The organism is Parasediminibacterium schistidii (assembly GCF_046546515.1).
Classification (GTDB): Bacteria; Bacteroidota; Bacteroidia; order Chitinophagales; family Chitinophagaceae; genus Parasediminibacterium.
On sequence record NZ_JBKHKJ010000007.1, the window covers coordinates 57,672 to 115,342 of the forward strand.

53 protein-coding genes and 1 tRNA gene (2 of these 54 cut by a window edge) are annotated in these 57,671 nt (G+C 40.0%); 27 read left to right on the forward strand and 27 right to left on the reverse strand.

The genetic code is table 11. The features are described 5' to 3' along the window. The 3 genes from ACHFIY_RS05810 to ACHFIY_RS05820 form a co-directional block, all read left to right on the forward strand. On the forward strand, window positions 1-136 hold the 3' portion of the coding sequence (locus ACHFIY_RS05810; protein WP_410845123.1) for a protein-export chaperone SecB. It extends 275 nt beyond the left edge of the window; only the last 136 of its 411 coding nucleotides appear in the window; the start codon falls outside the window, past its left edge; it ends in the stop codon at window positions 134-136. A gap of 10 nt (window positions 137-146) precedes the next feature. Further along, window positions 147-722 (forward strand): hypothetical protein, encoded by a 576-nt coding sequence (locus tag ACHFIY_RS05815; RefSeq protein WP_410845124.1) that lies wholly within the window; start codon window positions 147-149, stop codon window positions 720-722. A 120-nt stretch (window positions 723-842) separates the two neighbouring features. Then, entirely contained in the window at window positions 843-3,737 is a 2,895-nt protein-coding gene (locus ACHFIY_RS05820; protein ID WP_410845125.1) for a type I restriction endonuclease subunit R, read from the forward strand. 151 nt (window positions 3,738-3,888) lie between these two features. Here the strand turns inward: ACHFIY_RS05820 and ACHFIY_RS05825 are convergent, their stop codons facing one another. Further along, the gene (locus tag ACHFIY_RS05825) at window positions 3,889-4,341 is read right to left on the reverse strand and encodes a hypothetical protein (protein ID WP_410845126.1); all 453 of its coding nucleotides are present in this window, start codon (window positions 4,339-4,341) and stop codon (window positions 3,889-3,891) included. 3 nt (window positions 4,342-4,344) lie between these two features. Further along, complete coding sequence (locus ACHFIY_RS05830; RefSeq protein ID WP_410845127.1) at window positions 4,345-4,935, reverse strand: Panacea domain-containing protein; 591 nt, start codon at window positions 4,933-4,935, stop codon at window positions 4,345-4,347. A gap of 597 nt (window positions 4,936-5,532) precedes the next feature. Here ACHFIY_RS05830 and ACHFIY_RS05835 point away from each other — a divergent pair. The 4 genes from ACHFIY_RS05835 to ACHFIY_RS05850 are packed head-to-tail and all read left to right on the forward strand — an operon-like array spanning window position 5,533 to window position 8,544. Next, window positions 5,533-5,982, forward strand: a complete 450-nt coding sequence (locus ACHFIY_RS05835; protein ID WP_410845128.1) for a LexA family protein — start codon at window positions 5,533-5,535, stop codon at window positions 5,980-5,982. Window positions 5,983-5,984: 2 nt separating this feature from the next. After that, on the forward strand, window positions 5,985-7,247 hold the full coding sequence (locus ACHFIY_RS05840) for a Y-family DNA polymerase (RefSeq protein WP_410845129.1): 1,263 nt from the start codon (window positions 5,985-5,987) through the stop codon (window positions 7,245-7,247). 2 nt (window positions 7,248-7,249) lie between these two features. Beyond that, window positions 7,250-7,750, forward strand: a complete 501-nt coding sequence (locus ACHFIY_RS05845) for a hypothetical protein (RefSeq protein WP_410845130.1) — start codon at window positions 7,250-7,252, stop codon at window positions 7,748-7,750. After that, a complete protein-coding gene (locus ACHFIY_RS05850) occupies window positions 7,750-8,544 on the forward strand; it encodes an SOS response-associated peptidase (protein ID WP_410845131.1) in 795 nt (264 codons plus the stop codon). Before ACHFIY_RS05845 ends, ACHFIY_RS05850 begins: the two co-directional genes overlap by 1 nt. Window positions 8,545-8,822: 278 nt before the next feature. Here the strand turns inward: ACHFIY_RS05850 and ACHFIY_RS05855 are convergent, their stop codons facing one another. Next, window positions 8,823-8,999 carry a hypothetical protein gene (locus tag ACHFIY_RS05855; RefSeq protein WP_410845132.1) on the reverse strand — a complete coding sequence of 59 codons (177 nt, stop codon included), beginning with the start codon at window positions 8,997-8,999 and terminating at the stop codon, window positions 8,823-8,825. A 5-nt stretch (window positions 9,000-9,004) separates the two neighbouring features. Here ACHFIY_RS05855 and ACHFIY_RS05860 point away from each other — a divergent pair, with 5 nt between their 5' ends. After that, entirely contained in the window at window positions 9,005-9,250 is a 246-nt protein-coding gene (locus ACHFIY_RS05860; RefSeq protein WP_410845133.1) for a hypothetical protein, read from the forward strand. Between the two features lie 698 nt (window positions 9,251-9,948). Here ACHFIY_RS05860 and ACHFIY_RS05865 read toward each other — a convergent pair. Then, a complete protein-coding gene (locus ACHFIY_RS05865; RefSeq protein WP_410845134.1) occupies window positions 9,949-10,170 on the reverse strand; it encodes a hypothetical protein in 222 nt (73 codons plus the stop codon). 82 nt (window positions 10,171-10,252) lie between these two features. Continuing rightward, on the reverse strand, window positions 10,253-11,002 hold the full coding sequence (locus ACHFIY_RS05870) for a hypothetical protein (protein WP_410845135.1): 750 nt from the start codon (window positions 11,000-11,002) through the stop codon (window positions 10,253-10,255). Window positions 11,003-11,271: 269 nt separating this feature from the next. On the opposite strand from ACHFIY_RS05870, the gene ACHFIY_RS05875 reads away from it, so the two are divergent. Beyond that, complete coding sequence (locus ACHFIY_RS05875; protein ID WP_410845136.1) at window positions 11,272-11,463, forward strand: hypothetical protein; 192 nt, start codon at window positions 11,272-11,274, stop codon at window positions 11,461-11,463. Between the two features lie 90 nt (window positions 11,464-11,553). Here ACHFIY_RS05875 and ACHFIY_RS05880 read toward each other — a convergent pair. After that, window positions 11,554-11,626: transfer RNA gene (locus ACHFIY_RS05880), tRNA-Lys, on the reverse strand. Window positions 11,627-11,728: 102 nt separating this feature from the next. Here ACHFIY_RS05880 and ACHFIY_RS05885 point away from each other — a divergent pair. Next, on the forward strand, window positions 11,729-12,415 hold the full coding sequence (locus ACHFIY_RS05885) for a 2-C-methyl-D-erythritol 4-phosphate cytidylyltransferase (RefSeq protein ID WP_410845137.1): 687 nt from the start codon (window positions 11,729-11,731) through the stop codon (window positions 12,413-12,415). A 735-nt stretch (window positions 12,416-13,150) separates the two neighbouring features. On the opposite strand, the gene ACHFIY_RS05890 is transcribed toward ACHFIY_RS05885, so the two are convergent. From ACHFIY_RS05890 to ACHFIY_RS05910, 5 genes are all read right to left on the reverse strand, one after another. Next, window positions 13,151-15,433, reverse strand: coding sequence for an efflux RND transporter permease subunit (locus ACHFIY_RS05890; RefSeq protein ID WP_410845138.1), 2,283 nt, complete (start codon window positions 15,431-15,433; stop codon window positions 13,151-13,153). A gap of 160 nt (window positions 15,434-15,593) precedes the next feature. Continuing rightward, the gene (locus tag ACHFIY_RS05895) at window positions 15,594-15,734 is read right to left on the reverse strand and encodes a hypothetical protein (protein ID WP_410845139.1); all 141 of its coding nucleotides are present in this window, start codon (window positions 15,732-15,734) and stop codon (window positions 15,594-15,596) included. Window positions 15,735-15,762: 28 nt separating this feature from the next. After that, window positions 15,763-16,425: a hypothetical protein gene (locus ACHFIY_RS05900; RefSeq protein WP_410845140.1), complete on the reverse strand. Its 663-nt coding sequence runs from the start codon at window positions 16,423-16,425 to the stop codon at window positions 15,763-15,765. A gap of 379 nt (window positions 16,426-16,804) precedes the next feature. Continuing rightward, window positions 16,805-18,295, reverse strand: coding sequence for an RNA polymerase factor sigma-54 (rpoN, locus tag ACHFIY_RS05905; RefSeq protein ID WP_410845141.1), 1,491 nt, complete (start codon window positions 18,293-18,295; stop codon window positions 16,805-16,807). Between the two features lie 259 nt (window positions 18,296-18,554). Continuing rightward, complete coding sequence (locus ACHFIY_RS05910) at window positions 18,555-19,322, reverse strand: TerC family protein (protein ID WP_410845142.1); 768 nt, start codon at window positions 19,320-19,322, stop codon at window positions 18,555-18,557. A gap of 151 nt (window positions 19,323-19,473) precedes the next feature. On the opposite strand from ACHFIY_RS05910, the gene ACHFIY_RS05915 reads away from it, so the two are divergent. Beyond that, window positions 19,474-20,235: a phosphosulfolactate synthase gene (locus ACHFIY_RS05915; protein WP_410845143.1), complete on the forward strand. Its 762-nt coding sequence runs from the start codon at window positions 19,474-19,476 to the stop codon at window positions 20,233-20,235. A 219-nt stretch (window positions 20,236-20,454) separates the two neighbouring features. Beyond that, window positions 20,455-21,213, forward strand: coding sequence for a shikimate dehydrogenase family protein (locus tag ACHFIY_RS05920; protein ID WP_410845144.1), 759 nt, complete (start codon window positions 20,455-20,457; stop codon window positions 21,211-21,213). A gap of 177 nt (window positions 21,214-21,390) precedes the next feature. Here the strand turns inward: ACHFIY_RS05920 and plsX are convergent, their stop codons facing one another. The 3 genes from plsX to ACHFIY_RS05935 are packed head-to-tail and all read right to left on the reverse strand — an operon-like array spanning window position 21,391 to window position 23,176. After that, on the reverse strand, window positions 21,391-22,353 hold the full coding sequence (gene plsX, locus ACHFIY_RS05925) for a phosphate acyltransferase PlsX (RefSeq protein WP_410845145.1): 963 nt from the start codon (window positions 22,351-22,353) through the stop codon (window positions 21,391-21,393). Window positions 22,354-22,385: 32 nt separating this feature from the next. Beyond that, window positions 22,386-22,580, reverse strand: a complete 195-nt coding sequence (rpmF, locus tag ACHFIY_RS05930; RefSeq protein ID WP_410845146.1) for a 50S ribosomal protein L32 — start codon at window positions 22,578-22,580, stop codon at window positions 22,386-22,388. Window positions 22,581-22,636: 56 nt separating this feature from the next. Then, on the reverse strand, window positions 22,637-23,176 hold the full coding sequence (locus tag ACHFIY_RS05935) for a YceD family protein (RefSeq protein WP_410845147.1): 540 nt from the start codon (window positions 23,174-23,176) through the stop codon (window positions 22,637-22,639). Between the two features lie 97 nt (window positions 23,177-23,273). On the opposite strand from ACHFIY_RS05935, the gene ACHFIY_RS05940 reads away from it, so the two are divergent. Both ACHFIY_RS05940 and ACHFIY_RS05945 read left to right on the forward strand, forming a co-directional pair. Beyond that, a complete protein-coding gene (locus ACHFIY_RS05940; protein WP_410845148.1) occupies window positions 23,274-24,380 on the forward strand; it encodes a DUF3810 domain-containing protein in 1,107 nt (368 codons plus the stop codon). Further along, the gene (locus tag ACHFIY_RS05945; RefSeq protein WP_410845149.1) at window positions 24,364-24,843 is read left to right on the forward strand and encodes a TspO/MBR family protein; all 480 of its coding nucleotides are present in this window, start codon (window positions 24,364-24,366) and stop codon (window positions 24,841-24,843) included. The genes ACHFIY_RS05940 and ACHFIY_RS05945 overlap by 17 nt, the downstream gene beginning before the upstream one ends. 21 nt (window positions 24,844-24,864) lie before the next feature. On the opposite strand, the gene ACHFIY_RS05950 is transcribed toward ACHFIY_RS05945, so the two are convergent. The 4 genes from ACHFIY_RS05950 to ACHFIY_RS05965 form a co-directional block, all read right to left on the reverse strand. Beyond that, window positions 24,865-25,881 (reverse strand): PorP/SprF family type IX secretion system membrane protein, encoded by a 1,017-nt coding sequence (locus tag ACHFIY_RS05950; RefSeq protein WP_410845150.1) that lies wholly within the window; start codon window positions 25,879-25,881, stop codon window positions 24,865-24,867. After that, window positions 25,882-29,688, reverse strand: a complete 3,807-nt coding sequence (locus tag ACHFIY_RS05955; protein WP_410845151.1) for a DUF7948 domain-containing protein — start codon at window positions 29,686-29,688, stop codon at window positions 25,882-25,884. Continuing rightward, window positions 29,670-31,781 (reverse strand): ATP-dependent DNA helicase RecG, encoded by a 2,112-nt coding sequence (gene recG / locus ACHFIY_RS05960; RefSeq protein WP_410845210.1) that lies wholly within the window; start codon window positions 31,779-31,781, stop codon window positions 29,670-29,672. Before recG ends, ACHFIY_RS05955 begins: the two co-directional genes overlap by 19 nt. A 1,010-nt stretch (window positions 31,782-32,791) precedes the next feature. After that, window positions 32,792-33,538, reverse strand: coding sequence for a menaquinone biosynthetic enzyme MqnA/MqnD family protein (locus ACHFIY_RS05965; protein WP_410845152.1), 747 nt, complete (start codon window positions 33,536-33,538; stop codon window positions 32,792-32,794). A gap of 423 nt (window positions 33,539-33,961) precedes the next feature. Here ACHFIY_RS05965 and purB point away from each other — a divergent pair, with 423 nt between their 5' ends. Continuing rightward, window positions 33,962-35,305: an adenylosuccinate lyase gene (purB, locus tag ACHFIY_RS05970; RefSeq protein ID WP_410845153.1), complete on the forward strand. Its 1,344-nt coding sequence runs from the start codon at window positions 33,962-33,964 to the stop codon at window positions 35,303-35,305. 88 nt (window positions 35,306-35,393) lie between these two features. Here the strand turns inward: purB and ACHFIY_RS05975 are convergent, their stop codons facing one another. Further along, complete coding sequence (locus tag ACHFIY_RS05975) at window positions 35,394-36,509, reverse strand: BT_3928 family protein (RefSeq protein WP_410845154.1); 1,116 nt, start codon at window positions 36,507-36,509, stop codon at window positions 35,394-35,396. Between the two features lie 132 nt (window positions 36,510-36,641). Between ACHFIY_RS05975 and folP the strand changes: the two genes are divergently transcribed. Continuing rightward, a complete protein-coding gene (gene folP / locus ACHFIY_RS05980; protein ID WP_410845211.1) occupies window positions 36,642-37,424 on the forward strand; it encodes a dihydropteroate synthase in 783 nt (260 codons plus the stop codon). Here the strand turns inward: folP and ACHFIY_RS05985 are convergent. The 4 genes from ACHFIY_RS05985 to ACHFIY_RS06000 form a co-directional block, all read right to left on the reverse strand. Continuing rightward, a complete protein-coding gene (locus ACHFIY_RS05985) occupies window positions 37,421-38,920 on the reverse strand; it encodes a cryptochrome/photolyase family protein (protein WP_410845155.1) in 1,500 nt (499 codons plus the stop codon). The genes folP and ACHFIY_RS05985 overlap by 4 nt on opposite strands. A 148-nt stretch (window positions 38,921-39,068) precedes the next feature. Then, the gene (locus ACHFIY_RS05990; protein ID WP_410845156.1) at window positions 39,069-39,620 is read right to left on the reverse strand and encodes a UPF0236 family transposase-like protein; all 552 of its coding nucleotides are present in this window, start codon (window positions 39,618-39,620) and stop codon (window positions 39,069-39,071) included. Beyond that, the gene (locus ACHFIY_RS05995; RefSeq protein WP_410845157.1) at window positions 39,595-40,074 is read right to left on the reverse strand and encodes a hypothetical protein; all 480 of its coding nucleotides are present in this window, start codon (window positions 40,072-40,074) and stop codon (window positions 39,595-39,597) included. Before ACHFIY_RS05995 ends, ACHFIY_RS05990 begins: the two co-directional genes overlap by 26 nt. Continuing rightward, window positions 40,040-40,255 (reverse strand): hypothetical protein, encoded by a 216-nt coding sequence (locus ACHFIY_RS06000; protein WP_410845158.1) that lies wholly within the window; start codon window positions 40,253-40,255, stop codon window positions 40,040-40,042. The genes ACHFIY_RS05995 and ACHFIY_RS06000 overlap by 35 nt, the downstream gene beginning before the upstream one ends. A gap of 1,275 nt (window positions 40,256-41,530) precedes the next feature. Here ACHFIY_RS06000 and greA point away from each other — a divergent pair. Beyond that, on the forward strand, window positions 41,531-41,998 hold the full coding sequence (greA, locus tag ACHFIY_RS06005; protein ID WP_410845159.1) for a transcription elongation factor GreA: 468 nt from the start codon (window positions 41,531-41,533) through the stop codon (window positions 41,996-41,998). 123 nt (window positions 41,999-42,121) lie between these two features. Beyond that, window positions 42,122-42,517 (forward strand): HIT family protein, encoded by a 396-nt coding sequence (locus ACHFIY_RS06010; RefSeq protein WP_410845160.1) that lies wholly within the window; start codon window positions 42,122-42,124, stop codon window positions 42,515-42,517. 115 nt (window positions 42,518-42,632) lie between these two features. Here ACHFIY_RS06010 and ACHFIY_RS06015 read toward each other — a convergent pair whose 3' ends face one another. The 4 genes from ACHFIY_RS06015 to ACHFIY_RS06030 all read right to left on the reverse strand — a co-directional run bounded on the left by ACHFIY_RS06015 (window position 42,633) and on the right by ACHFIY_RS06030 (window position 47,282). Further along, window positions 42,633-43,061 (reverse strand): hypothetical protein, encoded by a 429-nt coding sequence (locus tag ACHFIY_RS06015; protein WP_410845161.1) that lies wholly within the window; start codon window positions 43,059-43,061, stop codon window positions 42,633-42,635. Window positions 43,062-43,340: 279 nt separating this feature from the next. After that, complete coding sequence (locus ACHFIY_RS06020; protein WP_410845162.1) at window positions 43,341-44,543, reverse strand: glycosyltransferase; 1,203 nt, start codon at window positions 44,541-44,543, stop codon at window positions 43,341-43,343. Next, window positions 44,536-46,707, reverse strand: coding sequence for an exopolysaccharide transport family protein (locus ACHFIY_RS06025; RefSeq protein WP_410845163.1), 2,172 nt, complete (start codon window positions 46,705-46,707; stop codon window positions 44,536-44,538). Before ACHFIY_RS06025 ends, ACHFIY_RS06020 begins: the two co-directional genes overlap by 8 nt. Window positions 46,708-46,751: 44 nt before the next feature. Then, window positions 46,752-47,282 (reverse strand): TolC family protein, encoded by a 531-nt coding sequence (locus ACHFIY_RS06030; RefSeq protein WP_489685637.1) that lies wholly within the window; start codon window positions 47,280-47,282, stop codon window positions 46,752-46,754. A 1,052-nt stretch (window positions 47,283-48,334) separates the two neighbouring features. On the opposite strand from ACHFIY_RS06030, the gene ACHFIY_RS06035 reads away from it, so the two are divergent. The 9 genes from ACHFIY_RS06035 to pth all read left to right on the forward strand — a co-directional run. Further along, a complete protein-coding gene (locus ACHFIY_RS06035) occupies window positions 48,335-48,661 on the forward strand; it encodes a hypothetical protein (protein WP_410845165.1) in 327 nt (108 codons plus the stop codon). A gap of 120 nt (window positions 48,662-48,781) precedes the next feature. Next, window positions 48,782-50,044, forward strand: a complete 1,263-nt coding sequence (locus ACHFIY_RS06040) for a hemolysin family protein (RefSeq protein ID WP_410845166.1) — start codon at window positions 48,782-48,784, stop codon at window positions 50,042-50,044. 32 nt (window positions 50,045-50,076) lie between these two features. Continuing rightward, window positions 50,077-51,330: an AAA family ATPase gene (locus ACHFIY_RS06045; protein WP_410845167.1), complete on the forward strand. Its 1,254-nt coding sequence runs from the start codon at window positions 50,077-50,079 to the stop codon at window positions 51,328-51,330. A 3-nt stretch (window positions 51,331-51,333) separates the two neighbouring features. Next, window positions 51,334-52,164: an HNH endonuclease family protein gene (locus ACHFIY_RS06050; RefSeq protein ID WP_410845168.1), complete on the forward strand. Its 831-nt coding sequence runs from the start codon at window positions 51,334-51,336 to the stop codon at window positions 52,162-52,164. 235 nt (window positions 52,165-52,399) lie between these two features. Beyond that, window positions 52,400-54,118 (forward strand): M3 family oligoendopeptidase, encoded by a 1,719-nt coding sequence (locus ACHFIY_RS06055; protein ID WP_410845169.1) that lies wholly within the window; start codon window positions 52,400-52,402, stop codon window positions 54,116-54,118. Window positions 54,119-54,142: 24 nt separating this feature from the next. Next, the gene (locus tag ACHFIY_RS06060; RefSeq protein ID WP_410845170.1) at window positions 54,143-55,318 is read left to right on the forward strand and encodes a hypothetical protein; all 1,176 of its coding nucleotides are present in this window, start codon (window positions 54,143-54,145) and stop codon (window positions 55,316-55,318) included. A 917-nt stretch (window positions 55,319-56,235) separates the two neighbouring features. Next, complete coding sequence (locus ACHFIY_RS06065) at window positions 56,236-56,778, forward strand: CopD family protein (RefSeq protein WP_410845171.1); 543 nt, start codon at window positions 56,236-56,238, stop codon at window positions 56,776-56,778. Window positions 56,779-56,807: 29 nt separating this feature from the next. After that, complete coding sequence (locus ACHFIY_RS06070; protein ID WP_410845172.1) at window positions 56,808-57,464, forward strand: alpha/beta hydrolase; 657 nt, start codon at window positions 56,808-56,810, stop codon at window positions 57,462-57,464. Between the two features lie 112 nt (window positions 57,465-57,576). Next, window positions 57,577-57,671 carry the beginning of an aminoacyl-tRNA hydrolase gene (gene pth, locus ACHFIY_RS06075; protein ID WP_410845173.1) on the forward strand. Its footprint extends 484 nt past the window's final position, so only the first 95 of its 579 coding nucleotides appear in the window; it begins with the start codon at window positions 57,577-57,579; its stop codon lies off the right edge, out of view.

Consider the following 57,671-nt stretch of genomic DNA (forward strand, 5'->3'; position numbering starts at 1 on the left):
TGCTATATTATTCCCGTTTGTTCGTTCTTTTGTTAGTATAGTAACCATTCAGGCCAATGTTCCTCCCATAATGTTGCCTACAATGAACCTTAGTTCTTTAGAAGAACCACTAAAGCAAAATACTATACAACTGTAATTAGCAACCATTGGCAAAAAAAATATTATACCAAACTCTTGAGAATAGAGATAATCCTGATGATGTAGAGAATTGGGGACCATTTCCTTGTAAATGGCCTAATACTTGGCTCGGTACAGGTTATTACTATTGGGATACCTTTATAACTAATGCACATTGGTGGGGTAATCACCGCTATAAGGGAAAGCATATAATTTGTACTTGCGAGTGCGATTATAATACTGAAAAATGTTTTGATTTAGTAGGTACCACAGAACATCTTGTAGATTTTGATGAATGCGTTGAATTAATGCGAAGTAAAAATCTATTAAACAGAAAAACTACCGTTGGAAGGGTTATAGCACACATGAAAGATACTTTAAAAATCTTCCATTATGAAGCTGTAAGGGTATATGGCATAAATTCAGTTTCTCCAATACAAGAGAATGATAACTTTCTTTTTAGGCTAAACTTTGAAGTTGGCAAAATACAATATCTTGATGTTAAGCCAGCTATTCAAATTTGCATTTATAAAAAAAATGGGCTTGGGCTAAAAAATTATAGTATCATTTATCCTGATGAATTTAATAACGACTATCTCGTTTAATATTAATACTTTAGTTTTTTATCGCTATCGTAAATACAAATCATTTAATAATTGCAATAAAAAAATAATTATTAAAGCAAGGGTTTTATTTCATTTCATTTTTCATTACTAAGCACCTAAATGTCCACACAACCTGAACAAATTCTCGAAAATAACTTGGTTAAGCAATTGGGCTTATTAGGCTATGCTATTATTAATATAAATGATGAAGCCGATTTATTAAAAAACCTAAAAGGGCAATTAGAAAAGCACAATCAAACTACCCTATCCAATACCGAATTTGCACAAATTCTAAACCACCTAAACAAAGGAAATGTATTTGAACGTGCAAAGATTTTAAGGGATAAAGCAAAATATACAAAAGACAATGGCGATACTGGTTATATAGAGTTTATCAATCAAGACCATTGGTGTCAAAATCAGTTTCAGGTTACGCAGCAAATTAGCATAGAAGGTACTTACAAAAACCGTTATGATGTTACGCTATTAATTAATGGTTTACCATTAGTCCAAATAGAATTAAAGCGTAGGGGTTTAGAATTAAAAGAAGCATTCAACCAAACAAACCGTTATCAACGGCATTCCTATGGTGCTTCGCATGGCTTGTTTTTATATGTCCAGTTATTTGTTATCAGCAATGGGGTTAATACAAAATATTACGCCAATAATCGCAACCAGTCATTTAAGCAAACTTTCTATTGGTCAGATACAGAAAACAAAACCATTAGGCAGCTAGAGGCTTTTGCAACCGTATTTTTAGAACCTTGCCACATTAGCAAAATGATTACCAAATACATTGTGCTAACAGAAGACAAAATATTAATGGTGCTTCGCCCATACCAATATTACGCTACCGAAGCCATCATGGACAGGGTGAAAAACAGCACTAAAAACGGGTATATATGGCATACAACAGGTTCGGGTAAAACACTCACATCTTTTAAAGCTAGTCAGCTACTTATTACATTGCCGCAGGTACACAAAGTAGTATTTGTGGTAGATAGAAAAGACCTGGATTATCAAACCACAAAAGAATATAACAGTTTTGCAGAAGGCAGTATTGATGGCACGGACGATACAAGGACATTAGTAAAGCAATTCTCGGGTGATTATTTAACCAAAGATAAAAAACTAAAAACCACCAAACTAATTGTTACCACCATTCAAAAACTAAATGCAGCTATTAGTAAGCAATCGCATTTAGCTAAAATGGAAAAGCTGAAGGAACAGAAAATCATTTTTATATTCGATGAATGCCACCGTAGCCAATTTGGTGAAACACACAACCGGATAAAAGCCTTCTTCAACAATTTTCAAATGTTCGGTTTTACAGGTACGCCCATCTTTGCAGATAATGCGGTAAAAAATGCTTTAGGCTTGCGTACTACTAAAGAATTATTTGATGATTGTTTGCATAAATATGTAATTACTGATGCCATCCGAGATGAAAATGTTTTAAAATTTTCTGTTGAGTATGTAGGCAAATACAAACAAAAAGAAGAGAGTAAAAACAACATTGATATTAATGTTGAGGATATAGATACTGCCGAGTTATTAGAATCTCCAGACCGCCTCAATAAAATCACTGATTACATTATTGCTAACCATAACCGTAAAACGCATGACAAGGCTTTTACAGCCATGTTTTGCGTTAGTAGTGTAAATACCTTAATCAAGTATTACGACCTCTTTAAAGCCAAGAAAATCGCTGGTCAGCACGATTTAAGAGTGGCTACCATCTTTTCTTATGGCACAAATGAAGATGACCAAGATGCAAATGGTTATTTGCCTGAAAATACTTTTATTGCTAATGAAGACATACCTGTATATGGTACGCATTCCCGTGATAAACTAGATGAATACATTGCAGATTACAACGCCATTTATAAAACCAAATTTTCAACTAAGGATAGTGAAGCGTTTTATAGTTATTATAAAGACATAGCCAAACGTGTTAAGGAACGAGAAAAAATAACCGCCAAAGAAGAAGATAGGTTAGATGTATTATTGGTAGTAAATATGTTCTTAACAGGTTTCGATGCCAAGAAACTAAATACAATGTATGTAGATAAGAATTTGAAATACCATGGATTAATTCAAGCCTTCTCACGTACCAACCGTATTTTAAACGAACAAAAATCCCAGGGCAATATTGTTTGCTTTCGCAATCTCAAGTCAGCTACAGACGATGCTATTACCTTGTTTTCTAATAAACAGGCAATTGATGTTATCATAATGCAGCCAGTAGAAGATTATATAGAAAAGTTCAACAAAGCCTTTCAAGAACTAAAAAAAATTGCACCTACGGTAAATAGTGTAGATGATTTAAAAGATGAAGAAGAAAAACTAGAATTTGTAAAAGCTTTTAGAGAGTTAATGAGGTTAAAAAACATCTTAACAACATTTGCCGATTTCACTTTCGATAAAGTAGAAATGCCCGAACAAGATTTTGCAGATTACCGCAGCAAATACTTAGACTTATACGACAGTACAAAAGGAACTGGAGGGAAAGAGAAAACATCAATTTTAAACGATGTTGATTTTGAATTAGAACTCATTCACAGGGATGAAATAAATGTAGCATACATTCTAAAACTATTGGCAACCCTAAAAGGTGGTACAAAAGAAGAACAGGAAAAACAACGTAAGCAAATCATTGATTTACTTACTGGCGAATTACAACTACGTTCAAAGAAAGAGTTGATAGAAAAATTCATTGAAGAAAATTTGCCACTAATAAATGATGTAGAAGAAATACCAGATGCCTTTACTGTATTTTTAGAAGCCGAAAAAGAGGCAGCATTTAATGAGTTATGCAAGGAAGAAAAATTAGATCCTGCTAAACTCAATACTGTTATAGGCGATTATTTGTTTACAGAACGTAAACCCCTTCCCGATGATGTTGTAAACATGCTCCAAACAAAACCCAAATTATTAGAGCGCAAAAAACTCACCGAAAGGATAATCGAAAAAGTAATGTCATTTATTGATACTTTTATAAATGGGATAGTTTAAAATATTAGTTTCATTTAGAGTAAAACACATTATATATTAAATATTTATCAACTACCTCTGCTAATAGTCATAGTTTGCTGAGATACCTATATACCTGTTATTCCAAGGATAGGTAATAAAAAAGGGGCAATTAGCCCCGTTAGTTGTTTTGTTAAGAAGGGAAGTACTTCTTTATCTTATTTTTTATGCTTTTACTATTTCGTATGCAATCAAGTAGACTTTTTAGCTCAAGCTCGGTTAACTCTCCTTTTACAAAATAATGAACACCCTCGACACAACGCTCGTTGTCTTTAGTAAAATCCTTTTCGTTATAAGCGTTTATCTGATTTCCGTAAACGTGCGTATTCAATTCAAAACAAAATCCATTTTTACAAACCTTTTTGCCAGCACCAAAAAGATAGCAATTAAACATCCTTTCATCTTTATTAATACACCCATGAGTTATATCAATCAAAGCTGGGGGATTGGGCTTGCTAGTTGGTAAAGACGCAACTATTGTATTGCCATCTACATTTTTCAAAACAATAAAGAACTTATTTGCAGGTTCATCACCATTTTTGAAATTAAAAGGAGTAAAGTATAGGAGTTGGCCTTCTGAAAACAAAAGTTATGATTTTAAATAGTTATTGAATTGGATATATTCCAAACTAGATTGGTAACGCTCCTTTAGATACTGGTCATTTTTAACCAATGTGAAAAAATCAATACTTATATCTGTTGTTTTTAAAGTCTTGTTTTCAAAGGACTCTTTCAAATTATTTTCATCAACGGCATTTTGCCACAATGAGCCTTTCTTGTGTGTGTGATTTACTAAATCTGTAGCAGTCTTGTGCCTTGCAAAATTCTTTATTCTATCTAACAAATAAAGGTCGTTATCGCTAAATTCACCGTCATCAAATTCGGCTATAGCTTCGTATTCTTCAATAGAAGGACTAACGACCTTTATATATTTGCTTAATATTTTCAACTCTTCGTTAAAATCATTGTACACCAATGGCACAACCGGGCCAAATTGCCAAACTTTGAAATCAAATCCAAAGAAGGGAACACCAAATTCTTCAATTGAGTTTTCTTCTAAAAGGAAAAGGAGTTTTAAAGCTTTAGTTTTGTTAAATTCACCTACATTATTCGCAAGATAAACAAGGGTATTACCAAGTTTTTCTATCTGCTCATCAATATAGGCATTCGCATATTTCACATTACAAAGCTAATAGTAAAAACCTTATCAACATAAAGGTTAACAACTTTGTAGTGTGTATAAAGACTTGTTCACACTACAAAGTTGTTTTTAAATGAAGTCTTTTTCATCTACCCCCCAACTTATCCGCAATTTTTTTAAGTGTTAACAAGTAACTATTTTTCTTCCCGTTCTCTATATCTGAAACAGCCGCCTTGCTTAGCCTGCAAGCTATAGGCAAAGTTTCTGTACTATAACAATTCACCCTTCTTTGCTGCCTTTCCCGCTCATCATACGAGTATCTCCACTCATCGCAGCGTTGGCAAATCTAGTATATTGAATTTTGGCAACCCGAAAGGGTGTTTTTTTGTGGCAATAGTTAATATGGGCATTCCACTTACAAGCCGGGCTGTACATTACAAGTTCCGTTTTACGAGGCTTAAAACCTCATGCTATTGCTTTCACCAACAAAACCAACTTGCTGGCTCCGCTAGGCAAGTTGTTAATCAAAGTGCATCTTGCATTATTCATAAAAGCATTCTTTACCCTCATTCTCCAAAACAAAAATTCTTACAAATCAATATAATCTCTAGTTTTACTAAATAAATTAGTTTAGTAATGCTAAATATATTGACTTCACACTTCGCATTTTACAGTATAACCAATACCGATACCCCCACTATTGCAACTTATTTGCAGCAAATCCCCGCTGGGTTTCCTTCGCCTGCGGCAGATTATATACAAGAAGAAATAGACTTTAATGCCATGCTTTTGCCGCACCCTTCTTCTACTTATATAGTCAGGGTACTGGGCGATTCCATGATAGAAGCATTCATCCCAAACAATGCTTTGCTTGTCGTGGACAGGTCAATAAAACCTGCCAACAATAATATTGTTGTAGCAATTGTAAACGGTGAGTTTACAATAAAGCGTTTCATAAAAAATAGCAGCGGCATAAAACTAATGCCTGCAAATCCAAAATTCAAGCCCATGCACATCACAGAAGATATGGACTTTGCCATTTGGGGTACTGTAACAAAAATCATTACAAATGCTTTTGAAGTGTAACTATGATAGCTTTAATTGATTGTAATAACTTCTACGCAAGTTGCGAAAGGTTGTTTAAACCAGCTTTAAACAATAAGCCTATTGTTGTCCTAAGCAACAATGATGGCTGCGTTATTGCACGTTCAGAAGAAGCCAAAAAATTAGGTATAGAAATGGGTGCTTTGGCTTTTCAAATGGAAGACTTTTTTACTAAAAACAACGTAAGTGTTTTTTCTTCCAACTATACTTTATATGGCAGCCTTAGCAATAGGGTTCAAAAAACATTGGCCACCTTCATAGGCGACATTGAAATTTACTCCATTGATGAAGCTTTCCTAAATACTGAATGGTACAAGGATGATGAACTTTTTACACTAGGTGTCAACATTCGTACAACTATAAAACAAAATGTGGGCATCCCAGTTTCTGTAGGTATAGCACCCACAAAAACATTAGCCAAAATGGCTAATAGGTATGCCAAGAAAGAACATAGGGAAGTAGGTGTTTATTGCCTAGACACACCAGATAAAATAAAAGCCATTTTACAGTACACCAAAATAGGCGATGTATGGGGTATTGGATCACAACACAAAAAAAGGTTATTGCAAAATGGCATCAAAACAGCCGCAGATTTCATTACCTTATCAGAAGATTGGGTTCGCACCAATATGTCAGTAGTGGGCTTGCGGATGCTCACAGAACTAAAGGGCATTCCCTGCATTGATTGGGAATTGGAAGCCCCGGCAAAAAAAGGTATTTGCACAGCCCGTTCCTTCGGAAAATTACTGTCAAATAAACAAGACATTGCAGAGGCATTGGCAAACTACACACATTCGTGTGCAGTCAAATTACGAAATCAAAAGTCCTGCACTTCGTTAATCAATGTGTTTATCCAAACAAATACGCACCGTACAGCAGATAAGCAATATTTCAATTCCATTAGTATCCCACTAAATGTGGCAACCAATACTTCAAACGAGTTGATTAAATTTGCAATGTGGGGGCTAGATAAAATATACCGCCCAGGTTATAACTTTAAAAAGGTAGGTGTAATGATGCTAAACCTCATTCCTGAAACACAGGTGCAGGGAGGTTTATTTGATACTGCAAACAGGGAAAGGGATAATAAATTGATGAAGTCCTTAGATGCTTGCAACAAAGCTTTTGGCAAAGACCTTGTTCGCTTCGCTACACAAGGGTATAACCGCAAATGGAAACTAAAACAAGAACGGTTATCACCTTGTTACACTACCGACATCAATCAAATACTCACCATTCGTATTTAACTATGTTCAATCCATTGTATCTATTCACAAAAGAGGTTTTAGATGCAACCATTAAAAGAGGTTGCACCTTTTTTGTGCGCAATAATTATCCTAATGCTTTCAATCCTTTAGAAACGAATATAAAAGGTAATTACCTTATCTCTCCCTACGATGATTTTTCAAAGGCACAGGCACATTTCAATTCCATTCCTTCAGATAATGCAAGGTTCTTTTATAATTTGGATGATAAAGTACACAAAGACAAATTAGAGGTTGCTGCTTCGCAGCCAGAAGGCTTTAAAATATATTCCCCTTATTTCTATCCAAACTATAAGGATAAAATAACACCACGGCTAAAAGAAAAAATAAATAACTACATGTACCAGCATACACGTTGGAGGCCAGGTAAAGGGGATGTGATACATATAGATTTTTTCTTGCAATTTGGTTCTTTGTATATTAGCATGTCTTTTGCAGGGAGTACAATCAAAATCAAGTTTGAAGAAATAGAAAAACAATTGTAATGTGCCACGATTTATCTTTTACAGCATCAACAGTAGAATTTATAACTGATATATTGCCAAACATAGTTATCAATGGCAATTTGTCTATTGACTTTTCTACATCTGATCATATACTTTCAATGTCCCACCGCAGGGCATTGGTAATTCTTAGCAAGGACGGCATACCACATTTACACGGGTTCGAGTGGGGTTTGATAGCAGACTATATGGACACACCCGAAAAAATTAAGCAGTATCGTATCCAAATGGCTAACGCACGTTCCGAAAAGATATTTGATAAAAAGTCTGCTTGGTATCGTTTAAGAAAAAATAGGTGCTTGATAGCAGTAACTGGTTTCTACGAACACAGGGAAATTAAAGGATGGAAAAACAAAGTGCCTTATTACATAAGGCTTGCCAACCGTAACCAATTTTTTCTTTTGGGCTTTTATAATTATTCGCCTATTCCTGATTTGGAAACAGGCGAAGCAATTGGCACATTCGCAGTAATTACTAGGGAAGCAAATAGCTTGATGAAGCAAATACACAACCATGGTCCCAATAAGCATCGTATGCCAATAATGATGCAACCCGAAGATGCTGTCAAATGGATAGACGAATCTTTAACCGATGAAGAAATGAAAGAAATGATTGGTGTAGAGATAGATTCGGAGGATTTAGAAGCAACGCCAGTTTATTCAATCCGCACTACAAAACCACGTCCAGACGGTAAACCTAAAATAGAATACTTTAATTGGGAAAACTTGCCCCCCTTAGGTTCGGACGAACCTTTACAACCGTTATCATTATTTTGATTTGGGCATTTCCCTTCGGGTCGGGCTTTTCGCTACAATCTTTTTTGATACAAAAAAGTATTTCCACTTCAATCCCTAATGCAAGAGAAGAAGCTTTTGTGTGGCAGAGCCACCTATCAGCCCGCCCCCTCCATTCCATTCTAGGGGCGGAGTGTCTTAGGTAAATAGGTCTCTCTTCGGTAGGGTTCAGCAAGCAGTCCGCCAGCCCAAGGCAGCAGGGGCAATTATTTGTAGTGTCGCTTGTATGGTATTACCCCACCTGCCTTGCCCTTCGGGTGCTATCGCAGCCTGTCACACTTCTTGCAGTTCACCCTACCTCCGTTCGGGCAGCTACCTGTGTGCTGCACCCAGCCTCTTTCCCTTCCTTCCAGTCGGTCTTTCAGCAGGGAGCAGCCCACCCGCTGCCCATCGTTTTTGCGTGCCTTGCGGCCTGCTGTGGGCTGCGTGTTTGTCATGTTTTTTGTACGGAAGGCAGGAACAAAAAAACACGCCAAACCCTTGCGTTGACACGGTGCTGCCCAATGCCCTATCGGGCTGTCTTGGCCAGCCCCCTCAGCAGGCGCACGCCGCCAATTCCGTTGCTCTCCATTGGCGTATTGCGGCACGCACCCGGCTTTTGGGGATGGACAAGTTTGCCACCCCAAGCCGTTGCAACCTGTTTGGCTCAAGGCTGTTTTACCTAAGAAGGAAGAAAGAAAAGGAATAGGAAAAGAATATTACCCTCCCGCCCACCCATTGTATTTAAAATGCAATTCAAGAAATCCGCTAAATCCTTGAAATCCTAAAAATCATGGTTCAGACAAAAAAAATAAAAAAATGCAGCAAAACTAGGCTGCCATCCTTTTAAAAAACAAAAGACTACGGCATAATGCTTCGCACCCTTCGGGGCTTATTCCGTTTCCTTTTGTTTTTTACGATGGCTGCCCAATGGAATGGCTTTCTTTTTTTCTCTTTTTTCTTTTCAAATAATTATATATCAGGTAGGGTAGAATGGCAGTCTGTATGTAACAAGCGGAACAATGAATGAATTACAGGCAATTGACCAGTGAAAAACATGCAGCAATGTTGACCGATAACGCCAAATGAACAAAAGCCAGGCAATCAAAGCAGCTAAACAAGCATACAGCAACACTCATGGGCAACAACAAACCATTTTGCACCACTTTTTTTTATACAGCAAAAATAGCTACGGCAGAAAAACCAGTAAGACCCCAAAAGACTACGGCATAATGAAAAAGAAAAAATACGGGTAATGAGTCTATAGTGTTTTTCTTTTTCACCCGTTGGGACTTATTCCGTTTCCTTTTGGTGCTTACCTGCCTGCGCTATGAGGAGCTTATAAAAAATAAGTTATGCAAAAACAGCTTCGTATCGTTACCCGCCACCGTTTGGCCGTTTGCCCCTTCAGCAGTTCGTTGTTCCCCGTTCCCGTTGTTCCCCGTCTGGCTTTGGGTCGGCACCTGGGCCGTCTGCCTCTTTACCACCGTCCTTACCCCGGCATCCGTGTTTTTCAGCTCCCTTCCGTTGGTTGGTACATTTGGCTTTTCCCCTCTGGCCGCCGTCAGCTTTGTGCATTGCCCTTTTAGGGGCTTTGCTTTGGCGATTGATGGCAATATTTTGCGACATTTTGCAACTTTTAGCAATAATAAGAGCATAAAAAAAGCCCTCTCGAACGAGAAGGCTAATTTGTTAAACTTATTACAATATTTTACACCACCTGAATAATCGAAAGGGCATTATATGCACCATTCTTTAAAGTGTACTGCACCGCATTCACTTGTTGGAAAAACTCTACTGCCAGCAAAAACAAGCCCGTGCCTACCACCGTTGGAACTGCGGCAGGTGTTAATACAACATTCGTAGAAGTACCGTTAATGGGCAGGTTACTAGTATTTGTAAGCTGTATTTCCGTTTTGTTGCCAGCAAAATCAATCCTTACCCATGCGCCCCGCACAGATACATGGGTAGCCCCATCAGGGAAAGATACATCCGTGGTAGGGGTTAGCCCCGTGATAGTAATTACACCAGTAGTGGTGTTTACTGTATATGCCCTGAAAAGGGTAGAAGAAAGCGGGGAGGCAATATTGAAATTAAAATCTTTCAATTCCGCTTTTGCTGCCGCCTGGTTAAGGGCAATGGCCACATTCCTGTCACCCCTTGCAGAAGTACCGTCATAGTCCTTTACAATCGTCATTAATTGGGTTACCCTTGAGGTAATCCTGTTGTCGGAGGTAGTCATTAGCAAAGTCCTAATTGCTGCCCTTAAAAGCTTCCCAGCACTTGCCGCAGAGCCAAACTCCGAGCCGTTCTCCCTAGTACGCTGAAAATTTGCATCGGTTGCAATACGTTCCTTGCTCACCCCACCTTTTGTTTTCACAAGGTGGCCATCCTGCGTTTTATAAAATGTCAAATCATCAAGTGTACCATGAATTTTTATAATACCTTTTAACTTTGCCATAATCCTTTTTTTGTTGTTTAAAAAATGAATAATTCCTAGCATCCAAAAAGGCGGAACAAGTGCCTTGTTTGCCTTCCAATATCAAAAATAAACACTCATAAAGCCCTTTAAACACAGCTAGCTACACATATTGCCATTCTTGCCAATATAGCCGCAATAAGGCTATTTAGCCAGTTATTTTATTCGTATTTTCGCAATAGCACATCCATAGGAAAGGCATAGGAAAGGCATAGATAGTGTATGAAAGTGTATTAAAATTTTTACAGCGTATGGAGCGGATATGTATTTACCCAAAAGACATTCAAATTATCACTGGCAAAAGCCAGCGATACGGCCGTTTAATTATCCAAAAAATAAAAGAGAAGCACGAAAAAAATAAAAATCAGTTAGTTACAGTTCAGGAGTTTTGTAATTACACAGGGTTAAACCAAGATGATGTGCTAAAAACAATCAATAATTAGCCAGTTTTGCAATTGTTTACCCTATGTTTACCCCGAAAAGAAAAAAGCCCCGTAAATCATTGATTTACAAGGCTTTATGTTTTTATTCTGTGATTCCGCAGGGGCTCGAACCCTGGACCCGCTGATTAAGAGTCAGCTGCTCTACCAACTGAGCTACGAAATCTTGTTGTTGGGCTGCAAATATAGCTACCCTTTTTAAAAAAAGCCCACTCATTTGCAAAAAATAACTCAAACACCTTTAGTTTGCATGTTAGAAACATCATAAATGAAGAAAATAGCAGTGATTGTGGCAGGCGGCTCCGGGCAAAGGATGGGTTCAAGCACCCCCAAGCAATTTTTGCCATTGCAGGGCAAGCCATTGCTTTGTCATACCATGAATGCTTTTTTGCAAGCCTACCATGATATAGAACTAGTTGTAGTATTGCCAGCAGAACATTTGCCTGTTGGCAAACAAATAGCTTTGGGCTTCAATAATAAGCAAATCCATTGTATTGCTGGCGGCATCACTCGGTTCCACTCTGTGCAAAAAGGGCTTGCATTTAAAAATATTAGCAATAGCATTGTATTTGTGCATGATGGCGTTAGGTGTCTAGTTAGCACTGGGTTAATAAAACGCTGCTATGAGCAAGCCTTGGCAAAAGGCTCCGCCATACCTGCCGTTGCGGCAACAGACAGCATAAGGATAAGTACCCAAGGCGATGAAAGTATAGTGGCAGACCGCAATAAAGTGCGGATTGTGCAAACCCCCCAAACATTCAGGGGAGATATATTAATGCAGGCTTTCCAGCATCCCTATCAGGAAAATTTTACTGACGAAGCTACAGTAGTGGAATTTTCTGGCCAAAAAGTACTTTTAATAGAAGGGGAATATACAAACCTGAAAATTACCCGTCCTATTGACTTATTGTTAGCTGCTAGTATTTTGGAAGAAAGGGGAGGGGTGAAGAGTTAGCAGTTGTTATTGTAGAAGGACGGGAACGGCCTATTTAGTCAATGGAATATGTATTTTGGTATTCGTCCCTACTGTTCTCACCCTATATGGGGGAAAATTTGACTACTTATGGGGGAAATATGCCCCCATATAGGATTCCTCTTTTGGACTATTATCACAACTTTACTAATTTACAGCGATTTATCAATAGGCGGACTTTGAAACCTAAAAAGAATCATTTTAATACATGATAAATAATCATTGATACACGATAAATCCACATTGATACACAATAAATTATCAGTAAATCCACAATGAAGCACCATTAAATCACTGTAAAACCTTCGTCTGTAATGAATTAAATAACTGTATATCAATGAGTTAAACCCAGATTTTGCAGTTGACTTCGTTATGAAAGGCTAAAATGCAATATAGACAAGCACTTTAACCGATTTTTTGGCTGCAAACATAGTACACTATGATAAAGCCAAAAATTCAAGCAAGTGCTTGTGTTTGAAGTAGTTGGGGCTTGCAATAGATTTCAACTGCAAAATCTGGGTTAAATCAAATTAGCAATCTTCAAAAAAGGAAAATTAAAAAATAACCCTGATAAGAGCACTAAAAATGATGTGCATTGCAAGGCAAGCGCATCAAAATCTAGCCAATCTTGTCTTTCTAAAAATTTGACGCGTTTGCCCTGTAATGCCGTTCAGCATAGGTTTTATTTATGATACATTATTTTCATCAACAAATAGCCTACTTCTTCTTCGCCATGCTCATAATCAACACTGGCAATAACACCAAATTGGTCAAAGTGCCAGCTACCAATGTAAGGGAAGTCAACCAACCCAATGCAATCGTGCCGCCGAAACTGCTAAAGCAGAAAATAATAAATCCAGCAATTAAAACGAGAGAAGTATAAATAATACTAATACCTGTATGTTTAATAGTTTGCACCAATGTTGGAGCTACCTCTTCTTTGTAATGTGGGAGTTCTTGTTTATAATTGATGAGGAAACGTATTGTAACGTCTATGGCTATGCCAAGGGCAATGCTAAAAACCAAAACAGTAGAAGGTTTTAGGGTGATGCCTACCCAGCCCATTACGCCAGCGGTAATAACAAGTGGTATAACGTTTGGGATAAGCGAGCAAACCACAATCCTAAACGAACGGAACAAATAAAGCATGCAAAGCGTTATCAGCAAAAATGCCCAACAAATACTGTCCCGCAGGCCTTTGATGATAAATGATGAACCTTCCAGGAAGGTAACGCTACTACCTGTAAAAGTTACTTTGTAAGCGGCAGTATCAAAAATTTCATGGCTTTTGTTTTCCAAATCTTGTAGGAAGATTGGGAGTTGACGGCTGCCAATATCTTTCATGTTCACGCTAATGCGGGCTACTTGTTTGTTGCTGTCAATAAAGCGGCTCATGAGTTTTAAAGCTGCATTGTTGTTGGCCGGTTTTCCGCTGCTATCAGATTTTGCATTTAAGTAGCTGCCTAAAAATGCCATGTCCACATCTGCGGGTACATTGTAGCTAAGGGTGTCGCCATCAAAATAAGCTTGCTTGGCAAATTTCAATCCTTCCACAAAACTAAGCGGCCTGCCTGTTTCGGGCTTGTCGTTGATATACTGGCTAAACTCGTCAATCTTTGCTAATGGGCGGGTATTGCGAATAAGCCCCTTTTTCTTCTTGGTGTCCACCATTATTTCTAATGGCATCACGCCTTCAAAATTGCTTTCGAACCATTTAAGGTCGGTGTAAATTTTGTCTTTCTTAGGCAAATCATCCACAATAAACCCTTCACTTTTAAGGCGGAAGATACCAGCAATTGAAAATAAAGTGATGGTAATGGTAACCACATACACCCATTTGGCATGGGCAAATACCCAGCATTCAATGCGCACCAACACCTGCTCTAGGAATGGGTTGTTTAAATATTTTACATGTTTGGCCTTTGGTGGTGGCAAATAGCTAAGCACAGAAGGGATAAAAACAAGGGAGATAACAAACAGTAGCATGATATTGATGCCGCTTACCACGCCAAACTCCCTTAACAAATTGCTCCGTGTAAAGGCAAACACTGCAAAGCCAATGGCTGCCGCAATATTGCAAAAAAGGGTCACGATGCCCATGCGGCCCACCATTACTTTCAGGGCTTCCATTTTGTCGCCCGTGTCCTCGTAGGCAGTATGGTACTTGTTTAGGAAATAAATGCAATTGGGGATGCCTATTACCACAATCAATGGTGGTATTAATGCAGTAAGTAGGGTAATGTTATAGCCACAAAGCACCATGGTGGCAAGGCTCCATACTACACCCATGCCCACGACCAATAAACTCATGATGGTGGCACTGATGCTGCGAAAGAAAAGGAATAAAGTAAAGGCCGATAATAGGAATGAGCCTAAAATAAAATAATTCATTTCGGCTTTAATGCGGTCGCCAATAATGGTGCGTAAGTATGGCAAGCCGCTGATATGAACCGTTATGCCCGATTCTTTCTCAAAATCGTGGATGGGTTGCAATACAGACTGTATAAGCCTTGTGCGGCTTTTGCTGTTGATGGTGTCTTTGTTTACGCTGATACCTACCAAATAGCAATTGGTTGCAGGGTTGTACAATAAGCCCCGGTAGAAGGGCAGGTTTTCAAACACCCTTCTGTCGATATCCAAAGCAGCTGGGGAGGTATAGCTATTTTGAAAAATATGCTTGGTGCGGAATTTCTTGGCTAAAGTATCATTCAAAATGTTCAATGCATCGGGTACACTCAATACATCGTTTACATCGGGTACTTTCTTTAGGTTTTGCTGCAATTTTGCAACTGCATTAAAGGTTTTGGGTGTAAAAAAGTCCTTGCTTTCTATACCCACTACTACAGTGCCCACATCTTCCCCAAACTTTTGCTTGAAAGCCTGGAAGTCAATGTATTTTGGATTGTCGGTAGGGATGGCACGGGAAAAGTCGTAGCTGATTTTTACATGGATTGCTTTGTACACTGCAAACGCATTTACAGCCATTAACAATACTAACAATGCCAACCTATTTTTTAAAACAAAATGCCCAAGCCTGTACCACATTATAATTATGAGTTATGAATTATGAATTATAAATGCCTTTATTAATCAAAAGCATATAAGGGTTCGGCGCAAAGAAAAGCAAAGGATTGTTTAATAGTAGGAGTTTTAACAGTTTTTAGTTTCTTGTGTACAGGTGTTCCGTTATCTCCAAAGGTTGTTCCGTTATCTCCAACGGTTGTTCCGTTATCTCCAACGGTTGTTCCGTTATCTTCAACGGTTGTTCCGTTATCTCCAACGGTTGTTCCGTTATCTTCAACCGTTGTTCCGTTCTTTAAACCAAGTTATTATAATTGAACGAACCAATAGCCAATTAACTGGCAAGCAACACCTAGCAGTACCCCGGAATAAACTTCCAGTTTGGTGTGGTTGCTTACCAATAAGCGGGCGGTGCATACAATGCCTGTGAGCAAAGTAATTATGGAAATGGCTAAACCAGCAGGGGTTTGGTAAAAAAATGAAAATAAAATGATAGCCGCCAACGCCCCGCCCATGGCCATACCGTGCAGGCTTATTTTGATATAATTGTTGATAATAACCCCAATAGAAGCTGCTGCAAAAATGCCAAAATAGAAGAATTTCAATACTTCTGGCTGGTCGGTAAAGGTTCGCGTGCTTAAGTAGTACATCCACCAATAAAAGAACATGGAAATAAAATAGGGGATAATGCGTTCTTTTTGCGTGCCCAGGAAAATACTGTCGCTAAATTTTAATCGCCACAACAAGAATACTGCAAATGCTGGGAAAAAAGCCGTCATCCAAAAAGTACTAAACAGTTTTAGCTTCATCTGCCATTCTGTGATGCCCGCAAATTCAAAACGATACTGGTACTGCAAATACATGAAAATGTAAGTGGGTATGAATAGAGGGTGGAAGATGTATGAAATTATTTTAGCGGGAATAGTAACAAAGTATGAGGTATCAGGTGTAAGGCGTAAGGTATTAGGCATTTATGACTTATTTATTGTAAATGCCGTAGGCATGGCTGATATGATAGCCCTCGATTTAAATCGGGGGAAGATTATTATATTTATTGGAATGGATTAAAATCCATTGTTAAAATATCGACCGTGCCTATGGCACATGCAAAAGAACGACAAAATTAATTCTTGATAAACATTATGGTAAACAACTCATCATTCATAACTTATCATTTATAACTCTTTCGCCGTTGCTGTGACTCCTGACCAGCAACGAATCTAGTGCGAATGTTTTTGTAATGAAATTGCCTAAAATGCAATTGCAGTTTTTAACCTCGATACGATGTTGGTCAGGAGACACAACATCGGCGAACAAATGGTAAACAACTCATAATTCATAACTTATAAATCATAATTCTTTCCTCAGCCTTGCCACGGGTATATTCAGTTGCTCCCTGTATTTCGCCACTGTCCTGCGAGCAATGTTATAGCCTTTTGCGTTTAGCATATCGGTTAAAAATTCATCGCTCAGTGGCTTGTGCTTGTCCTCGGCGTCAATCATGTTGTTCAGTATTTCTTTTACCTCGCGGGTACTTACTTCCTCGCCGCTGTCGGTGCTAAGGCTTTCGCTAAAGAAATATTTTAGGCGGTAAGTGCCAAATTCAGTCTGTACAAATTTGCTGTTGGCCACACGGCTCACGGTGCTAATATCCAAGCCAGTACGCTCAGCTATGTCTTTCAAAATCATAGGTTTCATCACCAGTACATCGCCTGTGAGGAAAAATTCTTCTTGGTGGTGCATGATGGCACCCATGGTAGAAAGCAGTGTTTGCTGCCGCTGCTGTATCATTTCAATAAACCACTTGGCACTGTCTATTTTTTGCTTGATAAAAATAACGGCTTCTTTCTGGCGCTTGTCTTTCTTGCTGCCTTTGTCGTATTCCTTCATCATTTCCTTGTACCCCTCGCTTATTTTTAGGTCGGGTGCATTTCGGGCATTCAAGGAAATTTCTAACATGCCGTTATTGTTCAACACATAAAAATCAGGCACGATATAGCTTTCGGCCTTGTTCATCTCGCCAATATTGCCACCCGGTTTTGGGTTCAGCTTTATGATTTGATGTACTACTTCTTTTAGCTGCTCGTCATTAATATTCAGCCCACGCTGTATTTTGTCGTAGTGCTTTTTAATGAACTCGTCATAATACTTGCTCAATACTTCTATGGCCAATTGCACCCCAATACCTTCGCTGCTTTTGCGCTTTAATTGCAGCAGCAAGCATTCCTGCAAATCCCGGGCAGCAACGCCCGGTGGGTCAAACTGTTGTATTTCTTTTATAATGCTTTCAATTTCCTTTTCGTCTGTCATTACATTTTGCCTAAAAGCAAGGTCATCGGCAATGGAGCTTAAATCACGGCGCAGGTAGCCATCATCGTCTAGGCTGCCCACAATCTGCTCGGCAATTTTAAAGCGGTGGTCATCTAGCTCCAACATACCCAATTGGTTCAGCACCAAATCAAAAAAGCTATTTTCAAGCTTCATGGGTATGGTTTGCTTGTCGTCCATTTCTGGGTAGTTGTCGTCTTTTACCTTGTAGTCGGCAATTTCCCCGTCATCATCTACTATATATTCGCTTACGTCTGGGTCTTCATATTCCTCCGCACTGCCGTCCACTTCAAAATCGTCATTTTCAGGCGTTTCAAATTCGTCCTTCATCTCATCGGCGGTTTCCTTGTTGTCCTCGTCTTCGCCCATTTCCAACGCAGGGTTTTCTTCCAGTTCTTCTTTAATCCGCTCTTCAAGATTGGCCGTAGGTACCTGTAGTAACTTCATCAGCTGTATTTGCTGGGGCGATAATTTCTGTAAAAGTTTCTGTTGTAGTGATTGTCCTAATGCCATAATTTCTAAACTAAAACATGCGTAAGAGACGGTAAAAATATGTATAAATATATGACTACGAATAAAACTTGCACGGTTATTGTAGGGAGTGCAAAATTAAATAGAATATACGGGCTGTTTTTTCCCACAAAGACCAGAAGGCTCGAAGTTGCACAAAGGAAAAAGAAGAAAATATGGCTATTGCTACACTTACAATTACTTCTAAAGTAGGGTTGTAAATAAACAAATACCTATGTTTTCTCTTTTTTACATTTTTGAACTATGTGTCTGTATGGTGTGTAGTTGTTTCATTTCTAATAGCGGCTTTCTTGCGAAGTTTCATATTCAATAGTTCTACAAGGAATGAGAAGGCCATGGCGAAATACACATAATTTTTCAAGTGCATCTGCTCTGCCGTTTCATGATCCCATCCTTCAACCAATAAGGTAAGTCCAATCATTACAAGGAAAGACATAGCCAGCATCTTGATAGTTGGGTGCTTGTGTATAAACCCTGCAATGGCAGGACTAAACAAAAACATGGCTATCATGGCCACCACTACAGCGGCTACCATTACTTCAATATGCTGGGCAGTGCCGCCTGCGGTAATAATGCTATCGAAACTAAAAACCATGTCTATCAGCATTATCTGCACTACTGCATTGCTAAAAGAAAGCGGTTTTTTGTTGTTATTTTCATCGTGTTCGTCCCCGCCTTCTATTTTTTCATGGATTTCTACCACGGTTTTATAAATTAGGAAAAGCCCACCTGCCAGCATTACAAGGCTGGCAATATCGAACCCCTTATCAAAAACGGTTAGTACAGGTTTTCCTTTTTGCTTTAAAAGCCAAGTAAGCCCCATCAGCAACAAAACACGCATGATAATGCCAGTAACCATCCATGCCAGCCGAGCTTTTGCATGGGATAGTTTAGGAAGGCGGTTGATGATAATGGAAACAAATATTACATTGTCTATACCCAGTACAATTTCTAAAATAACCAATACAAAAAAACTGATAATGCTTTCCGATGTAAACAATTGCTGCATACTCTATTCTTGATTCGCTGCAAATATACTGGGATGGGGATAAATGTAAAATATATAGCCACTCCTGTTAAAATTACCAACTGCCTTTATTACGCCTAATAAGAAAGGTAGTTATCCTTATTTTTGCCCGTCTTTACAAATTACGGCATATATGAATTTCAATTTATCTCAAATACCTTTCCGCACCGAGCAGCCACGGGCTAATGGCATAACCATGGTGATGGACAAGGGGCTTAGCCTAAGGGAAGTGCACGATTTCATGAGCGTTGGTGGGCCACATGCAGATATTATAAAACTGGGTTTTGGCACGGCCTTCGTTACGCCCAACCTACGCGAGAAAATTCAGGCATACCAAAGCTACGATGTGCCTATTTATTTTGGCGGCACATTGTTCGAGGCATTTTTGATTCGCAATCAATTTGCCGATTTTATTGCCATTTGTAAAGACTATGGTATCACGCATGTGGAAGTAAGCGATGGCTCTATCAACATACCCCATGCCGAAAAATGTGGGTACATTGAAAAATTGACCCAGCATTTTACTGTATTAAGCGAGGTTGGGAGCAAGGATGCTGCCCACATTATACCTCCTTACAAGTGGATAGAACTTATGCGTGCTGAACTGGAAGCAGGTTCGTCTTATGTAATTGCCGAGGCAAGGGAAGCGGGCAACGTGGGCATATACCGTGGCAGCGGCGAGGTAAGGGAAGGTTTAGTACAGGAAATACTTACACAGATACCAGAAGAAAAAATCCTGTGGGAAGCCCCTCAGAAAGCACAGCAACTCTACTTTTTGGAACTGATAGGCTGCAATGTAAACCTCGGCAATATTGCTCCCAACGAGGTGGTACCTTTAGAAACCATGCGCTTGGGACTTAGGGGTGATTCCTTCCATCTTTTCCTTACGAAGTGAGTAGGGAAGTTGTACGTTTTAAGTTATACGTTGTACGTTTTGATTTGTATGTCGTAGAAATAACTGCCCAAAGTTGTACTTGCTAAAAACCCTGAAAGGGTTAAACAACAGTAGCCACGGGTGAAAACCCGTGGTGGGCGGAACCCGTCGTGGGTGTAAGTAGCAATTCCTCATAACAATAAGCAACAATATTTTTTTGCATTTATTAATCCAGCAAATATGGTTAACAATACAATTGATGAAAGCAAGCGGCTGTTTGCCATTATCGGTTTCCCGTTAACGCATTCTTTTTCTGAAAGGTATTTTACTGATAAATTTATCAGGGAAGGAATTACCGATGCTTTGTTTAATTCATTTTCTATTGAAGATATTGATAGCCTACACCATATAGTGGCAACGCATACAAACTTGCATGGCTTTGCCATTACCATACCCCACAAAAAAAATGTGCTTGCTTTCTTGAACGAAGCAACTACCGATGTGCAGCAAATGGGGGCTTCTAATTGCGTGCGGATAAAAGATGGCAAACTATCTGGTTTCAACACAGACGTGGTGGGGTTTGAACAATCGTTTATTAAAAAGCTACAGGCACACCACAGGAAAGCATTAATTTTGGGCAGTGGCGGCGCAGCGGCGGCCGTTGAATTTGTATTGAAAAAACTAGGCATTGTTTACCAGTTTGTTTCCCGAAAGAAAGGAGCTGACAATCTTACCTACAGCGAGTTAACACCCGAAGTAATGGAGGACTATACCGTAATTATCAATACAACACCCTTAGGCACTTTCCCGAAAATAGACGATGCCGCAGCTATACCTTATACCTTATTAACCGATAAACATTATTTGTTTGACTTGGTATATAACCCCGCAGAAACCAAATTCTTGCGTCTGGGCAAAGAACAAGGTGCAGCAACCGAGAATGGATATGAAATGCTGGTGATACAGGCAGAAGAGAACTGGAAAATATGGAATAGCTAGCTACATTGTTATTTTTCACCACATAGGCACATAGTACACATAGGCAAAAAATAAAAAGAGAGGTGACATAGTTAATTGCTTGCTTTTCTAGCTTCCATAGTCATGTAAGGAAGCTAGCGATAAAGTAAAAACTCTTTTCTTTATGTTTTCGTGCCCCTCTGCCAAAAAATAATAGTCTTACGCTTGTGATTCCGCAATAGAACTAAACCTTTCCTTTATCTTCCCACACAAATCAGTCTCAACCATTTTAATGGCAAGGCCAAACATATTGTTGAAAGCCTTTGCTGTGCTTATGCCATGACCTATCACCACTGGTTTTGCCACGCCAATAACGGGTGAACCACCATAGTTTTCATAGTGGAAGCGTTGCATGTAGCTGTCTTTATGAATTCCTTTTAGCTCGGCGAGGTCGTAAAAGGTCTCGGCTAGTTTTAGTACGATATTACCTGTAAAGCCATCGCACACCATCACGTCGGCCTTGTCGCTGAAAAAGTCTCGGCCTTCTAAGTTGCCAATGAAATTGATAGAGGTGTTTTCTTTTAGCAATGGGTATGTGGCTTGGGAAAGGATATTGCCCTTGCCTTCTTCTTCGCCAATATTAATCAAGCCAACCGTGGGGGTGGCAACATTGAATATATAGTGTGAATACAAGCTGCCTAGTATGGCAAACTGGTTCAGGTGTTCTGGCTTGCAGTCAGCATTCAGGCCTGCATCTAGCAGCACGCCATCGCCGCCATTTATTTTGGGCAGCACACCGCTAACTACTGGGCGAAGTACCCCTGGCAGCACTTTGATGGTGAACATGGCACCAACCAGCATAGCACCCGTGTTGCCAGCACTAATAAAAGCATCTATCTGCCCAGTTGCCAATAGCTTGAAGCCAATAACAATAGAGCTTTGTTGCTTTTCTTTAAAAGCCTTGGTAGGGTGATCGTGGTAGCCAATTGTTTCAGAGGCATGTACAAAATGCAAATGAGGCGAAGAAATACCATACTCCTCCAGCAGGGGGCGTATCACTATTTCATCACCTATGCAATATATATTTACCGGAGCTGCATTGGCTTTTAAGTACAAGTGGATACCTTTCACTGCTTCTAGCGGTGCAAAATCTCCTCCCATCATGTCAATACCAATGTTCATGTGCGGAAACTAAGTAATTAAAACTAAAAAGGTTACGCTTTCAACGGTGCTTTTTCAGAAACCAATTTGCCTTTGTAGAATAATTTGCCTTCGCTTACATGCGCACGGTGGCGTGTATGCAATTCGCCAGTAGTGGTGTCTTTGCTCAATGTAACTTCTTGTGCTACATAGTGTGTCCTTCTTTTAGCGCTCCTTTGTTGTGAGTGCCTGCGTTTGGGATTCGGCATAATGCTTAATTTATAAAATCAAAAAAATTGTTATCGTTATTTAAATAAAAACCTTGTTATAAATCCTTAAACTTTTCCAGCCCTTTCCACAAAGGGTTGGCCAGTTTGTTTACTTCTTCCTCCATTTGTTTCAACTTGGCAAGCACTTCCTTGTTACACTGCCCCCCGCCTATTTCTTCATCGCTGCACATTTTTTGCAACGGGATGGATAGCGAAACAAATTCATATATCCAGTCAGCAATTTTCAGGTGGCTTTCGCTCCTGCTGATATAATAAATATCAGGATCTTCCTCCTGCTGGTTCATGGTATCGGGGTCATCTACCATTTTTACAATGATGTTGAACTCCTCCCACAATTGCTTGTCAAGCGGGTTGCTGCACCTATCGCAAACCACCGCTGCATTCCCATCAATGTCAAATTTCAATTGGAGGAAACCATTTTTCTTGTCCAATTGTAGTTTAACGATTGCCTCACAGTCAATAAAATCTTGTTCGCCATAGGCTGCAAAGAACTTATTATCTATCTTGTATTCAAAATCATGAACACCGGGCCTTAAACCCACAAACGCTATTTCAAACTCTCTACGGTTGCTCATGTCCGTTTTTTTTGGTGGGCAAAGGTAATGTTCTATATCCGAACGGCAAAAGGTAATTTTAAAATTTAGCTAAATTACTGGATATTTACACTTCTGTATGGGGCAAAATAAAAAAAACAATTATTTTTTGTGGTCAATTGCATTGGAATGGGCTGTTCCTGCCCTTTTAATTGTGCTTTTGAAAGCTGTTTCCCACTATCCTCACTTCATAGAAAATGTTTATTCAACTGGTTTTTATACATATATAGCTTATTTGCAAAGGGTATTGTTTGGCTGGCTGCCTTTTAGCATTGGGGATGTTATGTACTCTTTTCTTTGGCTATTGCTAATTTTTTATGTGGGCAAAGTTATTTGGATGCTTGTTAAAAAGCAATATAGCTGGGCATTGCTAGGGATGCATGCAAAAAAATTATTGAAAACCTGCTTATGGGTATATATCGTGTTCAATGTATTATGGGGGCTAAATTATACCCGCTTGGGCATTGCTTCTCAATTAAAATTAGATAAAACAAGTTATACCGATGAGGAACTAAAAGATTTGGCTTGCGACCTTGCAGAACAACTAAACGAAACAAGGGCTGCCCTTGGCGATAGCAATTATATATACCCCAAAGGGGATGCTTTGTTTGCCCAGGCCTATAGTGGCTACCAAAAGCTAGCACCTCAATTCCAGTTCCTACAATACAAGCATTTATCAGTAAAGCAATCTTTGCTAAGCTGGTTGATTAGCTATGCGGGGTACTCTGGTTATTACGACCCTTTCAGCGGCGAGGCACAGGTAAACAGGGATATGCCAGGCTTTGTGATGCCCTTTGTTACCTGCCACGAGATGGCTCACCAGCTTGGCTATGCCAGCGAGAGCGAGGCCAATTTTGTAGGGTATCTGGCATGTATGCACTCGGATAACCTGCTATTAAAATATTCTGGTTTGTATGAATTGTTTACTACTGCCAATGGCGAGTTGCTTGAAAGGGATTTTTGGCCAGCCTTGCTCAATTATAAATCCCTAAGCCCGTTGGTGAAAAGGGACAGGAAAATTTACCGGGAATATATTTTGGGAAAACAAAACAACCTCGAGCCTGTTATCAAAAATGTGTATGACCAATATTTAAAAGCCAACCAGCAAAGGGGCGGCATTAATAGTTACAATGAAGTGGTTGGTTGGTTAATTGCCTACAGAAAGAAATATGAAAAAGCCAGATAAAATAAAGTTAGCCCTGTCGCTTGCACTTACGGTAGGCACGGGTGCTATTGCAGGCATTTGCACGGCCACGCAAATAAACAGTTGGTATATTGGTTTGCAAAAGCCATTTTTCAATCCCCCGAATGCGGTATTTGCCCCTGTTTGGACATTCCTCTACCTGTTGATGGGCTATAGTTTTTATTTGGTGTGGAAAGACCCTGCCGACGATGCCGCAAAAAGCAGTGCTATTGCTATCTTCTTTGTGCAATTAGCTGTAAACCTTAGCTGGTCATTTGTTTTCTTTACAGCCCATGCTATTGGTTGGGCATTGGTTGACATTGCTGTGCTGTGGGTATTAGTAAATATTACTATCGGCTTTTTCAACAGGCAAAGCAAGCTGGCCGCTTGGTTATTGATACCTTACATGCTTTGGGTAAGCTTTGCTGGGGTACTGAACTATGCCTTGTGGATGCTGAATAAATGAGGTCTGAGTTGTTACAGTGGTTTAAAACTTCACTGATGTACATTTCATGTCCCTGTGCGACTTGGTATATACGCCGCTCTTTACAATAGAAATTTCATACCCACCTTGCCTGCCATTGTAGTTGCCAAGGGCAGAAGTGGTAACATCGTAATTAATGGTCATTTTCAGGTCGTTTACTTGGTAGCCTAGCATCGGCACTATGGCGTCTTTATTTCTATAATACAAGCCTAATATCAATTGTTGTGTACCATCGCCACTTAAATCCCTATTGGCATTCATGCCTAGTACTAACTCGCTGGAGCCAGCAGACTTGCTGATATACATATTAGGATTCAATATCCATAGGTCGTTTATTTTATAGTTGCCGTTTACAAACACCGTATAGCGTGGCGGCACTTTCTGGTCTTCTACATTGGCAGAGAAAAATTTCTCAGAAGGCTGGTTGATGTGCAAGGCACTAACACCAATATTCAAATAGGCTATATCGGAAATAAACCATGCGTAATTTAGCCCCACGTTCAAATCAAAATAGTTTACATTATTAGTCGCCAATGTTTCCCCGCCACTATTGCCAAAACCCTGGCCAATATCAGACCATTGCCCGTCAAAAACCAACTTTGTATTGTCTATCCTTTTGTTTACGATACCACCACTAAACCCTAGGCTTAGCAAGCTTGCATCTGCTATCATTTGATGATAAGCGATTGCCCCATAGCCTTTTAGGCTTGTAAGGCTAGCAGACCCAGCTTGGTCCTTGTACAAAGCACCGCCAATGCCTACCCAACCATCGGCAATACGTTCGGTAAATAGTTGCGCATCTCCCCACAGGGTCATGGTTTTGTAAGGGTTGGCAATTAAATTTGCCCATTGGTTGCGGTAGCTGCCCCCAACCCGGTAGTCGTAGTCGGGATTAAAACCAGCATTTGCTGGGTTCACCAACAATGGGTTGTTGAAATATTGCGAGAAATGCAAATCCTGGGCAGTAGCACTGCCACAGCCTGCAACCAGCAATAAAAATATATACAGTATGGTTTTCATTTATTTTATTAAGGTTATATCGCCTGTTTTGCTATAAGTAGTGCCATCACTATAGGTTATTTCCAATGTATAACTATATACGTCCGGTGCCTGTATTTGGCCTTTGAACCTGCCATCCCAAACAGCCGTTTTATTCGATGTTTCAAATATCAATTGCCCCCAGCGGTTATATATTTTCCAGTGCATTTTTTCTATCCCAAAACCACGCACCTGCACGATGCGGTTGTTGCCTGTACTGCTCGGAGCAATAGCGTTTGCCACATCTACCAATGGTTTTACAATAGCCCTTAGGGTTTGTACCGTGTCAGCAAAGCAACCACCATCGTTAAATGCAGTAAGCGTAATCCTATAATACCTAGACGCATTAAACAAATGCGGGGGCGGGTCGCTGTATTTAGTAGTAATCAGCGTGTCGCCATCATCAAATGTCCACTCATATTTAATAGCCCCAGTGGATTCGTTGGTAAATGTTACTGGCTCGTTTGATTTAGGTGGATTTGGCGAATATGAAAAACTAGCAAAAGGCTTTGGCTTGGTGATAAGCGTGAATTTAAAAGTGTCTGTTTTATTACATGTAGAATTGTCAAAAGCGAATAGCTGTATAACAAAAGTACCTGCGGTGGCAAAATGATGTGTTACCGTTAAATCAGAACCTGTGTATTGAGGCGACTTATCCCCAAAGTCCCAAGTGAACGTTTCACCCCCTTTGGAAGCATTTGTAAAAACGGCATCAAAAGGCGCACAACCAATAGAATCAGCTTGTATAATGGCTTGCAGTTTGTCTGCAATCCTTACAATAACTCCTACAGAATCGGGGGCGTTGCAATAGGTTTGGTCTGTTAACACAAGGCTTGCCTTGTAGGTGCCGGGTGCAAGGTACTTGTGCCTTATAGGCGTGCCGGGGCTAAGAAAGTCCTGGCTCCCATCGCCATAATAAACTGTAAAGCTATTGCTTTGGAAGGGAGTTCCTGCCGTGGATGTATTAGTAAATTCATAAGTAGTTGACTTGCAGCCTGTTCCATCGTTAAACTTTTCAGCGGTAAACCCAAGCGTCGCCTCGTTATTGCCTACTTTAATGGTAACCTGAGAAGTGTCTGCTGCATTACAGGTAGTTGGGTCTTTAGAAATTAAAGTGGCCACATAACTGCCTACTGCATTATAGGTATGGGTTATGGTAGGCTGGTTAGTAGATACAAATCCTGGGCCATCCCCAAAATTCCATTGATAGGTTTTGCCTTCTGCCAGCGTGTCTGTAAAAATTACTGTTAATGGCACGCAGCCAAATTTTTTGCCCGGCACACCTTTGATGGAAGACTTTACCGCAGCCCCGATGCCAGCCAGATTAAATGCAATTTTAATGGCAGCCAAGTTGCAGCCTGTACCGGAGCCATTGTTGGGGTAGGCAGAAGTGGGGCTTGTTGGAAATATGCCTACTGGCCCACCACAATTGGCACATACCGACTGGTAAATAACGCCTTCTTTGTCAAACCTGCTGGTACCACCATCCACATGGTCGGGATAGTTACCTCCGTTCTGCCCAAAAAAACTGCCATACAATTGGCTGTTCGCATTGCGCTCCAGCACAAAAAAGTAAAAATCGCTGCCGTCTGTTTTTGGTTGACTGGCATTTCTAGTTACAGAAAGCCCGACAGTGCCGCTGCTGGGGTATTGTGGACCTTGGCCGTCAAATCCGCTATTGCCTTTGCCACCCCAGCCAGACACATACACATTCTCGCAGCGGTCAACCAAAAATGCTGTTGGCGAAATATTAGGGGCAAAACTGTTTGCTGTTCCAAAAGTGGTAGAATAAATAAAGCCGTTTAAATCGGGCTGGAGTTTTGCGATAAACTGCTTGCCCCCTGCCTGCTTAAATTGCACATTGCCTGTGGTGCGCCAGTTGCCAAAAGTAGTACCCATGATGTATGGAAAGCCATACTTGTCATACTGAACGCCAAATACCATGTCAGTACTTGGCGTGCCGAGGTAGGCAGAACGCAATATTCGGCTGCCATCATTGGCCATGATAGTTAGAAAGCCATCGCATACCCCACCTTGGAACCTGTTAAAAAGCGTATCTGTCCCATAATTACCCGGGAAATCCCTGCTTGCCGTGCCACCTGCCACTGCCAGCTCGCCATTAATGGGGTTGATGGCCAACACATAGGCAGCATCATCCCCACTGCCCCCTAAAAAAGTGCTGAACAAAATGTTTTGCAAATCTGGCGATGTTTTAATAACCACAGCATCTTGATACCTGCCATTTGTTGGTTGTGAAGGCGTTGTTTGTATAGCATTTGGTGTAACTAGGAAATCTGTTGATTGGGTACACGATGCCAAATAAATATTTCCAAGACTATCGATAATTACCTCGCTTCGCGAATCGTCGCCATAGTTCAGCCTTAAAGAAATAACCCCTGAATTGTCGCCACTAACAGGATATTTGTTACGGATATTTACCCCATCGTTTCCTGACCCACCAATTACCCTGGACCCAACCAGGCCTGTGCCTGCGGCATTTAGCTTGGTAATGTATATATCAAAATTACCATCTCCGTTAGGGGGGCCATAATGCCCAATATTAAGCGGGTAAAGCGGAAAATTGGCAGATGTTGTTTTTCCTGCTACAATCAAATTAAAATCATTATCCACCACCATGCTATGTGGGTACTCGTTCCTGCTCCCACCCAAATATGTTGCATAAATCCTTTTCGTGCCAAAAGAATTAAATTTCATGATGCCAATATCAAAACCACCGCCTCCTTCGCCAGTGCCATCGTCGCCACCTGCATAGCCAGTTTGGAATGCCCCGTTAGAAACTGGGAAACCATCGCCAAACACAATGCCACCTGCATAAAAATTGCCACCTGCATCGTAGGTAGCCGTATATCCCCAGTTGCTGGACTTGCTGCCACTAAAGGAACAGAAAATAAATTGTGGGTCAATAATCAGCGTGGCATCTTTTGCAATGGCATCTTTCACATCAAAATGCACGATATTACCATTTAGCTTATAACTGCACTCTACTTCTTTTTTGCCCGTCTTGGTGCTGAACTGATAGCTGTAAGGGATGCTTTCTTTTATTTCGCCAACCGATGTTTTCACTGCTAATTGCCCTTTGCTTACAGATAGGGCATCTGCCCCGTCAATATAGGCTACTATATTGCTGGCATCGCCGCCGGGGTTCACAATAAAATCATATTTCAGGTTGCCCCGGTCGGTATAGTACCTTATGTCTATATTGGGGTAAATATTTTTAAACGTAACCGCATTAAATATCCTGCAATTACCAGCCCATTTTGTTGAGTCTGTGCCTATTAGGTAGTTGTTATAGCTATCCAGTGGTTTATCAGGTAATGCTTGCGGGTGAGGGTTGCTATTTAAAAATTTTATTTCATATACATGGCCTTGCATACTAAAAGAAATATCATTTGCAGGAATGGGCAGCTTTGCCTGTGCTACTATGCTTGCTTTGGTGAGGTCTTGCGCATTGCGAAGAGTACTAGCCTGTGCAGCGTTTTCATACGGGTGTATTTGTTGGTTCATGTGGTCTAGGCTTTGCTGGCTATACAGCATTACCCTGTACCCCCCATCTGGCTTTAGCACAAAAGCCCCTGTGCTCATCTCGCCTTTAAAAGCGATGTTTTTGTCCCACTGCCCTTTGTTTTCAACAAATTCCAGGTTTTGCTGGGCTAAAATATCCGTATGGGCAAGCAAGGAAAAGAAACCAACAAACAATAACCATTGCTGTTTTTTAAAGAATTGTGATAGCGGAAAAATAATATATTGTATTATGATATTTTGCTCCATCGGGTTTTTCCCTTTTGTTTTTGTAAGAAATTTTTTAACGGCAAATTTTCAGCCATGTTTAGGTTTTCGTCTTTTTCTACTATCCCTGCTGCTACTGTTTTTGCCTGTTCAAGCAAGTCTTTGTCATTTACTAGCGAAACCAGCTTAAAGTTCAATGCTCCGCTTTGCCGGGTGCCTTCTATGTCGCCGGGGCCACGCAGTTCTAAATCCTTCTCTGCTATTTTAAAACCATCATTGGTCTCACACATTATCTTGATACGTTCCCGCCCTTCCCTGCTTACTTTATCCCCTGTTAAAAGGATGCAAAAACTTTTCTCGCTGCCCCTGCCAACCCTGCCCCGCAACTGGTGCAGCTGCGACAAGCCAAATTTTTCGGTGCTTTCTATCACCATCACGCTGGCGTTTGGCACGTTTACGCCCACTTCTATAACAGTGGTGCTTACCATAATGTTGGTTTCGCCTTTTACAAAGCGATCCATATTTGTTTGTTTCACCGCAGGGGTTTGCCGCCCATGCACCATGCTAATAACATACTTAGGATCGGGGAAAAAGCTTTTCACCTGTTCGTATCCTTGCATCAGGTCTTCATAACTCATTTTCTCGCTTTCTTCAATCAATGGGTAAATGATGTATGCCTGCCTGCCTTTGGCTACTTCCGTGCGGATAAATTCCATCACGCTTGCCCTTGCCTTTTCATTACGGTGCACGGTTACAATGGGTTGCCTGCCTGGTGGAAGCTCGTCCATCACGCTGTAATCTAGGTCGCCGTAAGCGGTCATTGCTAAGGTACGGGGAATTGGCGTAGCAGTCATTACCAAAATGTGGGGCGGTATAGCCGCTTTTTGCCAAAGCTTAGCCCTTTGAGCAACGCCAAAGCGGTGTTGCTCATCTACTACCACAAAACCTAGATTGTTAAATTGTACAATGTCTTCCAGCAAAGCATGTGTGCCCACTACAAAATGCAGCGACCCATCCAGTAGGGCAGCGTGTATTTCCTTTCTTTTTTTTGTTTTGGTGCTGCCTGTAAGTAGTTCTATTTTCAGGCTCATGCCTTCCAGCAAGCCACTCAGCCCATTGTAATGTTGCTGTGCCAGCACTTCCGTTGGTGCCATGATGCAGCTTTGAAAGCCATTGTCGGCAGCAAGCAACATGCTCAAGAGGGCAACAATAGTTTTGCCGCTGCCAACATCGCCTTGCAGCAAGCGGTTCATTTGGTGCCCAGTGGCGGTGTCGTTCCTTATTTCTTTCAATACCCGCTTCTGGGCATTGGTGAGTTGAAAAGGCAAGTGATGGTTGTAAAATGTATTGAAGTAATTGCCTACTTTTTCAAACACCAATCCCCTACTGCTTTTATGCCTTTGAAGCCTTACGAGCTGCAGGCGCAGCTGTGCTACAAAAAATTCCTCAAATTTCAGCCGGTGCAACGCCCCTTCAAAATCTTCGGGCGAGGAAGGGAAGTGTATTTTGTAATACGCTTGGAATCGTGGCAATAGCTGCAACTGCTGCAAAATGTTGCTGGGTATGTTTTCGTCTATGTCTTTTTCCTTTAGCTGGCTAAAAAGTTGTTTGGTAAGGCCAGCTATTTGCCGCCCGCTTAGGCTGCGGGCTTTTAGTTTCTCGGTGCTGGAATAAACAGGTTCCAACACCGTTTTTGCGCCCGCCTGTGCTGGCACAAACACTTCCATCTCGGGGTGTACTATCTGGGGCTTGCCATTAAAAAAGCCCACTCGGCCATATACTAAGTATGTAGTACCTTGTACCAAATTTTTCTCAACCCAGTTTATGCCCTGGAACCAAGCCAGCTCCAGCACGCCGCTGCTATCTTGCAATTGCCCTACCAAACGCCTTGCCCTGTTTTCGCCTACCGAACCTATATACACCAGCTTGCCCACTACTTGTGCAAACTCCATGTCGCCATGTATATCAGCAATTTGGTTGATTTTTGTTTTGTCAATATGCCTATGCGGGAAATGGTTCAGCAAATCCTCGAAGGTATAGATGCCCAGTTCCTTTTTTAGCAGGTCGCCACGCAGTGGTCCCACGCCTTTCAGGTATTCGATAGGGGTAGCTAATATGTGGTTTACGGGCGTGATAGGCTAATTGTTTTGGTTACAAATATCTGCCTTGGGTGGTAAAAAACTTACTTAGAAGGAAATTTTACCATAATAGAAACATATATGGAATATTGTAAAAATAGCTTTTCCATAACCACTTTCATTTTTAAAGGGTACATAAAACTTTTTCGCTTTGTCCTGATAAGCCCCAATCTATAAAAACCTTATTTTTGTGCTAGGAATGCACTTGATACAAACTACTTACCAAACTAGTGCCTCGGCATCCTAATCGTAGTTCTTTTGTTACTAATATTAAGATAGTTGTAGTCCCCAAATTTGGTCTTGTATTTATGGCTATAAAATACGCACAAATCAGGCACAAAATGAGCATAAATTACGCACAAAGCAAGCATAAAATAAGCACAAAATAAGCACTTAAATTTGATCTTGTTGTTGATAATCAATGGTTTATAAGCGTGGTAACGATTTTTGAAAAAAGAAACAGCGTAAAAATCCCACAAAAATGGCAAAACTGAAACTATTTTAATAAAAGCAAGATAAAAAATATATTATTAAAAATATGCAAATATTATCCCCTTGCCATGTGCTTATTACCTTTTCATTTGGGTAACTTGTTCTGGCCTTTCGGGAGGGGTGCGGTTTGGCTGGCTTGATTTTTCAATAAAAAAGCGAAAAAGTTTTATGCACCCTTTTTAAACCCAGATTTTGCAGTTGACTTCGTTATGAAAGACTCAAGTGCAATAAAGACAAGTACCTGAGTCAATTTTTTGGCTGAAAACATAGTACACTATGTTGAGGTCAAAAAATCAAGCAAGTGCATGTCTTTGAAGTTGTTGGGTATTGCAATAGATTTCAACTGCAAAATCTGGGTTAAACAAGTATTTGAAAGCGGAGGGCTATCCTTTTGTAAGGTTAGGTATTCCAAGATAAGCATTGTATGTTCATAAAGCACTAAGGGTTGCTTTTTGTAATCGAATTTGGAAATGAAATCAAGGCCTTCTTCCTAATCGTAGCAAAAGCAACGCACACTATAAAATCCGCTTCAATTTTTCTAGAAACAAAGCTAACCCCTTCCTCTTTTCGGCCGTAAGGGCATAGCTGATATTCTGTGTATAATATGTTTTTAAATTATAGTGTTTATAATTTTGCTCGGCAATTACTTCATTAATATGCGCAATGCCTAAAGCATTGGCTTTATTAAATTCCTCAATAAAACTTTCGGGCAAAGTTTTATTGGCAATCCAAGCAGCAAATACAAAGGGCAAACCTGTGAAATTTATCCAAGCCTCGGCCAAATCATAAACATAAGTGGAAATCAATCTTTGCTCAAACGCCCTGTCGCCTATTACCACGCCGGCAGTAGTGCCTTTAATCTGATGTTGATAGCCTTCTTTTGCATCTACCAGTAGCACGTCTTTTTTCCAATGCTCCTTCATCAATACTTTCAGCAGGTTTACAGAAGTGCGGCTTTGATAATCGAGCAATACCGTTTCTATCTGCTCAATAGGCACTTCGCTAAACAGGCACACGGTAGCTACGGCTCCTTCGGCACCAATGCAATAATCCGTAACTATATGCGATTCTTTCAATTTCGGGATGATAGCCACAGGCACCAGCCCTATGTCTATCGTGCCATCTACCAGCCAGCCTGCAATTATAGATGGGTATGCTTCCACCAATTCTATGCTATCAATTAGCCCACTTTTATGAATGCCGTGCAGCAAAGGTTTTGTATTCAGGTAACTTACTGCCCCAACTTTTATCTTCTTCTCCAAACTAACATTATTTTCTTTGCCACAAAAGCACAAAGCCCTTCGTGCTTATTTCTGTCTTCGAGTCTTTGTGGCAATATTATTTCAAACCGCAAAGAAAACATTTTATAGGGGTACAACAGGTGTTAATATAATACATTCGCAATTTATAAGGTAGCCGATGTCATTTTGCACCTGTTTTGGAGCAATAGTATGCATACAATTTTTTAGGTCTTTTCGTGTATTTCAAATAGGTAGCGCAAGTGAAATTTATCATTAAACCACTTGCATTTTGTCAACCTTTGGCTCCCACTCGCCTTTGGAAAAGGGGTTGTGGGGTGAGGTTTACACGCTATAAGGCAATATTTGCTTCAATGAGATTTATGTATATACTTCTTTTGGTGAGAGGGTGAGGCTACCTGTTTTATTGCTTAAATTTTGATAATTATGGAACTGAATAACCTGACCGCAATTTCGCCTATCGATGGCCGCTACCGCAAGCAAGTAGCTTTTTTAGGAGAATATTTCTCCGAGTTTGCATTAATCAAGTACCGAGTATTCGTTGAGGTAGAATATTTTTTGTTTTTGGGTGATAAAAAGTTTTTTAAGCTTAGTACTGCTGTAAAACAGCAATTAAAAGATTTAGCTGCCAACATCAACTTGGAAGATGCCCAAAAAATAAAAGACATTGAGGCTATTACCAATCACGATGTAAAGGCCGTGGAATATTTTATAAAAGAAAAACTAGATGTGCTTGGCATTGGCAGCCTAAAAGAGTGGGTGCATTTTGGCTTGACCTCACAAGACATTAACAATACTGCCATCCCCCTTAGCTGGAAGCATTGCATGGAGCAGGACTACCTGCCTGCCGTTGCCAATATACAGCAGCACTTACAGCAATTGGCAACCGCATGGAAAGCAATACCCATGCTAGCCAAAACACATGGGCAGGCTGCGTCGCCTACTATCCTAGGAAAGGAAATAATGGTATTTACAGAACGCATTGCCAATCAGGTACGGTTATTTTCCTACACTCCCTATTCAGCTAAATTTGGTGGGGCAACGGGCAATTTTAATGCGCATCACATTGCCTTCCCTAACAAAGATTGGGTAAATTTGGGCAATAAATTTGTGGATAGCCTAGGTTTGGAAAGGATGCAGTTCACCACGCAAATAGAGCATTACGACAACCTTGCGGCACATTGCGACAGCATCAAGCGTATCAATACTATTTTGATAGATTTGTGCCGGGATATATGGACATATATCAGCATGGATTATTTCAAACAAAAAACAAAAGCAGGGGAGGTTGGTTCCTCTGCCATGCCGCACAAAGTAAACCCAATAGATTTTGAAAATGCAGAAGGCAACCTTGGCATTGCCAATGCCCTGCTGGAACACTTTGCCGCAAAACTGCCTATTAGCCGCCTGCAAAGAGACTTGACAGACAGCACCGTGCTGCGCAACCTTGGCGTGCCTGTGGCACATACACTATTAGCCATTAAAAGCCTGGAAAAAGGGTTGGGTAAATTATTGCTGAACGAAGCGAAAATAGCTGCCGACCTAGAAAATAACTGGGCAGTAGTGGCAGAAGCCATACAAACAATTTTGAGAAGGGAAAACTACCCCAACCCATACGAGGCATTGAAAGACCTTACCCGTGGCAACAATGCCATTACCAAGGCATCCATGCACAAATTTATCAATAACCTTTCTGTAAGCGATGCCATAAAAGAAGAATTATTGGCAATTGCACCAACAAATTATACGGGGGTGCTGGCTGAGTTTTAGGTTCTAATGGTTGCCAACCTTCAAAAGGTTGGCAACCATTAGAACCTAAATGTATCCTTACTTAAGACTTACCACTTATGACTTACGACTAAAGCCTCTTCAACATCTCCAGCCCATTCAGCACTTTATTCAAATCCTGTGAACTTATTTTTTTAAAGATGGTCGCATTGTTCATCAGGAAAATAGTACTATTAGTCCGGGCGGCCGTTTTTACGGTGGTAACATCGCAACGAAGCACGGTAACGTTTTCTTTCTCCAATCTTTTTATTTCATCTTCACCTTGCGAGGTAACGTAGAAAAATGGCAGGTGGTTGGCACTGCAATAGTTTTTTATCTGCGTTAAAGAAAGCAGCCATTTATCAAAATTGGACGGGAAGGTGTTGCCAATCATCAGCACATACTTTGGCGTGGCAAACAATGCCTGTGTAGTATCGTTGCCACTAGCGGTTTGCAGGGCAAAGTCTGTAATTTTTGCCTCTCCCGTGCCTTTCCTTATTAGTTTGTCAAAGCGGTTTATGTATTCATAAGTACTGTCAAAATCGGCTGGGAAATGGCTTTGGTCAAACTCAATAGTCTTGCCATTTTTTTTGTACTGGTAGGTAATCACAGTGCTGTCTGGCACATAATTCTTGGGTTTTTGCATTTGCTCTACAATGTTGTTGCCAGCTTTAAAGGGTAGGCAATCCACAAAAGGCAGGTAATTCAACACAATATCCTGCGCAAAAATACTAGCCACTAGGCTAAGCATCAGTATGGCATTGGTTACAAAGCGGTTGAAATATGGTTTAATGTCTTTATTATAAACAAAAAGAACAACAATAAGCACCAGCAAAACCAAATCTTTGGCAAAACTCATGGCGGGCGTTAATGGCAGGCAATCACCTAGGCAGCCACAGGTTTTTATTTTGCCGCTTAGCAAAGCGTAGCCTGTGAGAAAAGTAAAGAATACAATCAGTACTAGCAAAATACGGCTTATCAGGCTCATCCTGAAACCCAGCAACAGGCCAATGCCGCAGCCTACTTCTAGCACGTTCATCATAATAGAGAGCCCAAGGGAAAAGTTATTGAAGAAAGGTATGCCCCATACTTCAAAAAACTCCTGCATCTTAAAACTAAGCCCAAGGGGGTCGTTTATTTTTACCAAGCCTGAGAAAATAAAAAGCAAGCCAACTATCCAACGGATGATCAATAAAGTGTTTTTCATGCAACAGCACCAGTTTATATAGTCAATAATTTCAAATGGGGTAACTTTACGGCATTGCAAGATAATAGAAACGAGAGAATGTTTAGACTAAACTGTGCTGGAAGGTTGTTAACATTTAACAAACCCATCGTGATGGGGATAATCAATGTTACCCCCGACTCTTTTTATGCCCATAGCAGGCAACAAACCATTGACGCTGTAATTTTAAAAGCGGGGCAATTATTGCAGGAAGGCGCAACTATCCTTGACATTGGCGGCCAAACAACAAGGCCTGGCAGCGAGCCTATTGATGCCGATACGGAAATCAATAGGGTAGTGCCTGTAATAGCGCAATTGTCTGCCGCTTTTCCCCATGCTTATATTTCTATAGATACTTATTATGCCGCCGTAGCCAAGGAAGCTGTTGCGGCCGGTGCGATTATTGTAAACGATATAAGCGGCGGCACCATGGATAGCAGCATGATACCCACCGTTGGCCATCTAAATGTCCCCTACATCTGCACTCATATACAAGGGACCCCAAAAACGATGCAGCAAAACCCAGTTTATGGCAATGTGGTAACCGAAGTATTGGATTTTTTTATAGAGCGGAGCGATACCTGCACAAAAGCGGGCATAAAAGATTTGATTATAGACGTTGGCTTTGGCTTTGGCAAAACTATTGAGCATAATTATCAACTGCTAAAATGCCTCTCTAGCTTTGCCATGCTAGGAAAGCCCTTGCTTGTTGGCGTTTCTAGAAAAGGGATGGTGTACAAGCCCCTTGGCATTACCGCCGAAAGAGCCCTGAATGGCACTACGGTTCTGCATACGCTGGCCTTGCAGCAAGGGGCAAATGTTTTAAGAGTACACGATGTGAAGGAAGCGATGGAAGTGGTGCAGTTGATGGAAGTAGCGGGTTATTTTGCATATTAAAGTGAATCAAGGAATTGCTTTGCATTGTTCAAATGTGCTTGCTGTTTCGTACTAGGCATTTTATCAAAAGTCATCACCAGCATCCCTAGCCTAGGGTTCTCCAAAAAGAAATCCCTGTGCATGTGCATAAATCGCCAGAACAGCCCGTCCCACACATTTTGCCATTCCCCTTTTTTATAATCGCTCATTTTCATCAAGTAATTGCTGCCGCTAATGTATGGCTTGGTAGACATCAACCCGCCATCGGCAAATTGGCTCATGCCATACACATTGGGTACCATCACCCAGTCGTAAGCATCTATAAACATTTCCATGAACCAACTATACACTTCATTGGGGTCAAACTCGCATAGCAACATAAAGTTTCCCAATACCATCAGCCGTTCAATGTGGTGGCAGTAGCCAGTGTCCAACACTTTTTTTATGGTTATGTCTATCGGTGCTATGCCTGTAGTGCCATCCCAAAAAGAAGCAGGTATTTTCCGTGTAAACCCCCAGTAGTTTTTTGTCCGCTCTTCCCGGCCTTTCAATTCATACAAAGCCCTTATAAATTCCCTCCAGCCAATAATTTGCCGTATAAAGCCTTCTATAGAATTCAAGGGTATTTGTTCATGGCTGGCATATAGTAAGGCCTCTTCAACAATAAATTGAGGGGTTAATAAGCCTACATTCAGCATAGGTGCTAAAACACTGTGGTGCAGCACACTTTCGTTTGAAAGGATAGCATCCTCATAAGCACCAAACTCGGAAAACCTTAACTTAAAAAAAGCTTGCAGCCAAGTTTTGCTCTCGGGATAAGTGCATGGGTACGCAAAATCGCTATTCAGCTTGCCATAGTTGTTGGGAAAATATTGCTGCGTGTAGGCAATTGCCTCTTCATAAAACATATTGGGCTTTAAAAAATCGCATCTAGGCGGCGTTTTACCTTTAGGGTATTTCAAGCGGTTCTCATCGTCAAAACTCCATTTCCCCCCAATGGGGCTTTGTTGTTTTTCCAGCAATAAGTTCCTGCTTATCCGCTGGTGCTTATAAAAATCGGTTTGGAACATCCTTTTCTTGCCAGAAAAATATACCGCATTGTCTTCTGAGGTATTCAGGAATAGTGGTGTGCGGTTTTTATTTATCCCAATGCCATTATCCTTGCAGGCTTTATGAATCCTTTGCTCAAGCCAGTAATCGGTTGTGTCTATATATTCTAGGGCAGTAACCCCTTGTATTTTTAAATATGGGATTAGTTTCCTTACATCAGCCAAATCACTGAACGAGTCGATATAAACTACAGTAACTTTTTTTGATTGGAGGTAATGCTCATAAAATTTCATGCTCGCCCTGTGAAAAGCAATTTTCTGTTTGTGAAAATTGTATTGCATGAAGTACAACCACTCCTCAACCAAGTAAATGGTGTCGCATGTTGTGGCGAGTATGTTTTGGTCGAATAATTGATGTGGGAAAATGATACCTGTCTTGCTCATATTGTATGTTTTCTTGCCCTGCATATATCGCTGCCCTATTTTACTTCATCGTATTTCTTCTACCATTTAAACAAACACTTACCTTAAGTCATAGCTTATAAGGTAAAACTAGGCTAATTCTTTTTTTGTAGTGCTGGGGGTTTTCGCTTGGGTGCATAAAAGTTTTTCGCATTTAAGCGGCTTTTATGGAATTTTTGGTAAATCCAGTTACTGTATCCCAATTTTCATTTAGATATATTGCTTTGAGGTTAATCATGTGCTGTCCGCCCTCCTTGCTCCACCTTTGCCCAGCATTTTTCATCCGGTTTTGTATCAATGTCCTATGTGCAGATTCTACTGCCCCAGAACCTATTATCCCAGCCCCTATTGTTCTATATTTCTTATAATCCATCCGCTTTATATTAGGTTCATAGTAAGCTATCAGCTTTTCAGCAGCATCCTTGCTTTTTCCTGTTGCGGCTATCCTTATATTCCCAATTACTGTTTCTATTTGGCTTTCCAACAATAAGGCTGCCTGCTTTTCTGCCCATAGCGAACCTTGCGCCTTATCCCCAAACGCCGCCTCCTTAAATTGGTGCAAATGTTCCAGTGCATGATAATAATCCAAGATTGCGATTGAACCCGGATAGGCGTCCTCTATCCAGTTCCTTATCCATGTAGCACCGTCTGAGAGGAACACCAATTGCTTGTCGGGGACTTCATAGTTGCCCAGTATTGTATCCACATTGGCAGTGAACAGTTTGCTTCCCCCCCAGATGCCCGTAATACTGTGAATGCCTTATCCAGCTTGCATCCCCGTTAGGGTCGATACAGTCCGATGACTTGAACAGGCGTGCCACCTTCACTTCTTTCCAGCCATCGTCCCTTGTGAACAACATGGAACCGTCAACGGCAGCATACAACACTTCTTGGCTTTTCACGGTAGGCAGGCTGGGCTTCAAAAGAACCGAGTCGTCCCCACATGAAGCACCATAAAAGTCGGTAATCGTATTGACCTGCATAGCGCTGACCCCTATGCCCAGAAAGCGTTTCACTATGTCATTCCCCTGCTCGTAAACATCCAATTGCCCTGCATACGTGATTAAGTCCTGCAGCAGCGGGCTGTACCGGAACCCATTCACATTGCTACTAAAGCAATGCGAATTACTGATTACTATTGTCCCGAGGGTAGTTTGCAAAGTTTTTTTTTCGCTTGTCATTGGGTAGCTCCCCGAGATTAGCAGACAGGATGTCCTGACCCATCTTTCTTAAAATGGCTACAAATTCTTTCTCATAATCATAGAAATTATCTAACCCATTCAAGGCATCGATAGAATCATAATGTTTGGAGGCTAGGTCAAGAAAACACGCTTTTGTCATAATTAATTACATAATGTTCCCTTATAAAACGTATTAACAGCCTACTTTAGTATGTAAATAAGCGAAAAACTTTTATGCACCCAAAGGGTGCATAAAAGTTTTTCGCTTTGCTAGTACAAAGCTAACTGTATAGGATGAAAACATCTGTTTGATTGGGCTGATGCCATCGGCATCAAACGTTTATAGAAAACAGTTGATACACAACACATATGCGACCCCTTCGGGGTCGAAGGATAGCGGGCTTTTTGATTTCTATGAACGTAAAATCCCGATGGGATTAGCATTTAGATTTATCAAAATGCGGGTGGCTGTAGCGAAAAACTTTTATGCACCCTTTTAGATACGGTGCATAAAGTTTTCGCTTGGGCTCCTATTTTTGATTTGTGCTGGAGCGTACCCTAATTTATAAAAACCTTATCTTTGTTGTATAATTGCACTTGGCAAAAAGCATTTACAAAGCTAGTGTTCCGTCAGTCTTATCGTAGTTCTTTTTTTATTAATATTAAAATAGTAGTTTTTGAAAATTAGGGTATTATAATTCCTTGTCAATAAATTATCACTTTACTATCATAAAATGATTAGTTTATTATCAGCTTCCTATCAATAAATTATCAGTAACTGATAGTAAAATTATCATAAATTATACTTTTTTTTCTACTAAAAATCCACTAATATTATTGATAATCAATGGTTTACAAAGAAGTCGAGGATTAAAAAAAAAATCTGAAGCAGCAAAAAAGACTCAAAATTGGCAAAACTGAAACTATTTTAATAAAATAACCTGCAAAAAGGATATTATAAAAAATATACAACTGCCCCTTTTTTGTCCTTCCCCAGCATACTCCTTCTGCTTTGCATGAATTTGTCGCTACCTTTCTGGATAAGTAGGGGCGGGTAGGAGCAGGGTTGCGCTAAGGTGAATTTTTACTAAAAAAGCGAAAAACTCTTATAAAACAAAGTCATTGCAAATAGTGCTGTAAAGCCCCGAAGGGATGTTATATACTATCGATGGGTATTGCCCATCGAATAAAGAAAAGTGTACCAATGACAAGGTTACTTTTAGCTAAACATCATTTGCTTATTGGGATACTTTTATGCACCCGTTATATTAAGAGTTGTACACAGCAACATCTCAAAAAAAGAATTAGCACCAGATCCGAAAATATTTTTTTCCTATTCTTTTTAATGAATTTTGTATATTTGTACCAATGCAACGCCGCAGTTATCTGCGGCGTTGTATTTTTTTTTGATAACCCCAGATAAAAATAATAGGATATGAGCGAATATGTAACAAAAGAAACGTTTGATAAAATGCGTGAGGAACTGCAGCACATGAAAGGGGTAGAAAGGCCTGCTGCATCCAGGGCAATTGGCGAAGCGCGCGAAAAAGGCGACTTGAAGGAAAATGCGGAATACGATTCTGCCAAAGATGCGCAGGGTATGCTGGAAGCCCGTATAAAACAATTGGAAGGCGTAATTGCCAATGCCAAAATTGTGGATCCTACCACCATCGATATTAGCAAAGTAACCATTTTAACCAAGGCTACTATTACCAACTTGGCTACCAAAAAGGTGCTTACATACCAGATAGTAGGCCAAAAAGAAGCCGATTTGAAAGCAGGTAAAATATCTGCATCCTCGCCAATTGGTGCAGGGTTGTTGGGCAAGGCTGTGGGCGAAATTGCCGAAGTGCAAACACCAACTGGAATCATGAAATTTGAAGTGATGAGTATTTCTATTTAAATAATTGCCACGAAAGCATACGCTTAATGAAGCAGGAAGTTTTAATATATAGCCCCTACATTTGTAGGGGTTTTTCATTAAAATGAATCCTAATTTAAAACTCAAAATTTAAAATAACAATAAGTGACCATTTTTTCAAAAATCATCGCAGGTGAAATACCTTCCTTTAAAATTGCTGAAAATGATAAACTGTATGCTTTTTTGGACATTTCCCCATTAACGCATGGGCACACACTTATTGTGCCGAAAATAGAAGTGGACAAACTCTTTGACCTGCCAGATGATTATTTAGATGGGTTACTTGTTTTTGCGAAGCCAATTGCAAAAGCTATTCAACAGGCATACCCCTGCAACAGGGTAAGCATATTAACTGTAGGGCTTGAAGTGCCACATGCCCATGTGCACCTGATACCCATGAACAGCACCCACGATATGAACCTGATGAATAAAAAATTAACCCTAAGCAAAGAAGAATTGAAAGCAGTGCAGGAAAATATATTGGGATATTTGTACCGCTGATTAAATGATTTGAATGATGACAATAATTATTCCTTGCGGTAGTATATCATTAGCCTTCAAAATATACTACGGTGCAATTTTTTTTTGTTAGTAAAAGGAGGAAGTCTTTGGCAGTTTAGAAAGCCACATTCAAATTGCCGATATAGCCCCACCATTTTGCCCAACGGGAAACTGTTTTAAAGCCCTCCAGCTCGCTATATTCTATTTGGTCCATTTTTACACAAACCATATTGTCGTGCAGGCAATCAGTATTGCCAAATTCTTTTTTTTCTTTTGTAGATTTAACGGCTATGCCTTTGGCAGTTATAAAAAAAGGGTTGCCTTTTTTGTAGAAGAAAAGTTCCACAGGAAAAGTGTCGTCTGTGTGCTTTTGTTCAAAATTGCCATCCAGAGGAAAGTACAACTGGCCGTTGTCGTCCATTACCATGTTTTTCTTGATGCCTAGTACTTGCTTGTGGCTTTCGTCCAAGCAGCGGTACATCATCGCTTGTGCAGAATCTTCAATGCGGTCTTTAATAAATTTTAAGTGTTTATCTGTATTCATGGCATTTTTGTTTATAAAATTAAGGGAAAAAATTGTGCCAACAAACAACAAAAAAACTGTGGATTTTGGTACTCGTTTTCAATATGGATACCATTGGTTTTTGCTACTCAACTACAATTTTGGTTAATTTGCCACTAAGACACGAAGACACAAAGAGGCACAAAGTTTTAAGGGAAGAACAAGAAAAGGAACGGTAAAACTATTGATAACATAAGTTTTACCCTTCCTTTTCTTAGTGCTTCTTCGTGTTTCTGTGCCTTTGTGGCTAAAATCCTTTGCTTATTCAATTTTTTTCCCGTGGAAATGCTGCGTGGCAACCGAGTGCTTATTGGCATTTTTTGCTTTTAGCAAAGAAAGTACTTGGTAAAAAACAAACTTAGGGATACCCGTCAATGCCTTGTAAATACGCTTGTCAGTAGGCGAAAGCAACAAGGCTATAAAAAAACCAGCCACAAACATGGCAAAGCCAATCAGCCACAGCACTGCTATAAAAGGGCTAATAAAAACATTGGCTGCCATCAAGAAAAAAGATAGGATAAGAAAAATGAACAATGGCGGCCTCAATAAAATAAAGCCAAACAAAAATTGGTTCCAGTTGGCATTGCGTATGCCCAGCCCTATAATCTGGAAGCTGAATACAAAATACTTGAACCAGGTATTGATCCAGCGAGCACGTTGCTTTACCAACTGATCCGATTGCGAGGTTTTTTCGTCATATACTACCGCATCGGCTGTGAACGCAATACGGTAGCCACGGCTAAGGATTTCTTTTTGCAGCACTTTGTCAAAACCAGCACCTGTTATGTCTAAATGCCCTAGGCATTCTTTGTATAGCTGTACCGTGAACGCCATGCCAGACCCTGCTAAGGTGGCAGAAGAACCCACTTGAAACAATATTTTACCATCGTAAAAATGGTAATACACATCCCTTGCCGCATCGATACAGGCATAAGTAGTGTCTAAATTTTTAGCTTTCCGCTCGCCCTGCACGGCAGAAAAACCTGCATCGAAATAAGGGTTTAATTGAGATAGGTAATCTGGTTCTACCAAATTGTCGCTGTCAATAATTGTAAGCCTTTCGTGCCGCCTTTTAAAATTGTTAATGGCATAAAAATGCGAGCGTGTGTTGCTGGCAAGGGTTTCTTGCGGCCTTAGCACAATTACACGGCTATCGGCAAAATGAAGGTTGCTCACATCGCACTTATCGGCCACGATGTAAATAAGGTAATTGCTGTATTGCAGGCGCAGCAGCGAGTCTATTACTGGTGGCAGGGTATGCGTTTGCTCGTAAGCGGTAACAATAATGGCGTAGTCTGCTTCGCCGCTGGCCTGGCTTGCAGGCTTGGTATCAATGGGCAATTTCTTTTTGGGTAAAATGACATACAAAAGGTACAATACCAGTGGCAGTGCCAGGTTGTACCCAATAAGCAGTTGAAAGCCAAGCCAAACCCAATAGGCAATATGTAAAAATAGGCTAGTCATCGTTATTTTTTCTTTTCTTTTTCCTGTTTTTGAATTGATTAATGAGCCTTTTTAACCTTGATTTACGGTTAGAAACCTTGTTTAAAATAAAACCGATAAATTGCTTGTCAATGCCCCTAAGATAGTTGATTTGTAAATCTTTAGTGCTTGAGATAGTTTGGTTTGCCTGAAAAATAGCCAATACTTTTTCTGCCATCACTACCCACTCCTTCGATTTGTTCATGTTGTCCAAGGCGTTAGCATCAATAATAATAACGTCAAAGGTATCTTTTAGCACGTTTATCTTTTGTTTTACAACATGTTCTTCGCACAATTCAAACAGAGAAGTATCGCCACCTTTATTTGCTAATACGCTAAACCCGTCATTGCTAACCATATCGAGCAAATGGAGCGTGCCATTTAAATAATCTTCCAAAAAGAAAGGAGACTTTGTAATTTCAGTTATTGAAGGAAAATCAAAATCGCCGTCTATCAGCAATACTTTTTTATTGGCCATTGAATAGGCGTATGCAAGGCTAAGTGCTGTGAAAGACTTGCCCTCGCCCTCTGAAATACTAGTAACAGCTAACACATGGCTATCCTTCATTTCCATTTCTACCTCAAACCTTGCCGAGCGGAGCAGGGTTTTGTAGCGTTGCAGTTCTGTGCTAGGCCTATTGCTATTCCATACTGACTGCAAGTTCAATGATGTTTTTTTCAACAGCGGCAAATAGCCTAAAACAGGGATATTGGTTTTGTTGGCCAACTCCCTTGATGTTTTAAGACTGTCGTCTAAATAAAACACAATAAACAGTACCACTATATACAAAACAACTGGCACTACGCCGCTTGCTGCTGTCAAAATCATTTTTTTAGAAGGTGCAGCAGGCCCTGGCATGGCCATTTCAATTTGCTTGATACGTGGCGAAATGGTTGACTCCATTGAGGTTTGGTTGTATTTTTGCAATATCTCAATATACTCCTTGCTGGCAATATCTATTTCTGTTTCAAACGATTGAATCACGGCTTCGTGCGGCACTAGCTTGTCGTAAGCTGCATTTAGCGAGTTTATTTTGTTTTGCAAAGAAGCAATGCTGTTTTTGGCAACTTCTAGCTGCACTTGCAATGTTAACTTTTGCGATATTAAATTGGTTTTAGCCGACAAAGGGTCTGTAATATACTTGTCAGACTGTTGTAGTATCTGGGCTGTGATGATGCTTTGCAGCGAGTCAATTTTTACTTTTATTTTAGGGTCGTAATTGCTGCTGATGTATTTCTCAGTATATCGTTTAAGGATGTCTTTTGTGGCCAGCATTTGCTGGTTTAGTTTTATGAATGCAGTTTCTACATACATCCTGTCTTGCGGGTTAAACATATTGTCAATGCTTCTAATGGCACCCGCATTGGCCAGAACGTCTTTTTCCGTTATTTCTTTCCTCGATTCAAAATCTGCTATTTGCGCATAAATGCTCTTGGCTTGCTCCGCTAGGTTTAGCACCCTGTTTTGTATTTTGTATTCTTTCAGGGCTTGCATTTTGGCGTTCATAGAATCCCTTTTTTCCTGTAGCAGGGTTTCTAAAAAATCAACGCCCTTTACATGGTTTTCTTTTACAATATACCCGTAATAAGCCACAAATTCGCTGCAAATAGAATTAATGACAAACGCACAGAAATAGGGATTGTCACCTTCAATTTCTAGGTCAATGAAATCGCTGTTGCTCACCCTGTAAACAGACAGCTTTTTCTTTAGCGATTCTAAGTCGTAACCCATCGAGTTTAGTAAGTCGTCCAGCTTCTTTTGGTCTGCATCATACAGGTACAACGACTCCCTTGAAGTATATTTCTTTATAAAAATATCCCTATAATGCGCAACTTGGTTTTGGTCTAGGCTAAGAAAAAGCTTGCTTTTTTTCCTGAATGTAGGAGTACTATCCTTTAGGTCGTGCAATATCAGCAAGTACGACACCTGGTCTAGTATTTTTTTTAATTGGATAGACTGTATCAGGTTGGCAAACTGTAAATTGATTTGCGACTCCTGTGCATCCTGCTTGCTGTCTAGCACCTGTGCCTCGGTTTGGTCCACCAATCCTGTTGCCAATCGCCCTCTAGAGGTAAAGCTTTCGGGCAGGTGCTTGGTGAGTGTAAAAGTAAATGCAATGGCAATCAGCGACGATGCCAGGATCATGAACTTTTGACGGTAAATAAGGTATATAAAGTTGCGTAGCTCCATTATCGTACGTCTTCTAATTTTTTACATATAATTTCTTCCAGCGTGCTTTTAGATACTAGCAAATTGCCTTCAGACGCAATGATATTTTGTTTCTGCTCGGTAAAGGCAATAATTGCCTTGTTGTAATTTTCAAAGGTCTCTTCTCCTTTTTCAAATTTATATTTAATTATCTTATAATTTGCTTCTATGTCAACAGCGGTTTTCGATTGCAGTTTCAAAATAGTCAATTGCTGGATATATTTATAGTATCGGCTTTTAACTTCTGCTTCTATGTTTAGGTCATAGGCATCCTTGTCTAGGTTGGCAATAAGCAATTCATTTTTGCTTTGCCTAATAGTATAGGGCTTTTGTAAAATGGCAGCCAAGTTTAGAAAAACGCCTACCTGATAGCCAGACAAAACCGGTGCCGACAAGGAAGTAGTGTTAGTAGGGCTGTATGCCAAGGAAAAAGTAAGCAGATCGTACCAAGATTTTTTTGTTTTGGTTACATTATCCTGCGCCATGATTACCCTGCGCTCAAAACTTTTCATTTTTGGGTAATTGATTTTGGCTTCGTCAATTAACTTTTGAAGTAATTTATAATTTATCTCAGTATAAATAGACTCCTGTGCATTGGCACAAACAGAAAACGACAAAACAACTAAACCGAGAAATATTTGTTTAAAGCAGCCCTGCATTTTTAATATTTGTTGATAAAATTGTTTTTTGAAATATACAAGTTTTTGTTATTACTCGGGTATTTTTTGCCATAAAGGCACAAAGAAGCACAAAGTTTTAAAGTTAAGTATAGAAAAAAGCATGTAATCTTTTCTTTTTCCTTCTTAGCGCTACTTTGAGCCTTCGTGCCTTTGTGGCAAATACTAGCTAGCACTAACAGCAAAGAAAGTGAAATGTGGCTGCAATATCATATTAAAATATGCTATAGCTGCCTATTTTGGTTTTTAATCACCCACATACCCATTGGGGTGCATAAAAGTTTTTCGCTTTTTAGTGAAAAAATACCCTACTATAACCCTGCCCGCCCTTATCCCAAAAAGCCGGAACAAACACCCCCAGGGGCAAGAAGATGGGATGCAAAACGAGGACACTTATACAATTTCTATACTATTACTTTTTCTGGGGTTTTTATTAAAATAGTTTCAGTTTTGACAATTTTCGGTTTTTTTTCCTATTTGCGATTTTTTGAAAAAACGTCCCCTTGCCTTTAAATCATTGATTATCAACAATAAAGGCAAATTTTAATGCGTATTTTGTGCCTATTTTGTGCATATTTTTTGAGTGATTCGTGCATACTTTTTGCGTATTTCATGCTCATTTTGTGCGTAATTTTTGCGTATTTTACAGCCATCAATACAAGGCTAATTTTTTAAGCTAAAACTATCTTAATATTAATAAAAAAAGAACATTGATGCAAATACTAGTTGATAGCTTGTAAAATGTGTTTAACCTAGGTTTTTAGCAAGGGCATTTCTGGCACAAAGATAAGGTTTTTAAAAATTAAGGAATATCGCCACAAAGCGAAAAACTTTTATGCACCCTACCCATTGCTGAGGCAAAATTTAGTAGTAATATCGCACTGCGAATGATAGATACGGCTCAAATAAAAGATACCTTGGAAAAAGAAACGGGCATGGTTTTTCAACCAACGCTTTCCTTGGAAGATTTACAGCATGCTTTGGCTATTTATATCAACCAATTGATTGTTTCAAATTTTGAGAAGCTCGTTTTCCTATTGTACCGCATAGATATTAGTGAAAAATCGATACAACAATTGCTCCAGCAAGCCACTACCGCAACGGCTGGGGAAACCATTGCCAAAGCCATTATAGAAAGGCAATTGCAAAAAATAGAACTGCGTAAAAAATATACACCACCAGCCAATATTGCTTCGGAAGAAGAAAAATGGTAGGGAGATTTATTCTGAATTTTTCATCTTAAATGTTGAATTAGACAAAACCTAATGCTCTCTTCCGGGGATGAAGGAAAATTATTGCGATTAAAAAACTACTTACCGTATATTCGTACTATCATGGCAACAAGCACTATCGTCATTATCGGCATCGTACTCTCCCTGCTGTTCATTGCCTTTTTTGCGGGCTATGAAATAGCTTTTATCAGCGGCAACCGCTTGAACACAGAGCTAAAAAAAAAGCAGGGCAAACGCAGCGGCCTTATCATATCCCGTTTCATGGAGCATCCGGCTCAGTTTATTGGCACTTGCTTGGTGGGTCTGAATTTTTTTTTGGTAGGCTATGGTTTATTGTTCGACGAATTGCTTAGGCTTACTTTTTGGAATCCGCTCCATATCCAAAACGAGTACTTGAAATTGGTGTTCGATACCTTGTTGTCTGCCGTTGTAGTATTAATTGTCGGTGAGTTTATACCAAAAGCCATTTTCAGGGCTAAGGCTGATAGTGCCTTGCATTTTTTTGCTCCCATTTCCAGTTTTTTCCATCAATTGTTCCTGCCAGTTACCAATTTGTTCGTGGGCATATCCCAATGGATACTCAAATATTTATTTAATGTAAAAACCGGAGATAAATCCAGTGCATTCAGCAAGGTTGATTTAGAGCATTTTTTCCAGCAAAATAAAGTGCTGGACGAAGACAAGCAAGAGCTAAATACCGAGCTATTTGAAAATGCCCTAAGCCTTCCCGGCATCAAGATACGCCAATGCCTAGTGCCCCGCACAGAAATAGAAGCCATTAGCGTGAACAGCACCATGCAAGATGCTGCCACCATGTTTATTACTACCCGGCTTAGCAAACTGATTGTTTACGATGTCAGGATAGATAACATAGTTGGTTATATACACCAGCTAGACCTTTTTAAGAAACCTACATCTATTAAAAATATTATACACCCAATTCCCGTGGTGCCAGAAACCATGAGCGCCACCGATTTGATGAATAAGTTTTCTAAAGAACGCAAAAGCATAGCTTGGGTAGTGGATGAATTTGGAGGCACAGCGGGCATCATTACCATGGAAGATTTACTGGAAGAAATTTTTGGCGAGATACAAGACGAGTACGACACCGATGATTTCGTTGAAAAGCAAATAGCCGAGGATGAGTTTATTTTGAGCGGAAGGCTGGAGTTAGATGCCCTAACAGAAAAATACAACTTGCAATTTCCCGAGCATGATTCAGAAACCCTTAGCGGCTATATCATTAACCACCACGAAACCATACCCAAGCGCAGCGAAAGCATTATAATAGAAAACTACCAGTTCGACATCCTTACTGTCAGCGATACAAGGATAGACATGGTAAAGCTAAAAATACTGAGATAAGTAACCTTCTTTTTAATATAATAAAGAACAATATGTTCCTAAAAAAATTAACCCTCCATAATTTTAAATGCCTCTCAAATATTGAATTGTCATTTGAAAAAACACAAACCACAAACCGGAAATGGACTTTGATTTTAGGCGAGAATGGAACCGGGAAAAGCAACATTTTAAAATCAATTGCTTTAGTAACATTGGGGAGCAATGCTTTGGGCGAACTTTTGGGCAATACTGATAGCTGGATAACATTAAATGAGAAAAGCTGCACAATAAGAGCTGTGTTGGAAACTAAAAAAGGAGAAGAAAGAATTATTTCCTTGCAGTTTAACAGGGGGGATAACCTTTCCAAAATCATTTCCAATAACAGAGATTCTCTTCACTTGATCGATGATGCTATAGAAAATGCAGACCGGAATTATTTTGTAGTTGCTTATGGAGCAAGCAGGCGCTTATCCAATGAGGTATTCTCCAATTTTGAAAAGAGCAGGAATGGCCGTTCAATCAATGTGAGAAATTTGTTTGATAATGCTTCCACATTAAACCCTTTGACTGCTTGGATTATTGAGTTGGATTATCGTTCAGGTAATGAAGGGATAAATTTAGTAAAGGAAGCGTTGAATGATTTCTTGCCGGGAATTGATTTTCATTCTATTGACAAAGAAAAAAAGCAAGTATTGTTTCAAACTCTTGATGGCATTGTTCCACTTGACCAGTTAAGCGATGGCTATCAAAACATGGCAGCATGGATTGGGGACTTGCTTTATAGAATTACTGAAACGTTTAAAGATTACAAAAAGCCATTAGAAGCAAGAGGTTTGCTGCTGATAGATGAAGTGGATTTGCATCTTCACCCCAAATGGCAACGAATGTTATTGGACTTTGTGGGGAATAAGCTTCCAAACTTTCAGGTGGTTGCAACAACCCATTCGCCCCTTACCGCACAACAGGCAGACAAAGGAGAACTGTTTGCCTTAAAGCGAAACGACAATAATGTTGTAGAAATAATCCCTTTCATAGGCTCGCCAAAATCACTCTTGGTAAATCAGCTACTAATGACACCGGTTTTTGGTTTAGAAACAGACGAGAGCTATGAAGTACAACAAGCAAAAGAAACGTATGAATTATTGAAATCAAAAGATGGTTCCTTGAATAGTGGCGATAAAGAAAAAATGAAAGTGGCAAAGCAAAAGTTAAAAACGATGCTGCCGAAAAGAACAGCTCCTGCATCAAGTGTAAAGGAAATGGATTTGCTAGAAAGAATCGAAACCAAATTAAGCATCAAAAAATAATGTATGATAGCTTTAGAACGAGAAAGGACTACTCAAGCCATCAATGCTAAATATAGAGGGGTGGATAAAAAAGCGAAGGATAAAGAATTGATGTTTGCTAAAAGAGATTTTCTAAATGACCAAAACAAACCTGTTGAATTCAAAAGCACATTTTGGAAAACGGCTAAAACCCAACTGAAAAAAGAGAGCGGGGGAAAGTGTGCCTATTGCGAAGCAAACACAGAAGTAGTTGCGCACGGCGATGTGGAGCATTACCGGCCTAAAAGTATATACTGGTGGCTAGCTTATACCTACGACAACTATTTATACGCCTGCCAAATTTGCAATCAAACCTATAAGAGCAACAATTTTCCTATTGGAGCAAACCAATTCCCTATTCCAGTTATTGCTAAAAATACAACAGACCAAGAGATTGAACAGTTAGCAGGAAATATTTCACCTGACCCAATTGAGATTGCTTTGAATTATTCACTTCAACAATTTTTAGATAACCATAAGGCAGAGGTTGCACTTTTATTAAACCCATATTTTGACGACCCTGCAACTTATTTTGCCTATGAAGCAGACGATTTAATAGAAGAAGTGAAAATTGTTCCTACACAACCAGCGTTTGCCCATCATGTTAAAGCAGCCGAAGATTATTATGGCATCAACCGGATTGAACTTAAAAACATAAGATATTCAGTTTACACAAAGTTCCGAGCCTTTAAAATGGCTTACAAAGCATTGGGAGATGAAGTTGTTAAGAGAGAAGTGAAAAAGCAAATTGAAGATATGCTTTCAAACAAATATCTATTTGCGGGCATGAATAGATATTTTGATGGAAAGTTTTAATCCAAAACTCAAATCCATATACAAAAAATATACTTTCAACTGGTTCCTGCAATTATTGCGAAAGAATAGTTTTTATATAACAAGCCTGTTTACAACTAGCCTTAGCTTAGTACCAACTAGCCCACGTCAAATATTGGTGTTGTTACTTCCCACTTCTGCTTTCAACTAGCCCCAATTCATAATTCATCCTCCTCTTTTTTTCCGTTATTTTTGCCGCCACAAAAATATATAAGCAATGGCATTAAGCGCAGATATACAAAAATTGGAAAGGCATTTTGTGCCGCAGGATTTTACAGTAACCACATGGGAAGAGCTAGAACCCTTTTTTAAATTGTTACTGGAAAGGGAAATTGACTGCAAGGAAAGCCTGGAACAGTGGCTGAAAGACATTAGCGAAATAGAAGCCGTAGTAAGCGAGGATGCCTGCTGGAGGCAAATAAAAATGACTTGCGACACTACCAACAAGGCACTAGAAGACTCCTTTACTTTTTTCTGCATGGAGATACAGCCCAAGCTACAGCCTTATGCAGATGCGCTGAACAAGAAATTAATCGCATCGCCCTTTACCAAAGACCTAGATCAGGATCAGTTTTTTACCTACATCCGCAGCGTTAAAAAGAATATCGACTTGTTCCGGGAAGAAAACATACCGCTTCAAGCAGAGTTAAGCGTGATGCAGCAGCAGTATGGCGTGATTGCTGGCAAAATGACCGTGGAAGTAAATGGTCAGGAATATACCTTGCAGCAAGCTGCTAAATTCCTAGAAAATGAAGACAGGGCTTTGCGTGAACAAGTATACCGGAAAATACAGGAACGCCGCTTGCACGACAAAGCAGCCATGCACGACCTATATAGCCAATTAATTGGTAAACGCCACCAAGTAGCACTAAATGCAGGCTTTGACAACTATCGAGATTATAAATTTGTGGAACTAGGCAGGTTCGACTATACCAAGGAAGATTGCTACCAGTTTCACGAAGCTGTGAAACTGCATGTGCTGCCCCTAATAAGTAAAATATACGAAAAGAAAAGAAAGAAGCTAGGCCTAGATACCCTGAAACCTTGGGACACAGAAGCAGAACCTGCGGGCATCACCCCATTGAAACCTTTTACTAATGGTAATGATTTATTGGCAAAATCGGAAGCCTGTTTTGAAAAATTAAACCCATTTTTTGCCGACTGCCTCCGCAAGATGGATGAACTGAAACATTTTGACTTGGAAAGCAGGAAGGGCAAAGCACCCGGGGGGTACAACTGCCCACTTACAGAAAGCGGTGCACCATTTATTTTTATGAATGCTGCTGGGCAAATGAGCGACGTAACCACTATGGTGCACGAAGGCGGACATGCCATCCATTCTTTTTTGTCGCACGGGCTGGAATTGAGCGCTTTTAAAGAATACCCAATGGAAATAGCCGAAGTAGCCAGCATGAGCATGGAATTGCTCAGCATGAGCCATTGGGATAGCTTTTTTAGCAATGCAGACGACCTGAAACGTGCAAAGGAGCATCAACTAGAGCGTACGATTACCATTTTCCCTTGGATAGCCATTATAGATAAGTTCCAGCATTGGGTATATGAAAACCCTTCGCATACCCCAGAAGAAAGGACTAAGCAATGGTTATCAATTCTAAATGAATTTTCTACGGATGCCATTGATTATTCAGGCCTTGAATTATACCGTGAAATAGGGTGGCAGCGGCAGCTGCACTTGTTTGAAGTGCCATTTTACTACATAGAATATGGCATAGCCCAATTAGGCGCTATAGGTTTATGGATGCAGTATATAAACAACCCAGAGCAGGCTTTGCAAAACTATATTAATGCCTTAACCCTTGGCGGAACCAAGACATTGCCTGTTTTGTACGAAACAGCAGGGTTGAAATTAGACTTGTCGCCAGCATATATCAAAAATCTGATGGTATTTGTAAACGAGCAAATGGAACAGTTGTAGCAACAAACATCCAAATACCATTATATGCAAATAATAGAGGTAAACAGCAGTGTTACCGAAAAGGAATTTATTGAAATAAATGCAACGCTTAATAAGGGCAACCCCTGCTTTATCCGCCCGCTGGACAAGGAAGTGAAGGAAACCTTTAACCCGCAACACAATAAAAACTTTAAGCACGGCGATGCCAAAAGGTGGATAGTTGTTGGGGGTGATGGAAAAACCATTGGCCGCATTGCCGCTTATATAAATGAAAGGTACATTAACAGGGGTACTGATTTTATTACCGGGGCAGTTGGCTTTTTTGATTGTGCCAACAACCAAGATGCTGCCAACCTACTGTTTGATACAGCCAAGCAATGGTTGCAAGAACAAGGTGCAGAAGCAATGGATGGCCCCATTAATTTTGGCGACAGGGACAAATGGTGGGGGCTTTTGATAGATGGGTTTAACAAGCCGCCTGTGTATGGTATGTCCTTCAACCCACCATATTACCAGCAGTTGGTAGAGGGCTATGGGTTTAAAAATTACTACAACCAGTATTATTATACCATGGAGGTAGATGCCCCATTCCCAGATAAAATAATAGAGCGCCATGCAAAGTTTAAAGCAAAGCCAGAATACTCAGCAAGGCATTTAACGCTCGACAAGCTGGAAAAATATGCAGGGGACTTTGCAACGGTTTACAATGCTGCTTGGGCACAGCATGGCGAAGCAAAAGAAATAACCCAGGAAGATATACTAAGCCTGTTTAAACAAATGAAAACGGTTATGGACGAACGGCTGGTTTGGTTTGCTTATTACAAAGAAGACCCCATTGCCATGTTTATCAATATCCCTGACATCAACGAATATTTCAAGCATTTTAATGGAAAGCTGGGGATTATAGAAAAGCTGCGTTTGTTATGGATGAAAAAACGGGGCTATTGCAAAAAAGCCACTGGGCTAGCTTTTGGCGTAGTGCCAAAATTCCAAGCTATTGGCGTGGATAGCTTTATAATACAGGAAGTTGCGTTGGTTGTTCAAAATAAAGGATGGTACAATGAATATGAAATGGGCTGGGCTGGCGACTGGAACCCAAGGATGATTAATATTTACAAGGGGTTAAATGGCGTGCAAAGCCGCCATTTAGTTACCTATCGCTACATTTTTGACGAGTCTGTGCAACCATTTGAGAGGCACCCAGTAATGCAGTATAAGTAGAGGGGAGGCAAAGAGGCAATAGGCAAGGGGGCAAAGAGGAGGAAATAGCCACAAAGGCACAAAAACACGAAGAGGCAAAAAGTTTTAAGGGAAGAAGAAAAAGCAAGACAAACGTTTCTTTGCTTCCTTAAAGTGAAAGGGTTTATCTTAAAAGCATAGCCTTTGCGTAAAAACTTTGCGATTCTCTGCGTTTGATCGCTTAGTGTGCTTTGCGTTTTCAAAATAACATTTGGGGAAAGTTATTTTGAAAACGTTACATCGTGCCTTAGTGGCGGAAATCTTATGCTGTTGCTATCCATATTGTTCTTTTATGCACCCTCAAAAACAGGGCCTATTAAAAAAAAACTTATCTTTGTAGGGTAAACGCACTTGATACAAAGCATTTACAAAGCTAGTTTCCAGGAAGAAGTATCGTAGTTCTTTTTTTGCTAATATTAAAATAGTTGTAGTGCTAAAATTGGTGTTGCGTTTATCACCCACAAAGCACTCACTTTTTCTCACAAATCACTCACAAAATACGCACAAATCACTCAAAAAGTACGCACAAAACACGCACGAATCACGCACAATTTTTTTCAGATATTGTTGATAATCAATGGTTTAAATAAGCGAAAGCAATTTTTGAAAAACGGCAAAAGTGGAAAAAAGACCCAAAATGGAAAAACTGAAACTATTTTAATAAAAAAACAGTAAAAATAATAGTATAAGTGTTCTCGTTTTGCACTCCATCTTTTTGCTCCCTCTCCCGTAGGAAAGTTTGTTCCGGCCTTTTAGGATAAGAGAAGCCGGATGGGATCAGGGTTGTGTTACGGTGATTTTTTTACTAAAAAGCGAAAAACTTTTATGCACCCGTTCTTTTTAGGGTTATATTGCCTTGCTAGGCAAGCGCTATTTTGCATACAAGTAAATTTTGCCCCATGTACGAATATTTCAAGGCATTGCACATTATATTTATCGTAACCTGGTTTGCGGGCATGTTTTATATGCCCCGCCTTTTTATTTACAACGTTGAAGCAGCAGAGAAACTAGAAGCTGTAAAACAAATACTACAGCAACAGTTTACCATCATGATGAAACGGCTTTGGTATGGCATTACTTGGCCATCGGCTATACTCACACTCATTTTTGGCCCTGTTGTTTTATTCATGGGCGGCTGGAACAATGTTGTTTTTGAAGAACAGGGCAGGTGGCTGCTGATAAAATTAATATTTGTTATTTTTCTCTATGCGTACCATTTTTCGCTTCATATTATTTTTAAGCAGCAAGTAAATGGCATTTTCAAATACAGTTCACAGCAGCTAAGGGTTTGGAACGAAGTGGCTACCATTTTCCTAATAGCCATCGTAATGCTGGTAGTGGTAAAGCAAAGCATTAGTTTGATATGGGGCTTGGCAGGGCTGGTTAGTTTTATGGCAATATTGATGTGTGCGATAAAAATATACAAAAGCCTTCGGAAGTAAAATGCCAAACATCAATACCACAATATAATATGCAAACTGTATATTTCATATCTGGTTTAGGGGCAGACAAAAGGGCATTTGCTTTTTTAAATTTGTCTTTTTGCAAGCCTATTTTTATAGAATGGATTGTCCCACTGCCGAAGGAAACAATGGCTAGCTATGCTGGTAGGTTAAAAGCAGTTATTACCGAACCCAACCCAATTCTAGTTGGCCTGTCCTTTGGTGGGATGTTGGCAACCGAAATGGCAAAGACCGACCCAACACTAAAAGCCATCCTTATTTCCAGCAACAAAACAGCTAGTGAGTTCCCTTTTTGGCTGCGGCTTGGCAAATACTTCCCCATATACAAATGGATGCCAGGGAGCGTTACCAAATCCCGTCCCGCATTCCGCTTCTTTTGCTGGATGCTAGGTGCAAAAACAGAAAAAGGGAAGAAATTACTCTGGCAAATTATCCAGGATACAGACATTCCATTTTCCCAATGGGTGATAGAAGCCATTATGCAATGGGGCAATGATGTTATTCCCCCGAACATTACCCATATACATGGCAAGGCCGATAGGCTGCTGCCTTATTACCTTATCAAGAACCCTAATTATACCATACCCACCGGCGGCCATTCAATGGTAATGGCTTATGCGAAGGAAATTTCAGGGTTGCTAAAGGTATTGATTGATAAACCGTAAAGATTATTTGTAACAAGGGCAGTTAAATAGCAAAACGAGTAGCTAAACCATTTTTACTTACTACTTATGACTTACTACTTATTACTTACGACTACTTATTTACATTTGCCGCATGAGCAAGTTTTTGATTGTAGGGCTAGGGAATGTAGGCACAGAATACAACCACACCCGTCACAATATTGGGTTTGATGTGCTAGATGCATTTGT

Coding starts and splice junctions, on each gene's coding strand:
- ACHFIY_RS05940 (WP_410845148.1), top strand. CDS start 23,274: ATGGGGCAAAATAAAAAAAACAATTATTTTTTGTGGTCAATTGCATTG.
- ACHFIY_RS05955 (WP_410845151.1), bottom strand. CDS start 29,688: ATGGAGCAAAATATCATAATACAATATATTATTTTTCCGCTATCACAA.
- ACHFIY_RS06020 (WP_410845162.1), bottom strand. CDS start 44,543: ATGACTAGCCTATTTTTACATATTGCCTATTGGGTTTGGCTTGGCTTT.
- ACHFIY_RS06055 (WP_410845169.1), top strand. CDS start 52,400: ATGGCATTAAGCGCAGATATACAAAAATTGGAAAGGCATTTTGTGCCG.
- greA (WP_410845159.1), top strand. CDS start 41,531: ATGAGCGAATATGTAACAAAAGAAACGTTTGATAAAATGCGTGAGGAA.
- ACHFIY_RS05985 (WP_410845155.1), bottom strand. CDS start 38,920: ATGCAGGGCAAGAAAACATACAATATGAGCAAGACAGGTATCATTTTC.
- ACHFIY_RS06065 (WP_410845171.1), top strand. CDS start 56,236: ATGTACGAATATTTCAAGGCATTGCACATTATATTTATCGTAACCTGG.
- ACHFIY_RS06030 (WP_489685637.1), bottom strand. CDS start 47,282: ATGAAAAGTTTTGAGCGCAGGGTAATCATGGCGCAGGATAATGTAACC.
- ACHFIY_RS05845 (WP_410845130.1), top strand. CDS start 7,250: ATGTTCAATCCATTGTATCTATTCACAAAAGAGGTTTTAGATGCAACC.
- ACHFIY_RS05850 (WP_410845131.1), top strand. CDS start 7,750: ATGTGCCACGATTTATCTTTTACAGCATCAACAGTAGAATTTATAACT.
- ACHFIY_RS05915 (WP_410845143.1), top strand. CDS start 19,474: ATGAATTTCAATTTATCTCAAATACCTTTCCGCACCGAGCAGCCACGG.
- ACHFIY_RS05935 (WP_410845147.1), bottom strand. CDS start 23,176: ATGAGCAACCGTAGAGAGTTTGAAATAGCGTTTGTGGGTTTAAGGCCC.
- ACHFIY_RS06035 (WP_410845165.1), top strand. CDS start 48,335: ATGATAGATACGGCTCAAATAAAAGATACCTTGGAAAAAGAAACGGGC.
- ACHFIY_RS06025 (WP_410845163.1), bottom strand. CDS start 46,707: ATGATCCTGGCATCGTCGCTGATTGCCATTGCATTTACTTTTACACTC.
- ACHFIY_RS05950 (WP_410845150.1), bottom strand. CDS start 25,881: ATGAAAACCATACTGTATATATTTTTATTGCTGGTTGCAGGCTGTGGC.
- ACHFIY_RS06015 (WP_410845161.1), bottom strand. CDS start 43,061: ATGAATACAGATAAACACTTAAAATTTATTAAAGACCGCATTGAAGAT.
- plsX (WP_410845145.1), bottom strand. CDS start 22,353: ATGAACATTGGTATTGACATGATGGGAGGAGATTTTGCACCGCTAGAA.
- ACHFIY_RS05910 (WP_410845142.1), bottom strand. CDS start 19,322: ATGCAGCAATTGTTTACATCGGAAAGCATTATCAGTTTTTTTGTATTG.
- ACHFIY_RS05870 (WP_410845135.1), bottom strand. CDS start 11,002: ATGGCAAAGTTAAAAGGTATTATAAAAATTCATGGTACACTTGATGAT.
- ACHFIY_RS06050 (WP_410845168.1), top strand. CDS start 51,334: ATGATAGCTTTAGAACGAGAAAGGACTACTCAAGCCATCAATGCTAAA.
- rpoN (WP_410845141.1), bottom strand. CDS start 18,295: ATGGCATTAGGACAATCACTACAACAGAAACTTTTACAGAAATTATCG.
- ACHFIY_RS06045 (WP_410845167.1), top strand. CDS start 50,077: ATGTTCCTAAAAAAATTAACCCTCCATAATTTTAAATGCCTCTCAAAT.
- ACHFIY_RS06000 (WP_410845158.1), bottom strand. CDS start 40,255: ATGACAAAAGCGTGTTTTCTTGACCTAGCCTCCAAACATTATGATTCT.
- ACHFIY_RS05855 (WP_410845132.1), bottom strand. CDS start 8,999: ATGACAAACACGCAGCCCACAGCAGGCCGCAAGGCACGCAAAAACGAT.
- ACHFIY_RS05975 (WP_410845154.1), bottom strand. CDS start 36,509: ATGAAAAACACTTTATTGATCATCCGTTGGATAGTTGGCTTGCTTTTT.
- rpmF (WP_410845146.1), bottom strand. CDS start 22,580: ATGCCGAATCCCAAACGCAGGCACTCACAACAAAGGAGCGCTAAAAGA.
- ACHFIY_RS05900 (WP_410845140.1), bottom strand. CDS start 16,425: ATGCCTAATACCTTACGCCTTACACCTGATACCTCATACTTTGTTACT.
- ACHFIY_RS05885 (WP_410845137.1), top strand. CDS start 11,729: ATGAAGAAAATAGCAGTGATTGTGGCAGGCGGCTCCGGGCAAAGGATG.
- ACHFIY_RS06070 (WP_410845172.1), top strand. CDS start 56,808: ATGCAAACTGTATATTTCATATCTGGTTTAGGGGCAGACAAAAGGGCA.
- ACHFIY_RS05945 (WP_410845149.1), top strand. CDS start 24,364: ATGAAAAAGCCAGATAAAATAAAGTTAGCCCTGTCGCTTGCACTTACG.
- ACHFIY_RS05865 (WP_410845134.1), bottom strand. CDS start 10,170: ATGTCGCAAAATATTGCCATCAATCGCCAAAGCAAAGCCCCTAAAAGG.
- ACHFIY_RS05875 (WP_410845136.1), top strand. CDS start 11,272: ATGGAGCGGATATGTATTTACCCAAAAGACATTCAAATTATCACTGGC.
- ACHFIY_RS05820 (WP_410845125.1), top strand. CDS start 843: ATGTCCACACAACCTGAACAAATTCTCGAAAATAACTTGGTTAAGCAA.
- ACHFIY_RS05840 (WP_410845129.1), top strand. CDS start 5,985: ATGATAGCTTTAATTGATTGTAATAACTTCTACGCAAGTTGCGAAAGG.
- ACHFIY_RS06040 (WP_410845166.1), top strand. CDS start 48,782: ATGGCAACAAGCACTATCGTCATTATCGGCATCGTACTCTCCCTGCTG.
- purB (WP_410845153.1), top strand. CDS start 33,962: ATGGAACTGAATAACCTGACCGCAATTTCGCCTATCGATGGCCGCTAC.
- folP (WP_410845211.1), top strand. CDS start 36,642: ATGGGGATAATCAATGTTACCCCCGACTCTTTTTATGCCCATAGCAGG.
- ACHFIY_RS05835 (WP_410845128.1), top strand. CDS start 5,533: ATGCTAAATATATTGACTTCACACTTCGCATTTTACAGTATAACCAAT.
- ACHFIY_RS06060 (WP_410845170.1), top strand. CDS start 54,143: ATGCAAATAATAGAGGTAAACAGCAGTGTTACCGAAAAGGAATTTATT.
- ACHFIY_RS05920 (WP_410845144.1), top strand. CDS start 20,455: ATGGTTAACAATACAATTGATGAAAGCAAGCGGCTGTTTGCCATTATC.